Origin of the sequence: Pseudomonas soli (genome assembly GCF_021283165.2) — a bacterium.
GTDB lineage: Bacteria > Pseudomonadota > Gammaproteobacteria > Pseudomonadales > Pseudomonadaceae > Aquipseudomonas > Aquipseudomonas soli.
The window spans coordinates 5,700,046-5,756,950 of the sequence record NZ_CP128543.1 but is presented as its reverse complement, the minus strand read 5'-3'; the positions used below and the strand labels follow the sequence as shown (position 1 = coordinate 5,756,950).

General features: G+C 64.9%; 51 protein-coding genes and 1 other RNA gene (2 of these 52 running past the window's edge). 31 read left to right on the top strand and 21 right to left on the bottom strand.

Annotated features, from left to right (window positions below; translation table 11 throughout):
* A protein-coding gene (gene dibA, locus LU688_RS26550) for a phosphodiesterase DibA (protein WP_031316111.1) crosses the window boundary here: on the top strand, positions 1-1,495 show its 3' portion. It extends 401 nt beyond the left edge of the window; 1,495 of the gene's 1,896 nt are visible here — the last part of the coding sequence; its start codon lies beyond the left edge, outside the window; its stop codon occupies positions 1,493-1,495.
* Positions 1,496-1,525: 30 nt separating this feature from the next.
* On the opposite strand, the gene LU688_RS26545 is transcribed toward dibA, so the two are convergent.
* The 7 genes from LU688_RS26545 to LU688_RS26515 form a co-directional block, all read right to left on the bottom strand.
* Entirely contained in the window at positions 1,526-2,170 is a 645-nt protein-coding gene (locus tag LU688_RS26545; RefSeq protein ID WP_023632119.1) for a methionine ABC transporter permease, read from the bottom strand.
* A complete protein-coding gene (locus LU688_RS26540; RefSeq protein ID WP_094010936.1) occupies positions 2,160-3,269 on the bottom strand; it encodes a methionine ABC transporter ATP-binding protein in 1,110 nt (369 codons plus the stop codon). The genes LU688_RS26545 and LU688_RS26540 overlap by 11 nt, the downstream gene beginning before the upstream one ends.
* A gap of 1 nt (position 3,270) precedes the next feature.
* Positions 3,271-4,071: a MetQ/NlpA family ABC transporter substrate-binding protein gene (locus LU688_RS26535; protein ID WP_094010937.1), complete on the bottom strand. Its 801-nt coding sequence runs from the start codon at positions 4,069-4,071 to the stop codon at positions 3,271-3,273.
* Complete coding sequence (locus LU688_RS26530; protein ID WP_023631951.1) at positions 4,064-5,455, bottom strand: LLM class flavin-dependent oxidoreductase; 1,392 nt, start codon at positions 5,453-5,455, stop codon at positions 4,064-4,066. Before LU688_RS26530 ends, LU688_RS26535 begins: the two co-directional genes overlap by 8 nt.
* Positions 5,455-6,636 carry an SfnB family sulfur acquisition oxidoreductase gene (locus LU688_RS26525; RefSeq protein WP_094010938.1) on the bottom strand — a complete coding sequence of 394 codons (1,182 nt, stop codon included), beginning with the start codon at positions 6,634-6,636 and terminating at the stop codon, positions 5,455-5,457. Before LU688_RS26525 ends, LU688_RS26530 begins: the two co-directional genes overlap by 1 nt.
* Before the next feature lie 82 nt (positions 6,637-6,718).
* A complete protein-coding gene (locus LU688_RS26520; RefSeq protein WP_094010939.1) occupies positions 6,719-7,960 on the bottom strand; it encodes an SfnB family sulfur acquisition oxidoreductase in 1,242 nt (413 codons plus the stop codon).
* Between the two features lie 250 nt (positions 7,961-8,210).
* Positions 8,211-9,191, bottom strand: a complete 981-nt coding sequence (locus LU688_RS26515; RefSeq protein ID WP_038707029.1) for an NADPH:quinone oxidoreductase family protein — start codon at positions 9,189-9,191, stop codon at positions 8,211-8,213.
* Positions 9,192-9,348: 157 nt separating this feature from the next.
* Between LU688_RS26515 and LU688_RS26510 the strand changes: the two genes are divergently transcribed.
* Entirely contained in the window at positions 9,349-9,750 is a 402-nt protein-coding gene (locus tag LU688_RS26510; RefSeq protein WP_094010940.1) for a flagellar basal body-associated protein FliL, read from the top strand.
* Here the strand turns inward: LU688_RS26510 and LU688_RS26505 are convergent, their stop codons facing one another.
* The 4 genes from LU688_RS26505 to LU688_RS26490 all read right to left on the bottom strand — a co-directional run bounded on the left by LU688_RS26505 (position 9,751) and on the right by LU688_RS26490 (position 15,084).
* Positions 9,751-10,860, bottom strand: coding sequence for an ABC transporter permease (locus LU688_RS26505; RefSeq protein ID WP_038707028.1), 1,110 nt, complete (start codon positions 10,858-10,860; stop codon positions 9,751-9,753).
* A 1-nt stretch (position 10,861) separates the two neighbouring features.
* The gene (rbbA, locus tag LU688_RS26500; protein ID WP_094010941.1) at positions 10,862-13,585 is read right to left on the bottom strand and encodes a ribosome-associated ATPase/putative transporter RbbA; all 2,724 of its coding nucleotides are present in this window, start codon (positions 13,583-13,585) and stop codon (positions 10,862-10,864) included.
* A complete protein-coding gene (locus LU688_RS26495; protein WP_046853721.1) occupies positions 13,582-14,541 on the bottom strand; it encodes an HlyD family secretion protein in 960 nt (319 codons plus the stop codon). The genes rbbA and LU688_RS26495 overlap by 4 nt, the downstream gene beginning before the upstream one ends.
* Before the next feature lie 93 nt (positions 14,542-14,634).
* The gene (locus tag LU688_RS26490; protein ID WP_023631740.1) at positions 14,635-15,084 is read right to left on the bottom strand and encodes an EVE domain-containing protein; all 450 of its coding nucleotides are present in this window, start codon (positions 15,082-15,084) and stop codon (positions 14,635-14,637) included.
* Between the two features lie 176 nt (positions 15,085-15,260).
* Between LU688_RS26490 and LU688_RS26485 the strand changes: the two genes are divergently transcribed.
* Entirely contained in the window at positions 15,261-15,416 is a 156-nt protein-coding gene (locus LU688_RS26485) for a hypothetical protein (RefSeq protein WP_011536298.1), read from the top strand.
* An 8-nt stretch (positions 15,417-15,424) separates the two neighbouring features.
* Here LU688_RS26485 and LU688_RS26480 read toward each other — a convergent pair whose 3' ends face one another.
* The 4 genes from LU688_RS26480 to LU688_RS26465 form a co-directional block, all read right to left on the bottom strand.
* Positions 15,425-16,033, bottom strand: a complete 609-nt coding sequence (locus LU688_RS26480) for a 5-formyltetrahydrofolate cyclo-ligase (RefSeq protein WP_094010942.1) — start codon at positions 16,031-16,033, stop codon at positions 15,425-15,427.
* 61 nt (positions 16,034-16,094) lie between these two features.
* Positions 16,095-16,274: non-coding RNA, 6S RNA (gene ssrS, locus LU688_RS26475), on the bottom strand.
* Between the two features lie 17 nt (positions 16,275-16,291).
* Positions 16,292-16,609 (bottom strand): cell division protein ZapA, encoded by a 318-nt coding sequence (locus LU688_RS26470; RefSeq protein WP_023631617.1) that lies wholly within the window; start codon positions 16,607-16,609, stop codon positions 16,292-16,294.
* Entirely contained in the window at positions 16,606-16,815 is a 210-nt protein-coding gene (locus LU688_RS26465; RefSeq protein WP_094010943.1) for a TIGR02449 family protein, read from the bottom strand. Before LU688_RS26465 ends, LU688_RS26470 begins: the two co-directional genes overlap by 4 nt.
* A 146-nt stretch (positions 16,816-16,961) precedes the next feature.
* Between LU688_RS26465 and LU688_RS26460 the strand changes: the two genes are divergently transcribed.
* The 10 genes from LU688_RS26460 to gcvP all read left to right on the top strand — a co-directional run bounded on the left by LU688_RS26460 (position 16,962) and on the right by gcvP (position 29,313).
* The gene (locus LU688_RS26460; protein WP_038707024.1) at positions 16,962-17,516 is read left to right on the top strand and encodes a YecA/YgfB family protein; all 555 of its coding nucleotides are present in this window, start codon (positions 16,962-16,964) and stop codon (positions 17,514-17,516) included.
* A 21-nt stretch (positions 17,517-17,537) separates the two neighbouring features.
* Positions 17,538-18,872, top strand: coding sequence for a Xaa-Pro aminopeptidase (gene pepP / locus LU688_RS26455; RefSeq protein ID WP_023632086.1), 1,335 nt, complete (start codon positions 17,538-17,540; stop codon positions 18,870-18,872).
* The gene (ubiH, locus tag LU688_RS26450) at positions 18,869-20,068 is read left to right on the top strand and encodes a 2-octaprenyl-6-methoxyphenyl hydroxylase (RefSeq protein WP_094010944.1); all 1,200 of its coding nucleotides are present in this window, start codon (positions 18,869-18,871) and stop codon (positions 20,066-20,068) included. Before pepP ends, ubiH begins: the two co-directional genes overlap by 4 nt.
* Positions 20,065-20,547, top strand: a complete 483-nt coding sequence (locus tag LU688_RS26445) for a DUF4442 domain-containing protein (protein WP_023633020.1) — start codon at positions 20,065-20,067, stop codon at positions 20,545-20,547. The genes ubiH and LU688_RS26445 overlap by 4 nt, the downstream gene beginning before the upstream one ends.
* A 9-nt stretch (positions 20,548-20,556) precedes the next feature.
* Positions 20,557-21,774 carry a 2-octaprenyl-3-methyl-6-methoxy-1,4-benzoquinol hydroxylase gene (locus tag LU688_RS26440; RefSeq protein ID WP_177182900.1) on the top strand — a complete coding sequence of 406 codons (1,218 nt, stop codon included), beginning with the start codon at positions 20,557-20,559 and terminating at the stop codon, positions 21,772-21,774.
* Positions 21,775-21,891: 117 nt separating this feature from the next.
* Positions 21,892-22,893 carry an extracellular solute-binding protein gene (locus LU688_RS26435; protein ID WP_094010946.1) on the top strand — a complete coding sequence of 334 codons (1,002 nt, stop codon included), beginning with the start codon at positions 21,892-21,894 and terminating at the stop codon, positions 22,891-22,893.
* A gap of 114 nt (positions 22,894-23,007) precedes the next feature.
* Entirely contained in the window at positions 23,008-24,630 is a 1,623-nt protein-coding gene (locus tag LU688_RS26430) for an ABC transporter permease (protein WP_094010947.1), read from the top strand.
* A 123-nt stretch (positions 24,631-24,753) separates the two neighbouring features.
* Positions 24,754-25,836 (top strand): glycine cleavage system aminomethyltransferase GcvT, encoded by a 1,083-nt coding sequence (gene gcvT, locus LU688_RS26425; protein ID WP_038707020.1) that lies wholly within the window; start codon positions 24,754-24,756, stop codon positions 25,834-25,836.
* Positions 25,837-25,884: 48 nt separating this feature from the next.
* A complete protein-coding gene (gene gcvH, locus LU688_RS26420) occupies positions 25,885-26,268 on the top strand; it encodes a glycine cleavage system protein GcvH (protein WP_094010948.1) in 384 nt (127 codons plus the stop codon).
* Between the two features lie 171 nt (positions 26,269-26,439).
* Positions 26,440-29,313 (top strand): aminomethyl-transferring glycine dehydrogenase, encoded by a 2,874-nt coding sequence (gcvP, locus tag LU688_RS26415; protein ID WP_094010949.1) that lies wholly within the window; start codon positions 26,440-26,442, stop codon positions 29,311-29,313.
* Positions 29,314-29,345: 32 nt separating this feature from the next.
* Here gcvP and LU688_RS26410 read toward each other — a convergent pair whose 3' ends face one another.
* The 3 genes from LU688_RS26410 to LU688_RS26400 all read right to left on the bottom strand — a co-directional run bounded on the left by LU688_RS26410 (position 29,346) and on the right by LU688_RS26400 (position 31,835).
* The gene (locus LU688_RS26410; protein ID WP_023631628.1) at positions 29,346-29,660 is read right to left on the bottom strand and encodes a DUF2388 domain-containing protein; all 315 of its coding nucleotides are present in this window, start codon (positions 29,658-29,660) and stop codon (positions 29,346-29,348) included.
* A gap of 92 nt (positions 29,661-29,752) precedes the next feature.
* Entirely contained in the window at positions 29,753-31,411 is a 1,659-nt protein-coding gene (locus tag LU688_RS26405; protein WP_094010950.1) for a GspE/PulE family protein, read from the bottom strand.
* 97 nt (positions 31,412-31,508) lie between these two features.
* Positions 31,509-31,835, bottom strand: a complete 327-nt coding sequence (locus LU688_RS26400; RefSeq protein WP_094010951.1) for an ACT-like domain-containing protein — start codon at positions 31,833-31,835, stop codon at positions 31,509-31,511.
* A gap of 125 nt (positions 31,836-31,960) precedes the next feature.
* On the opposite strand from LU688_RS26400, the gene LU688_RS26395 reads away from it, so the two are divergent.
* Positions 31,961-32,431, top strand: a complete 471-nt coding sequence (locus LU688_RS26395; RefSeq protein WP_023631494.1) for an Lrp/AsnC family transcriptional regulator — start codon at positions 31,961-31,963, stop codon at positions 32,429-32,431.
* A 52-nt stretch (positions 32,432-32,483) separates the two neighbouring features.
* Here LU688_RS26395 and LU688_RS26390 read toward each other — a convergent pair whose 3' ends face one another.
* A complete protein-coding gene (locus LU688_RS26390; RefSeq protein WP_038707017.1) occupies positions 32,484-33,863 on the bottom strand; it encodes a CYTH domain-containing protein in 1,380 nt (459 codons plus the stop codon).
* Between the two features lie 138 nt (positions 33,864-34,001).
* On the opposite strand from LU688_RS26390, the gene argE reads away from it, so the two are divergent.
* Positions 34,002-35,147, top strand: a complete 1,146-nt coding sequence (argE, locus tag LU688_RS26385) for an acetylornithine deacetylase (protein WP_023631495.1) — start codon at positions 34,002-34,004, stop codon at positions 35,145-35,147.
* A 108-nt stretch (positions 35,148-35,255) separates the two neighbouring features.
* Positions 35,256-36,554, top strand: a complete 1,299-nt coding sequence (gene argA / locus LU688_RS26380) for an amino-acid N-acetyltransferase (protein WP_038707016.1) — start codon at positions 35,256-35,258, stop codon at positions 36,552-36,554.
* Positions 36,555-36,599: 45 nt separating this feature from the next.
* On the opposite strand, the gene LU688_RS26375 is transcribed toward argA, so the two are convergent.
* Positions 36,600-37,976, bottom strand: coding sequence for a glutamine synthetase family protein (locus LU688_RS26375; RefSeq protein WP_038707015.1), 1,377 nt, complete (start codon positions 37,974-37,976; stop codon positions 36,600-36,602).
* A 667-nt stretch (positions 37,977-38,643) separates the two neighbouring features.
* Here LU688_RS26375 and LU688_RS26370 point away from each other — a divergent pair.
* The 7 genes from LU688_RS26370 to LU688_RS26340 all read left to right on the top strand — a co-directional run bounded on the left by LU688_RS26370 (position 38,644) and on the right by LU688_RS26340 (position 46,942).
* The gene (locus LU688_RS26370; protein ID WP_038707014.1) at positions 38,644-40,002 is read left to right on the top strand and encodes a glutamine synthetase family protein; all 1,359 of its coding nucleotides are present in this window, start codon (positions 38,644-38,646) and stop codon (positions 40,000-40,002) included.
* Between the two features lie 48 nt (positions 40,003-40,050).
* Entirely contained in the window at positions 40,051-41,412 is a 1,362-nt protein-coding gene (locus tag LU688_RS26365) for an aspartate aminotransferase family protein (protein ID WP_094010952.1), read from the top strand.
* 169 nt (positions 41,413-41,581) lie between these two features.
* Positions 41,582-42,679, top strand: coding sequence for a polyamine ABC transporter substrate-binding protein (locus tag LU688_RS26360; RefSeq protein WP_094010953.1), 1,098 nt, complete (start codon positions 41,582-41,584; stop codon positions 42,677-42,679).
* Between the two features lie 161 nt (positions 42,680-42,840).
* Positions 42,841-43,935: a polyamine ABC transporter substrate-binding protein gene (locus LU688_RS26355; RefSeq protein WP_094010954.1), complete on the top strand. Its 1,095-nt coding sequence runs from the start codon at positions 42,841-42,843 to the stop codon at positions 43,933-43,935.
* A gap of 57 nt (positions 43,936-43,992) precedes the next feature.
* Positions 43,993-45,135, top strand: coding sequence for a polyamine ABC transporter ATP-binding protein (potA, locus tag LU688_RS26350; RefSeq protein ID WP_023630468.1), 1,143 nt, complete (start codon positions 43,993-43,995; stop codon positions 45,133-45,135).
* A complete protein-coding gene (locus tag LU688_RS26345) occupies positions 45,132-46,052 on the top strand; it encodes an ABC transporter permease subunit (RefSeq protein WP_023630467.1) in 921 nt (306 codons plus the stop codon). Before potA ends, LU688_RS26345 begins: the two co-directional genes overlap by 4 nt.
* Positions 46,049-46,942, top strand: coding sequence for an ABC transporter permease subunit (locus LU688_RS26340; RefSeq protein ID WP_038707013.1), 894 nt, complete (start codon positions 46,049-46,051; stop codon positions 46,940-46,942). The genes LU688_RS26345 and LU688_RS26340 overlap by 4 nt, the downstream gene beginning before the upstream one ends.
* A gap of 63 nt (positions 46,943-47,005) precedes the next feature.
* Here the strand turns inward: LU688_RS26340 and LU688_RS26335 are convergent, their stop codons facing one another.
* On the bottom strand, positions 47,006-48,172 hold the full coding sequence (locus tag LU688_RS26335) for an AAA family ATPase (protein WP_094010955.1): 1,167 nt from the start codon (positions 48,170-48,172) through the stop codon (positions 47,006-47,008).
* 139 nt (positions 48,173-48,311) lie between these two features.
* Between LU688_RS26335 and LU688_RS26330 the strand changes: the two genes are divergently transcribed.
* The 8 genes from LU688_RS26330 to LU688_RS26295 form a co-directional block, all read left to right on the top strand.
* Positions 48,312-49,400 carry an efflux RND transporter periplasmic adaptor subunit gene (locus LU688_RS26330; protein WP_094010956.1) on the top strand — a complete coding sequence of 363 codons (1,089 nt, stop codon included), beginning with the start codon at positions 48,312-48,314 and terminating at the stop codon, positions 49,398-49,400.
* On the top strand, positions 49,397-50,464 hold the full coding sequence (locus LU688_RS26325) for an efflux RND transporter periplasmic adaptor subunit (RefSeq protein ID WP_094010957.1): 1,068 nt from the start codon (positions 49,397-49,399) through the stop codon (positions 50,462-50,464). Before LU688_RS26330 ends, LU688_RS26325 begins: the two co-directional genes overlap by 4 nt.
* Positions 50,461-53,514: an efflux RND transporter permease subunit gene (locus LU688_RS26320; RefSeq protein ID WP_094010958.1), complete on the top strand. Its 3,054-nt coding sequence runs from the start codon at positions 50,461-50,463 to the stop codon at positions 53,512-53,514. The genes LU688_RS26325 and LU688_RS26320 overlap by 4 nt, the downstream gene beginning before the upstream one ends.
* A 189-nt stretch (positions 53,515-53,703) precedes the next feature.
* Complete coding sequence (gene oscA / locus LU688_RS26315) at positions 53,704-53,886, top strand: sulfur starvation response protein OscA (protein ID WP_003258557.1); 183 nt, start codon at positions 53,704-53,706, stop codon at positions 53,884-53,886.
* 47 nt (positions 53,887-53,933) lie between these two features.
* Positions 53,934-54,941: a sulfate ABC transporter substrate-binding protein gene (locus tag LU688_RS26310; protein ID WP_031314766.1), complete on the top strand. Its 1,008-nt coding sequence runs from the start codon at positions 53,934-53,936 to the stop codon at positions 54,939-54,941.
* Between the two features lie 110 nt (positions 54,942-55,051).
* Complete coding sequence (gene cysT / locus LU688_RS26305; RefSeq protein WP_023629656.1) at positions 55,052-55,870, top strand: sulfate ABC transporter permease subunit CysT; 819 nt, start codon at positions 55,052-55,054, stop codon at positions 55,868-55,870.
* A gap of 13 nt (positions 55,871-55,883) precedes the next feature.
* On the top strand, positions 55,884-56,756 hold the full coding sequence (gene cysW / locus LU688_RS26300) for a sulfate ABC transporter permease subunit CysW (RefSeq protein ID WP_046853746.1): 873 nt from the start codon (positions 55,884-55,886) through the stop codon (positions 56,754-56,756).
* Between the two features lie 3 nt (positions 56,757-56,759).
* Positions 56,760-56,905, top strand: partial view of a sulfate/molybdate ABC transporter ATP-binding protein gene (locus LU688_RS26295; RefSeq protein WP_008093195.1) — the start only. Its footprint extends 844 nt past the window's final position; the window shows 146 of its 990 coding nt (coding positions 1-146); its start codon is at positions 56,760-56,762; its stop codon lies beyond the right edge, outside the window.

Here is a 56,905-nt window from a genome sequence, read left to right as displayed (position 1 = left end):
GTCCGGGCGGCATGGCGCGCCGTTCTACCAGCAGATCTATGCCGCGCTGGCGGAGCAGGGCGAATGGAGCGGAGAAATCTGGAACCGCCGTAAAAGCGGGGAGATCTACCCGCAATGGCAGACGATCTGTGCCATTCGTGACGACAGTGGTGAACTCAGCCATTACGTCGCGGTGTTCAGCGACATCAGCGTGATCAAGCACACCGAGCAAGAGCTGGCCTACCTTGTCCATCACGACCCGCTGACCGGCCTGCCCAACCGCCTGCTGTTCAATGATCGCGCCATGCAGGCGATGGCCGCGGCGCAGGCCAACAAGCGTGGCTGCGCCTTGCTGCTGCTCGACCTCGACCACTTCCAGAGCATCAACGATGGCCTCGGCCACACCATTGGCGACCAACTGCTCAAGCTGGTTGGCGAACGCCTGCGCGAGGTGCTGGGCAACGGCGTGACCCTGGCGCGCCTGGGGGGCGACGAGTTCGGCGTGCTGGCCGAGAGCTGCCAGCAGGTCGGCCAGGCCGGCAAGTTGGCGCAATCGATCATCGAACGCTTGAAAGAACCGTTCTGCTTCGAGGGTAACCGCCTGTTCATCAGTGCCAGCATCGGCATCAGCCTGTTCCCCAACGATGCCCTGAGCGCCGAGCAACTGCTGCGCAACGCCGATTCGGCGCTGTTCAAGGCCAAGAGCAATGGCCGCGCCTGCTACGCGCTTTACACCGAGGAGCTTACCGCCCATGCCCAGCAGCGGGTCGAGACCGCCGGTGAATTGCGCCGGGCGCTCGAGCAGCAGGAACTGCGGGTGTTCTTCCAGCCGGTGCACGACCTGTTCACCGCGCGGATGATCGGCGTCGAGGCGCTGGTGCGCTGGCAACACCCTGTGCGTGGCCTGGTTCCTCCCGGGGAGTTCATTCCCATCGCCGAGCGTACCGGGATGATTGCCGAAATCGACGCCTGGGTGTTGTGCCAGGCGTGCCGGCAGATGATGCGGTGGCAGGCCGAAGGGCGGCAGCTGGCGTTCGTGGCGGTGAATATCTCCAGTCGCCTGTTCAGCCAGCGTGACCTGTACCGACAGGTGGCCAATGCGCTGCACGATACCGGGCTGGATCCGTCGCTGCTCGAGCTCGAAGTGACAGAGAGCGCGGTGATGGAAGACCCCGAGGTCGCCCTGGAACAGCTGCATCGACTGCGCGAGCTGGGCGTGACCTTGGCCATCGACGATTTCGGCACGGGTTACTCGTCATTGCTGCGACTCAAGCGCATGCCCGTGCAGAAGCTGAAGATCGACCAAGGTTTCGTCGCGGGTTTGCCCCATGACGAAGATGACATCGCCATCGTGCGGGTGATCATCGCACTGGCGCGGAGCATGGGCATGCAGGTGCACGCCGAAGGCGTCGAGCAGGCTGAGCAGGCGCGGTTCCTGCTGGAGCAGCAATGCCAGCTGGGGCAGGGGTACTGGTTCGGGCGGCCGGTGCCGGCGGCGGAGCTGCACTGGGGCTGACAGCATCGCGGGGCAAGCCCCGCGATAGGCTCAACGCTTGTTCAAACCTTTGGCCAAACGGTCCCCGCCCAGCTGGATCACCGCCACCAGCGCCACCAGCATCACGATCACGGTCAGCATGATCTGGCTGTCGAAGCGCTGGTAGCCGTAGCGATAGGCGATATCCCCCAGGCCTCCGGCACCGATCGCCCCGGCCATGGCCGAAGAGTTGATCAGCGTCACCAGGGTGATGGTGAAGCCGCCGACGATCCCCGGCAGCGCCTCGGGCAGCAGCACGTGCCAGACGATGTGCCAGCGTCGGCAGCCCATGGCCTGTGCCGCTTCGATCAGGCCGTGGTCCACCTCGCGCAGGCTGACCTCGGCGATGCGCGCGAAGAACGGCGTGGCGGCGATGGTCAGCGGCACCACGGCGGCCCACACGCCATAGGTGGTGCCGACCACCAGGCGGGTGAAGGGGATCAGCGCGACCATCAGGATCAGGAACGGGATCGAGCGGAACAGGTTGACGATGGCGCCCAGCACCCGGTTCAGCGCGGCGGCCTCGAAGATTCCGCCCTTGTCGCTGGTGACCAGCAGCACTGCCATCGGTACCCCGACGACCAGCGCGACCAGCGAGGACACGCCGACCATCAGCAGGGTGTCGAGCAAGCCTTGCAGCAGGCGATCAATCCACATGGCCAAGTACCTCCACATCCACGGCCCAGCGGCGGGCGCGTTCGAGCAACTGGTGGGTGTCCAGCGGCGAGCCGCGCACGGCCAGGATCAGTTGCCCCAAGGCATGCTCGCCGATGGTCTCGACGCCGCCCTGGAGCAGCCGCACGCGTCCGCCCAGATCGCTGAACAGGGCGCTCAGTTCCGGCTCGCCCACCAGGTCGAGCTTGAGCACCACGGCCGCGTCGCGGCTGACCGGCTGGGCACGCAGGCTGGCTTGCAAGGCGGCCGGCAGCTTGGTCTGCAGCGGTGCGAGCAGGGTGCGGGTGACGTCGTGGCGCGGTGTGCCGAACACTTGCCAGACCTCGCCCTGTTCGACGATTTCGCCCCGTTCGAGCACCACCACGCGCTGGCAGATATCGCGGATCACCGCCATCTCGTGGGTGATCAGCACCACGGTCAGGCCCAGGCGTTGGTTGATGTCGCGCAGCAGCTCGAGGATCGAGGCAGTGGTTTCCGGGTCCAGCGCGGAGGTGGCTTCGTCGCACAGCAGGATCTCGGGGTCATGCACCAGCGCCCGGGCGATGCCGATGCGCTGCTTCTGCCCGCCCGACAGTTGCGCGGGGTAGACATGGTGCTTTTCCGCCAGGCCGACGAGTTCCAGCAGCTCGCGGACCTTGCGCTGGCGTTCGGCCTTGGCCACGCCGGCCACCTTCAACGGCAGCTCGACGTTCTCCCACACGGTCTTGGCCGACATCAGGTTGAAGTGCTGGAAGATCATGCCGATGCGCCGGCGCAAGGCGACCAGATGGTCCTCGTCGAACGGCGCGATATCCACCTGGTCGATCAGCACCCGGCCCTGGCTGGGCTGTTCCAGGCGGTTGATGGTGCGCAGCAGCGAAGACTTGCCGGCACCGCTGCGGCCGATGATGCCGAATATTTCGCCGCGGCGGATGTTCAGGTCGATGCCCTGCAACGCCGGCTGGACCTGGCCCGGATAGGTCTTGCCCAGGCCGATGAAGCGGATGTGCGCCTGGTTCACTTCAGGGCGCAGGGCCGTTTCCTCGGCCTTGAACGGTTCGGCGGGCGGGATGGGCGCCCTCAGGGCGCTGGCCTGGGCCATGTCAGCCTTCCCAGCCGGCCTGGTAGAGCTTGCCGTGGGCCTTGTCGAGGGCGGCGCGTACGACCGGCGAGTGTTGGTAGATATCGACGAACTTGGCCAGGCGCGGGTCGTTTTTCTCCTGTGGGCGGATAACGAACTGGATCACGTACTCCTTGTTCTCCAGGCCGTCGAACAGCAGCGCCGAGGTGGCGTCAAAGGTGTTGGCCAGGCGGATGTACGCCGGGTAGCCCTGCACCAGGTCGGCGTCGTCATAGGCGCGCACCAGCTGCACCGCTTCTACCTGGAGAATTTTGATCTTCTTCGGGTTGGCGATGATGTCGTCCTCGGTGGCCTTGTAACCCACGCCCTGCTTGAGGGTGATCAGGCCGGCCTTGGCCAGCAGTTGCAGGCCACGGCCGCTGTTGATCGGGTCGTTGGCGATGGCCACGCTGGCGCCTACGGGCAGCTCGGCAAAGATTTTGTACTTTTTCGAATACAGCCCAACGTTGTTGATGATCCCCGGTGCATAGGGGACCAGGTTGAAACCGGCGGCGGCCTTGGCGTTTTCCAGGAAGGGGATGTGCTGGAAGTAGTTCACGTCGATGTCGCCGCTGTTGAGGCTGACATTCGGCGCGATCCAGTCGCTGAATTCGATCAGCTTCACTTCCAGACCTTGTTTTTGGGCTTCTGCCACCGCGGCTTCCAACGGGATGGCGAAGGCGGCGGTGGTGCCAATCTTCAGTGGCTCCGCGGCGAAGGCGGCGGCGGACAGGCCGAGACCCAGGGCAATGGCCGCGACGGGCCGGAACAGTTTTTCAAGCATGGTGCAGGGCTCCAGTCGGGGCAGGGGTGGGGGTGTTGCGGTAGGAGGATCCGGGATGGTCGGCGGGCAAGTGCGGATGGTCGCTGGCGAACAGCTTCTCGCGCAGGGTGCCTTCGGCGTAGCCAGTCTTGTAGCGGCCACGGCGTTGCAGTTCGGGTACTACCAGGTCGATGAAGGCCTCGAAGCTTTCCGGGGTGACGGTGCGGGTCAGGTTGAAGCCGTCCAGGCCGGTGTCGTCGAGCCAGCCGATCAGTTGCTCGGCCACCTGCCCGGGGTCGCCGACCAGGGTCACGTAGCGGCCGCCCAAGGCGTGCTGCTCCAGCAGGCGGCGGCGGGTCCAGGCGCTGTCCTGCAATTGGCGGGTGGCGGACTGGATGGCATTGCCCTTGGCGAAACCGATGGGTTCGTCCAGTTCGTAGCGTGAGAAATCGATACCGGTGGAGCTGGCGAAATGCGCAACACCTGCCTCGGCGCTGGCGTAATGCAGGTACTCGGCGTGCAGGGCGTGGGCTTGGTCTTCAGTTGCGGCAACGATCACGGTGATGCCCATGAATACCTTGACCGCCTGCGGGTCGCGACCAGCGGCTTGCGCAGCTGCGCGCACCTTGTCGACCTGGGCGCGGGTGGCTGCCTTTTCCTGGCCGCTGATGAACACGCACTCGGCATGGTTGCCGGCAAAGGCCAAACCGCGCGCCGAACTGCCGGCCTGGAACAGTACCGGTGTGCGCTGCGGCGAAGGCTCGCACAGGTGATAGCCTTCGACCTTGTAGAACTCGCCATGGTGCTCGACCTTGCGCACCCTGTCCGGTCGCGCATACACGCGCTGCGCGCGGTCGGCGACCACGGCATCGTCGGCCCAACTGCCTTCGAGCAGCTTGTACAGCACCTGCAGGTACTCGTCGGCCTGGTCGTAGCGGCGATCGTGCTCGGGTTGCTGTTCCAGCCCCATGGCCCGGGCTGCACTGTCGAGGTAGCCGGTGACGATGTTCCAGCCGACCCGGCCGTTGCTCAGGTGATCGAGAGTGGAGAGGCGCCGGGCGAACAGGTAAGGCGCTTCATAGGTCAGGTTGGCGGTGAGGCCAAAGCCCAGATGCCTGGTAACAGCGGCCATGGCCGAGACCAGCAGCAGCGGGTCGTTGACCGGCAGCTGGATCGACTCCTTCAGCGTCACGTCCAGCGACTGGCCATAGACATCGTAGGTGCCGATGATATCGGCGATGAACAGCCCGTCGAACAGCCCCCGCTCCAGCAGGCGGGCGAGGTCGGTCCAGTAGTCGAGGGTCTTGTACTGGGTCGAAGTGTCCCGCGGGTGGGTCCACAAACCGTGGTTGATGTGCCCGATGCAGTTCATGTTGAAGGCATTGAGCAGGATCTGCTTGGCCATCAGATGGTCCCTCGGCGCGGCGGTTTCTCGTCGTTGAGGTAGTAATTGCCGATGGCGTGGTACTTCCAGCGCACCGGGTCGTGCAGGGTGTGCACCCGGGCGTTGCGCCAGTGGCGGTCGAGGTTGTGCTCGGCCAGGGTGGCCTGGCTGCCGGCCAGCTCGAACAGGGTGGTGCCGGCGGCCAGGGAGATCTCGGTGCTGATTGCCCGGGCCTCGGCGACGGCAATCGAGGCGGCGGCCAGGGTCTCGGCGTTGCTGTCGGCCTGGGCGATGTCGAGGATTTCACCCGCGCGTTCGAGCAGGGCCTCGGTGGCATGCAGGCGGATTGCCAGATTACCGAAGCTCTTCAAGGTGAGCGGGTCGTCGCTGGCCTTGTCGAGGCCGGAGTCGATCCAGGGTCGGCTGCGGGTACGCACGAAGTGCAGGGCGTCCTCGTAGGCGGCGCGGGCGATACCGGTGTCGATCGCAGCATGGAGGATCTGCGCCAGCGGGCCGACCGTGGTCGGGCGCTCGAAGGCGCTCTGGAACGGCACCACGTCTTCGGCGCGGACCGGCACATGGTTGAACACTACCGAGCCGCTGCCGGTGGTGCGCTGGCCAAAGCCACTCCAGTCATCAATCACCTCGATGCCCTGGCTGTCGGCGGGCACGAAGGCCAGGTGCGATACGCCCTGCTCGTCGATCACCAGGGTCGGGATGCGCTGGGCGTAGATCGCGCCGGTGCAGTAGAACTTGCGGCCATCGATGCGGTAATGGTCGCCGTCGCGGCTCAGGCGGGTGGTGCGCTCGTGGGCGTTCTTCGTGCCGAGCTCGGCCAGCGCGTTGCCGAAGCGCCGGCCAGCGAGGACTTCGGCGTAGAGGCGTTGCTGTTGTTCGGGGCCGCCGTTCACCCGCAGCACTTCCAGGGCGTAGAAGTGGTTCTGCGGGATCTGCCCGAGCGAGGCGTCGGCCTGGGCGATGCGGGCGATGACCTTGGCCAGGGTGGCGCTGGACACGCCGGCGCCGCCAAAGGCCTTGGGCACGCTGATGCCCCACAGGCCGGACTGCACGAAACGTTCGAGTTCGGCATGGGGCAGACGGCGCTCGCGGTCGCGCAGGGCGCTGTCTTCGCGCAGGTAGTGGGCGAGTTCGTCGGCGACGGCCAGGGCCTGGGCGTCGGTGGTTATGATGGATGCAGTCATTGTGCTCTCCAGGTCCCATCGCGGAGCACGCCCGCCCTCACGCGAACGCATGGGAGCGGGCTTGCCCCGGGACGGGCCGATATCAGATCCAGGAATGGCGGGCAGGCAGGGTGCCGTTGAGGTGGTAGGCGCCGACGGCGTGGTACTTCCAGCGCACCGGGTCGTGCAGGGTGTGGACCCGGGCGTTGCGCCAGTGCCGGTCGAGGTTGAACTCGGCCAGGCTGGCGCGGCTGCCGGCCAGCTCGAACAGTTTCTCGCTGGCCTGCAGCGAGATCTCGGTGGTGAGCACCTTGGCTTCGGCCACGGCAATCGAGGCACGGGCCGCGGCGGCGGCATCGATCACGCCGGCGTTCACTTCGTCGAGCACCCTGGCGGCCTTGCGCAGCAGGGCCTCGGCGGCGTGCAGTTCGAGCTTCAGGCGGCCGATATCGGCGATCACATAGGGATCGTCGCTGTTGCGTTCGACCTTGGCCTCGATCCAGGGCCGGGACTTCTCCCGCACGAACTGGATCGTGTCCTCGATGGCCGCTTCGGCGATGCCGGCGTCGATGGCCGCCTGGATCAGCTGCGAGGCGGCGCCCTGGATGCTGGGCTCTTCACGCAGGCGCCAGTTGTCCAGCACCAGGTCGGCGTCCACCGGCACCTGGTCGAGCAGCACGGTGCCGCTGGCGGTGGTGCGCTGGCCGAAGCCGGACCAGTCATCGACGATGCGCAGCCCCGGGCTGCCGCGACGGACAAAGGCCAGGCGTTGCCGGCCGTCATCGTCCAGGGCTTTTACCGCTACCCAGTGGGCGTACAGGGCACCGGTGGAATAGAACTTCTCGCCACTGATGCGATAGCCGTCGCCCTCGCGGGTAATGCGCGCCTTGAGTGTCAGGGTGTCCTTGGTCCCGCGCTCGGGGCCGGCATTGCCGAAGCGCCAGCCGTCGAGCACGGCGCGGAAGATCGCTTCCTGCTGCGCCTGGGTGGCGGTAAGGCGCACCAGTTGCAGGATGCCGAACTGGTTCTGCGGAATCTGCCCCAGCGCCGGGTCGGCGGCACTGATCAGGCGGAACACTTCGGCGATGGTTTGGAACGACACCTCGGGACCGCCGAAGGCCTTGGGCACGCTGATGCTGCCCAGGCCGCTGCGGGTGAACTGTTCGATCTCGGCCCATGGCAGCTTGCGCTGCTGGTCACGTTTGGCGGCCTGCTGGCGGGCCACCTCGGCCAGTTCGCGGGCGGCCTGCAGGGCCTCTTCGTCGTTGCGCAGCACCTTGGCCGGCAGCAGCAGCGGCGAGCTGTCGTGATCGCTGTGGAATCGGGTAGTTGGTTGGCTGGACATCAGTACCGCTCCTTGGCTGCACTCAATGCCCTGGCGTTATGCACTGGGGTGATTGTGATCCTGACCATTCCTAACCTCACAAAGTTGAAAGCGTCGCCTCAGCTGATGGCGACAGACGTTTGCTGGTCCGGTGGTCCGGTCGATATACCCTATTCGTTTAGAAAAAGTTTATGAACTACCATTTAGGAATATGAATAGAAGAACTGTGGGGTCGGCCCTATCACCGTAAGCCAGTGACAGGGCAGAAAGGTCAGCGCTGAACCGTTACCACCAGCTTGCCCGCTGCCTGGCGTTGCGCCAGACGTTCGATCGCGGTGCCGCCCTCGGCCAGCGCGTAGGTCTGCGATACCAGCGGTTTCAGCTTGCCCTCGGCATGCCAGGCGAACAGTTGGCGGAAGTTGGCGGCGTTGTCCTCCGGCTGGCGCTGGGCAAAGGCGCCCCAGAACACCCCGACCACCGCCGCGCCCTTGAGCAGCGCCAGGTTCACCGGCAACTGCGGGATCGTCCCACTGGCGAACCCCACCACCAGCAACCGGCCGTTCCACGCCAGCCCCCGTACAGCCTGGTCGAACAACTCGCCACCGACCGGATCGTAGATCACATCCACGCCCTGGCCGCCGGTCAGGCGCTTGATCTCGTCCTTGAGGCTGGCCTGGCTGTAGTCGACCAGCTCGTCGGCCCCGGCCGCCTTGGCGATCGCCAGCTTCTCGGCACTGCTGGCCGCCGCAATCACCCGTGCCCCGAGGGCCTTGCCGATTTCCACCGCTGCCAGGCCGACGCCACCTGAGGCACCGAGCACCAGCAGGGTTTCACCGGCCTTGAGTTGGCCGCGTTGGGTGAGGGCGTGCATCGAGGTGCCGTAGGTCATGCCGAACGCGGCGGCAGTGGTGAAGTCCATGCCCGCCGGGATCGGCAGCACGTTGTAGAACGGCACCGCCACTTGCTCGGCGAAAGCGCCCCAGCCGGTCAGGGCCATGACCCGGTCGCCGACCTTGAACGCACCGGCCTTCTCGCCGACCGCGGCCACCACGCCGGCAGCTTCCGCCCCCGGCGAGAACGGCAACGGTGGCTTGAACTGGTACTTGCCCTCGATGATCAGGGTGTCGGGGAAGTTGACCCCTGCGGCGTGCACGTCGAGGAGTATCTCGTTCTTCTTTGGCACGGGGCTGGCGACCTCTTCCAGGACCAGGTCCCGCGCCGGGCCCAGGGCTTTGCACAACAAGGCTTTCATCAGGGCTATTCCTTTGCGTGTGGTGGCCGATAAGTGTAGGAGGGCCACCCCTAGGGTCAACGAGCATGGTCGGCCCTGATGAGCTGGCATAAGCCCGGGCTTGGGTTTGGCCGGCGCGCTGGGTAAGCTGGCGGCAACTGTATTGAGGAGCGAATTCGTGAAAGCGTGGATCTTGATGGTGCTGGCCCTGATGCTGCCGGTGGTGGCCATGGCCGAGGAAAAGGAAGGCGAGCCCAAGGTCGCCTATATCAACCTCAGCCCGCCCTTCGTTGGCAACTACGCCCTCGACGGCGGCCCCAAGCTGCGCGTGTACAAGGCCGACGTCGCCCTGCGCGTGACCGGGGATGCCGCCGCCACGGCGGTCAAGCACCACGAACCGCTGATCCGCAACCAGCTGGTGGCGCTGTTCACCCAGCAGGGCGTGGACAACATGAGCAACGTCGAAGCCAAGGAAAAGCTGCGCCAGGAAGCCTTGAAACAGGTGCAGCAGGTGATGGAGTCCGAAGAGGGCAAGCCGATCGTCGAGGACCTGCTGTTCAACAACCTGATCGTGCAGTGATCAGGCGGCGAGGCTGCGGCGAAAGCGCGCCAGGGCCACGCCGAAGAACACCAGGCCGATCGCGGCCAGCGCCGCGACGTCCGGCCACACCACGCTCAGCCCGGCGTCGCGGAACAGGATCGCCGCGCCGAGGCTGACGAAGTGGGTCGAGGGCGAGCCCTGCATGACCCACTGCAGCCACTGCGGCATGCTGTCCAGCGGTGTGCTGCCCCCCGACAGCAGCAGCATCGGGATGATCACCGGGATCGCCAGCAGGCCGAACTGCGGTGTCGAGCGCGCCAGGGTGGCGAGGAAGATGCCCAGTGCCGTGCTGGCGAACAGGTACAGCGCAGTCACCCCCAGGAACAACCCCATCGAGCCCGCCAGCGGCACGCCCAGGGCGCCCTTGACCACCACTTCCAGCGATATCCAGGTACAGGCCACCACCACCAGGGCGTTGCTGGCGATTTTCGCCAGCATGATTTCCAGTGCCGTCAGCGGCAGCACCAGCAGGTGGTCGAGGGTGCCGTGCTCGCGTTCGCGCAGCAATGCGGTACCGGTTAGGATGATGGCCAGGATGGTGATGTTGTTGACGATCTGGATCACCGCCAGGAACCAGCCGCCTTCGAGGTTGGGGTTGAACAGCGCCTTGGGATTGAGCAGTGCCGGGCTGCTGGTGCTGCGGCCTGCGTATTCGAGCAGCTCGCGTTCGAAGATCCGCCCGATGTAGCCCGCGCCCATGAAGGCCTGGCTCATGGCCGTGGCATCGACGTTGACCTGCAGCTCCGGTGAGCGCCCGGCCAGCAGGTCGGCCTGGAAATTTACCGGTACGTTGATCACGAAGGTGTACTGGCCGCTGTCCATGGCCTGGTCCAGGCGATCGGCCGGCAGTGCCACGGCGGGCTGGAATTCGGGCGGTTGCAGCGACTCGGCGAGCTTGCGCGAGATGGCGCCGTGGTCTTCGTCGACCACTGCGACACTGGCGTTGTGCACGCCTATTACCGAACCTGCGGCAGGCATGTAGATCGCCACGCTGAACGCGTACAGCAGGAACAGCAGCAACACGCTGTCATGGCGCAGGCTGGTGAGTTCCTTCAGGCCCAGGCGCAAGGTGTGGGAGAGCCGGCTCATTTCAGGCCTCCTGCTTTTTCAGCATGATCAGGCTCAGCCCGGTGAAGGCGGCGAAGAAGCCCAGCAGCGCCAGGCACTGCGGCCACAGCTCGTGCAGGCCCAGGGCCTTGGTGAAGGTGCCGACGGCGATGTCGAGGAAGTAGCCGGCAGGGAACAGCTGGCCCATCAGCGCCGCCGCGCCCTCCAGCGACGAGCGCGGCACGATCAGCCCGGAGAACTGGATGGTCGGCAGGCTGGTGATGATCAGGGTGCCGAGGATCGCGGCGATCTGCGTGCGGGTGAAGGCCGAGATCAACAGGCCCAGGCTGGTGGTCGCCAGCAGGTAGGCCAGGCCGCCGCAGGCCAGGGCCAGCGGGCTGCCCTTGAGCGGCACGCCGAACAGCCAGCGGTTCATCGCCACCAGCAGCGCCAGGTTGACCAGGCTCACCGCGAGGTACGGCGCCTGCTTGCCGAGCAGGAACTCCAGGCGGGTCAGGGGCGTTGCGTAGAAGTTGGTGATCGAGCCCAGCTCCTTTTCCCGCACGATGCCCAGCGCGGTGAGCATGGCCGGGATGAAGGCCAGGATCAGTGCCATGACGCCGGGGCCGATGGCGTTCACGCTGACCACGTCCTGGTTGTAGCGAAAGCGCGTTTCCAGGCGCACCGGCTGCTGGCGCGAGACTGGGTTCGGGCCGAGGGCCGCGAGCTGTTCAAGGTTGGCCTGGTGCACGGCCTCGACATAGTTGCGGCTGGTCTCGGCGCGAAACGGCATGCCACCGTCAAGCCAGGCCGCAACCACCGGCTGGCGCCCTGCATGCAGGTCGCGGCCAAAGCCCGGCGGGATCTCCAGGGCCAGCTTGATCTCCGAGCGCTGCAAGCGCTGGTGCAGCTGGCGGGCATCGCGGATCGGCGGCCGCTCGGCGAAATAGCGCGAGCCACGGAAGGCCTCCAGGTAGGCGCGGCTCTGCGGGCTCTGGTCCTGGTCATAGACGGCGAAGGCGAGGTCTTCCACATCCAGCGAGATGCCATAGCCGAAGATCACCATCATGAACAATGCCCCTGCCAGGGCGAAGGCCAGGCGCACCTTGTCGCGCAGCAGCTCTTTGCCTTCGCGGCTGGCTACGGCCAGCAGGCGGCGCAGACTGAAGGCCTGGCGCAGAGCGGGCGCTGGGGCAGCGGCCTGCTCCAGCGTGGCGTCGGCTTGGGCCTGGTTGGGCGCGTCCTGGGCCTGTTCGAGGCAACGCACGAAGGCGTCTTCCAGGGTGTCGCCGCCGAACTGGATTTGCAGGGCATGCGGTGTGTCGCAGGCCAGCACCCGGCCGGCGTGCATCAGCGAGATACGGTCGCAGCGCAGGGCTTCGTTCATGAAGTGGGTGGACAGGAAGATGGTCACGCCCTGCTCGCGGGACAACTCCACCAGCAGCCGCCAGAAGTCGTCGCGGGCCGCCGGATCGACGCCCGAGGTTGGTTCGTCGAGGATCAGCACTTCCGGGCGGTGCAGCACCGCCACGGCCAGCGACAGGCGTTGGCGCAGGCCCAGGGGCAGGGCGCCGGAAGGCTGGTCGGCGATGGCGCCAAGGTCGAAGCGCTCGATGAGTTCGGCGATGCGCGGTGCGCTGTCGGCCTTGGCCAGGTCGAACAGGCGAGCATGCAGCTCGAGGTTCTGCCGGGCGCTCAGCTCGCCGTACAGGGAATAACTCTGGGACATGAAGCCGACCCGCTTGCGCGTGGCCAGGTCGCCGGCATCCACCGGGCGGCCAAGCAGGCTGGCGCTGCCTTCGCTGGCCGGCATCAGCCCGGTGAGCACCTTCATGGTGGTGGTCTTGCCGCAGCCGTTGGAACCGAGGAAGCCGAAAATTTCGCCGCGACCGATGGCGAAGCTGACCTTGTTCACCGCGGTGAAGTCGCCGAAGCGCAAGGTCAGGTCGTGGGCCTCGATGGCGATCGGCCCATCATCGACCTGGCGTGGCGGAATCCGCAGCGGCTCGGGTTGCTCGCGGCCGGCCCCTTGAAAGTGGGTGAAGGCATCGTCGAGCTTGCCACTGGGCGTGGTCGCAGCCAGCTCACGGCTCAGGCCTGCAGCCAGCAGGCGACCGGCATCAAGCATCAGGCAGTGCTCGAACTGCTCGGCTTCCTCCATGTAGGCGGTGGCCACCAGCAGGGTCAGTTGCGGGCGCTGGGCGCGCACCTGCTCGACCAGTTCCCAGAAGCGCCGCCGTGACAGCGGGTCGACGCCGGTGGTCGGCTCGTCGAGGATCAGCAGGTCCGGCTCGTGGATCAGCGCGCAGCACAACCCCAGCTTCTGCTTCATGCCGCCCGAAAGCTTGCCGGCCGGGCGCTCGCCGAAACGTTCGAGGTCGGTGGCGCGCAGCAGGCTGGCCATGCGTTGCTCGCATTCGGCGCGGCCGAGGCCGAACAGGGTGGCAAAGAAGCGGATGTTCTCGCGGATCGACAGCTCCGGGTACAGGTTGTTGCCCAGGCCCTGGGGCATGAACGCGACCTTGGGGTACAGCGCGGTGCGGTGGCGGCGTTGGCGGATCGAGCCGCCGAGCACCTGCAACTCACCCTGTTGCAGGCGCTTGACTCCGGCAATCAGCCCGAGCAGGGTCGACTTGCCGGCGCCATCCGGGCCGATCAGGCCGCAGCGGGTGCCGGCCGGCAGGCTGAACGCGAGAGGGTGCAGGGCCTGCAGATCGCCATAGCAGTGGCTGACGTCGTCGGCCTGCAGCGCTGTCGCCGCGTTCATTGCAGGTTGGCCGGCCAGCCCACGTCGGCGGTGCGCACGTACCCGGCGCCGGGCATGCCCGGCTTGGCCTGGGGCACGGCGCTCGGCTCGGTCAGGCGCAGCTTGACCCGGAACACCAGCTTTTGCCGTTCGTCACGGGTCTCGACCTGTTTCGGGGTGAACTGCGCCTTGGCCGCGACAAACGCGATCTTCGCCGGCAGGGCCTGCTCGGGCAGGGCGTCGAGCACGATCCGCGCCTGGTCGCCCACGGTCAGCCGGCCGGTGGTGGCGGCGGGCAGGTAGAGATTCATGTACTGGTCGCTGGGGTCGATCAGCATCAGCACCCGGCCACCGGCACCGAGCACCTCGCCAGGCTCGGCCAGGCGCAGCTGGATGATGCCGTCGATGGGGGCACGCAGGCTGCTGTCGTCGATTTCGCTGGTGAGCTGGGCGACCTGGGCTTCGGCCGCGCCGATGGCGGCCTTGATCGCCGCCAGCTGGGCGCGGGCGGCGACCACGGCAGAGGTGGCGGTGTCATAGCGGGCCTGCTGCTGGTCGAGCAGTTGCTGGCTGGCGAACTTGCGCTGGTAGATTTCGCGCACCCGCTTGAGCTCCTGGCTGGCCAGCAGCAGTTCGCTCTGGCGCAGTTGCACGCTGGCCTGGGCGGCGGCGTAGTTCTCGCGGGCGCGCAGCACTTCGGCCTCGGCCTGGCTGCGCTGGGCCTCCATCGTGCGGGTATCGATGCGCGCGAGCAGTTGGCCGCGGGTGACCTTGTCGCCTTCATCGACCAGCACCTCGGCCAGGCGCCCGGGGACCTTGCTGGCGATCTGCACTTCGGTGGATTCGAGGCGCCCGTTACCCATGCTCAGGCCTTCGGGCAGGCGGTCGTGAAGGGACTTCCAGTAACCCAGCCCGCCGGCCGCCAATAGCAGCAACACCAAGGCGGAGGCGAAGATTCTGGGGGCTTTTCGATTCATCGGTCTGCATCCTGCGGCTTGCACGCCTTATCCTGGCGCGACGCGCATCCTGGCGCGTTGATATTGGTCAAACCCCTGACAATAGACGCACAATCAGCTCAGCGCGAGGATCGCCGCCCATTGTTCTGCGGTCACCGGCATCACCGACAGGCGGCTGCCCTTTTGCACCAGTGGCAGTTCCTCCAGTGCCGCCTGCTGCTTGAGCAGGCCCAGGCCGAGTACCTGGCGGAAGGTCTGCACATGCTCGACATCCACCGCGCTCCACGGGTTCTTCTCGGCGCTGGCCTTGGCATCGTGGTAGTGGCTTTGCGGGTCGAGGGCGGTCGGGTCCGGGTAGGCCGCGGCGCTGATCCGGGCAATGCCGGCGATCCCTGGTTGCGGGCAGCTGGAGTGGTAGAAGAAGAACTCGTCGCCTATGCTCATGGCCCGCAGGAAATTGCGCGCCTGGTAGTTGCGTACCCCGTCCCAACGGGCACTGCCCAGGCGTGCCAAGGCTTCGATGGAGAGCTCGTCGGGCTCGGATTTCATCAGCCAGTAGGCCATGGATGCTGCTCCTGAAAGAGTTTGAAATAACTCGTTGCATGAAACCGACAGTCGGTTGGCGTCAACGTTTGCCTAGCGACTCATGTTGTCGGAAAATGCGCCGATTTTAAGCTATACGCTCCGGCAGCCATCAAGAAAGCCGCCGAGCCTGGACAGTTGTTCTTGGGGGGCAATCAATGAAACAACGTAAACCGGACCTGCTCTGGATCCTGGCCTTCATCTTCGGCCTGGGCGTGGTCACCACCGGTTACGCGCAAGGTTTGTGGGAGCGCAAGCTCGATGCCGCCTATCAGCAGGCGCCCGTCGATCCGGCGCAGCAACAGCACCGCTGATCGCGGGTTCACTTCGCTGCCAAGTACCAACCACGGTCTGACACCGTGCCTTGCAACGGTACATCCCAGCTTGCCTGGTTGAGCCGCTCCACCTTCTGGCATTCATGCGCCAGCCCCAGCAGCAATGGTTTTTTCCAGGCCTTGCGCCGGCTCTGATAGGCCAGGCTGCGGTCATAGAAGCCCCCGCCCATGCCCAGGCGCCCCCCCATCTCATCGAAACCGACCAGCGGCAGCAGGATCAGGTCCAGCGCCCAGATCGGCCTTTGGCGTTTGCGCTCGACTACAGGTTCGGCGATGCCGAAGCGGTTGGGTCGCAGCTTTTCCCCTGGCTCGAAACGCTGGAACACCATGCGTGTGGCGGGCCAGGCGTGCAACACAGGCAGGTAGACGTGCTTGCCGCGCCTGTGCGCCTCGCGCAGCAGCAGGCGCGGGTCGATCTCGCCATCATTGGGCAGGTACAGGGCGATATGCCGGGCGCGGCGGAACAGTGGATGCTGCGCCAACTGGCGATAGAGGCCTTCGGCGGCCTGGCGTTGCTGGGCGGGTGTGAGGGCGCGGCGGGCATTGCGCAGGAGGCGGCGAAGCTGGGGGCGGGTAAGCGGCGCGGTGTCGGTCATGGCACGGGCGATCCCTGAAGAAACGAAAAGCCCGCCGTGGAAGGCGGGCAGTTCTGAAAGCAGGCTCCCCGACAAGACCGCTATCGGTGTAGCCCTTGAACCCGAAAGTTCAAGGTGGAGATTGCAGGGGGCGTTAAGGCTTTCCGTCGGGCGGACATGCACACCTGCCCCAGCGTGCAACCCCCGTGGTTGTGCGTATCGGCTCAGGGACATAACCGACTGGCGCATCCCCCAGGGAGTGGCGCCAGTATACCAATCTCAGTCGCTTTTGCTAACCGGATCGTCGGAGAGGGCCTGGTCGACCCGTTCCAGCAGGTCACGCACCTGTTCGCGGGTGGTGCCGCCGCTGGCCACTTCGGGGCGTTCCTGGCGGTGCAGCAGCTCGTGGGTGATGTTCAGCGCGGCCATCACCGCGATACGGTCGGCGCCGATCACCTTGCCGCTGCTGCGGATCTCGCGCATCTTGCCATCCAGGTAGCGGGCGGCACCGACCAGGTTGTTGCGCTCCTCGGGCGGGCAGATGATCGAGTATTCCTTGTCGAGGATCTGGACGGTGACGCTATTGCTTGAACTCATGAGTCTTGCTCCAGGGCCTTGAGGCGCAGGATCATCGATTCGATCTTGCGTTTGGCGATCTCGTTCTTTTCGATCAGGTGGGCGCGCTCCTCGCGCCAGGATCGTTCCTGAGCTACTAAGAGTGCGTTTTGCCGCTTTAGTTGCTCGACCCGTTGGATCAGCAACTCGAACCGGCTCATCAGCGCTTGCAGGTCGTTCTCTTGCATGGATTGCACTCGATTCCTTGACTCGCCTGGCGATCATGCCTGCCCCAAGGGCGCGACGGCCAGTGCCGATGGTCTTGGCGCGCCTGCCGGTGCTAGGATACAAGGTCTCCATTCTAGTCATTGCGCCGTCTGGCGCCTAGCTGCCCATGCCCAATACCCAATCGCCCTACATTGCCTTCGCCATGTTGCTTTCGAGCAATGGCCACCCAGTCACCCCCGCCGAGCTGCACGGTCTGCTGATCGGCCGCAGCTGCGCCGGCGCCGGTTTCGATGCCGATGCCTGGCTGGCCGACGCCGCCCAACTGCTCGAGACCGAGCCCGGTGACACTGTCCGCAACGCCCTGGTCGGCCTGCAAGAGATGGTCAAGGCCGAGCTGACCGGCGACGACGTCGCCATCGTCCTGCTGCTGCCTTCCGATGATGCCGCACTCAGCGACCGCGCCACCGCGCTGGGCCAGTGGTGCCAGGGCTTCATCACCGGTTTCGGCCTGAACGCCGGTGGCAAGGACTTGTCCACCGATGCCAAGGAAGTGCTCCAGGACCTGGTGGCCATTTCGCAGGTCCAGGAAGCGCTGGAAGAATCCGAGGACGGCGAAAGCGACTACATGGAAGTCATGGAGTACCTGCGCGTCGCCCCGCTGCTGCTGTACACCGAGCTGGCCAAGCCCGAAGCGCCCGCGCCAAAGCCATCGCTGCACTGATCTGATCGGGGTCGTTTGCCCATGAGCCACATACCCAAGGCGGAGTACGCCCGTCGGCGCAAGGCGCTGATGGCGCAGATGGTCCCCAACAGCATCGCCATCCTGCCCGCCGCCGCAGTTGCCATCCGCAATCGCGACGTCGAGCATGTCTATCGTCAGGACAGCGATTTCCAGTACCTGAGCGGTTTCCCCGAGCCGGAGGCTGTGATCGCGCTGATCCCGGGCCGCGAGCATGGCGAGTACGTGCTGTTCTGCCGCGAGCGCAATCCCGAGCGCGAGCAGTGGGATGGCCTGCGGGCCGGCCAGGAAGGCGCGGTGCGTGATTTCGGCGCCGACGACGCCTTCCCCATCAGTGATATCGACGAGATCCTGCCGGGCCTGATCGAGGGCCGCGAGCGGGTCTACAGCAACATGGGCGGCAATGCCGAATTCGACCGCCGGCTGATGGAGTGGATCAATGTGATTCGCTCCAAGGCCCGCCTGGGCGCTCAGCCGCCGAACGAGTTCGTTGCCCTGGATCATCTGCTGCACGACATGCGCCTGTATAAATCGGCGGCGGAAGTGAAGGTCATGCGCGAGGCCGCGGCGATCTCCGCCCGTGCCCATGTGCGCGCCATGCAGGCCTGCCGCGCTGGGCTGTACGAGTACAGCCTGGAAGCCGAGCTGGACTACGAGTTCCGCAAGGGCGGGGCGAAGATGCCGGCCTACGGCTCGATCGTCGCCGCCGGGCGCAATGGCTGCATCCTGCACTACCAGCAGAATGATGCGCCGCTCAAGGACGGTGACCTGGTGCTGATCGACGCCGGTTGCGAGATCGACTGCTACGCCAGCGACATCACCCGCACCTTCCCGGTCAGTGGGCGCTTCTCGCCCGAGCAGAAAGCCATCTACGAGCTGGTGCTCGCGGCCCAAGCCGCGGCGTTCGCCGAGATCGCCCCGGGCAAGCACTGGAACCATGCCCACGAGGCGACCGTGCGGGTGATCACCGAAGGGCTGGTGGCGCTGGGCCTGCTCAAGGGCGAGGTACAGGCGCTGATCGACAGCGAGGCCTACCGTGCCTTCTACATGCACCGCGCCGGGCACTGGCTGGGCATGGACGTGCACGATGTGGGCGAATACAAGGTCGGTGGCCAGTGGCGCGTGCTCGAGCCGGGCATGGCGTTGACGGTCGAACCGGGCATCTATATCGCGCCCGACAACCAGGCCGTGGCGAAGAAATGGCGCGGCATCGGCGTAAGGATCGAGGACGACGTGGTGGTAACCAGACAAGGCTGTGAAATCCTCACTTCGGGTGTGCCACGCACGGTCGCCGAGATCGAGGCGCTGATGCACGAAGCGCGTAAGGACGCCGCATGAACCGGGTCAACCTGGCGATCATCGGTGGCGGCCTGGTGGGCGCCAGCCTGGCCCTCACGCTGCAGGCCGCAGCTAAGGCGCGTGGCTGGACGATCCTGCTGATCGAGCCGTTTGCACCGGGCGACAGCTTCCAGCCCAGCTACGACGCGCGTTCTTCGGCGCTGTCCTACGGCACCCGGCAGATCTATGAGCGGCTGGGGCTGTGGCAGGCCATCAGCCGCCGCGCCGAGCCGATCCGGCAGATCCAGGTGTCCGACCGTGGCCGCTTCGGCGCCGCGCGCCTGGATGCGCTGGAGGAAGGCGTGCCGGCGCTCGGCTATGTGGTGGAGAACGCCTGGCTCGGCCAGTGCCTGTGGCAGGCCATCGACAACGAGGTGGTCAGCTGGCGCTGCCCAGCGCAAGTGCAGGCGATGCAGGCCATCGCCGGTGGCTATCGGTTGCAGCTGGACGACGACACCGTGTTGGAGTGCGACCTGGCGGTGCTGGCCGATGGTGGCCGTTCGGGCCTGCGCGAGCAGTTGGGCATCCATGTGCGCCACACGCCGTATGACCAGAGCGCGCTGATCGCCAACATCACCCCAGGCGAGGCCCATGCCGGGCAGGCGTTCGAGCGCTTCACCGAGCAAGGGCCGATGGCCCTGCTGCCGCTGGCAGACAACCGCTGCGCGCTGGTCTGGACCCGCCAGGGCATGGATGCCAAGCGCCTGGCCGAGCTCGACGAGCGCAGCTTCCTGCGCGAACTGCAGGAAGCATTCGGCTACCGCCTCGGCGCCCTGCGCCAGGTCGGTGCCCGTCATCTCTATCCACTGTCGCTGGTGGAGGCCGAGGAGCAGGTGCGCCCGCACCTGGTGGTGCTGGGCAATGCTGCCCACAGCCTGCACCCGATCGCAGGCCAAGGCTTCAACCTGTCGCTGCGCGATGTGCAGTCGCTGGCGGACGCCTTGCTGGCCGGCCCGGCGCTGCCGGGCGATCTGCCCACGCTACAGGGCTATCACCAGCGCCAGCGCCTCGACCAGGCCTTGACCATCGGCTTCTCCGATCAGGTCACCCGTGTGTTCGGCAGCAGCCAGCCGCTGCTGGCGGCCGGGCGCAACCTCGGCCTGCTCGGGTTGGACTTGCTGCCGCCGGCGAAAAGCTGGTTCGCCCGCCAGGCCATGGGCCTCGGTACTCGCCCCGATCCGCGGGGCCGCCCATGAGCGCTGCGCGCCGGCTCGCACGGCGAGCGCGGATGCTGCGCTGGTTGCTGAACTTCTACCCGCCCTACCTGGGCGCCGGCATCCACATCCAGGAAATCAGCCCGGACATGCGCAGCGTCAAGGTGCGCATGAAGCTGACGCGGTGGAATCGCAACTACGTCGGCACCCAGTTCGGTGGCAGCCTGTACGCGATGGTCGACCCGTTCTACATGCTGCTGCTGATCGAGCAGCTGGGGCGCGAGTACATCGTCTGGGACAAGGCCGCTTCCATCGATTTCATCTCGCCGGGCAAGGGCCCGGTGTATGCCGAATTCCACGTCGACGACGCGCTGCTGGACGAGATCCGCCAGCAGACCGCCAGCGGCAAGAAGTACCTGCCGCGGTTGCAGGTGGAGATCCGCGATGGCGCCGGCGAGCTGGTGGCGCGGGTCGACAAAACTTTATACGTGCGGCTCAAGCCGCAAGCGAGGCAGGCGTAAGGCATGGAAATGCGCGCAGATCTGTTGATTGTCGGTGCCGGCATGGTCGGCAGCGCCCTGGCCCTGGCCTTGCGCCACAGTGGCCTGGAGGTGCTTCTGCTCGACGGTGGGCCGTTGTCGGTCAAGCCGTTTGACGGCGAGGCGCCTTTCGAACCAAGGGTCAGTGCCCTGTCGGCGGCCAGCCAGCGCATTCTCGAGCGCCTGGGGGCCTGGGAGGGCATCGCCCGGCGCCGTGTCTCGCCGTACTCGGACATGCACGTGTGGGATGGCAGCGGCACCGGCGAGATTCATTTTTCCGCGGCCAGCGTGCATGCCGAGGTGCTGGGGCATATCGTCGAGAACCGTGTGGTCCAGGACGGCCTGCTGGAGCGCCTGCACGACAGCGATGTCGGGCTGCTGGCCAATGCCCGCCTGGAACAGTTGCGCCGCTCCGGTGACGAATGGTTGGTGACCTTGGCCGATGGTCGCAAGCTGCGCGCGCCGCTGGTGGTCGCCGCTGACGGCGCCAATTCGGCTGTACGTCGCCTGGCCGGTTGCCAGACCCGTGAATGGGATTACCTGCATCACGCCATCGTCACCAGTGTGCGTTGCAGTGAGGCGCACCGCGCCACGGCCTGGCAACGCTTCACCGACGAAGGCCCGCTGGCCTTCCTGCCGCTGTCGCGTGATGGCCGCCAGGACTGGTGCTCGATCGTCTGGTCGACCACGCCGGAGCAGGCCGAGCAGGCCATGGCGCTGGACGATACGGCGTTCCGCAAGGCGCTTGAGCGTGCCTTCGAAGGCCGTCTGGGTGACGTGCTCGAGGCTGATCCGCGGGTCTGCGTGCCGCTGCGCCAGCGCCACGCCAAGCGTTATGTCGATGAAGGGTTGGCGCTGATCGGCGATGCCGCCCACACCATCCATCCGCTGGCGGGGCAGGGGGTCAACCTGGGCTTCCTCGATGCCGCCGTGCTGGCCGAAGAGCTGGTACGTGCCAGCGAGCGCGGCGAGCGCCTGGCCGATGTGAAGGTGCTGAGCCGCTTCGAACGGCGGCGCATGCCGCACAACCTGGCGCTGATGGCGGCGATGGAGGGCTTCGAGCGGTTGTTCCAGGCCAACCCGTTGCCGCTGCGCTGGTTGCGCAATAGTGGGTTGAAGTTGGTGGAGCAGATGCCGGAGGCCAAGGCGCTGTTCGTGCGCCAGGCATTGGGGTTGTCCGGGGACCTGCCGGATTTGGCCAAGGCCTGAAGGTTGCTGGGGCTGCGCAGCAGCCCCTTGCAACATCCGGTAACGGCTAAGCAGATGAGTAGGAAAATGGGATTCACTACCATTTGCACCTCTCAACCCAGCGAGGAGTACCCCCCGATGTTGCCCCGCAAGCCCCTACTGGCCGCCCTGGCCCTCACTTTGTTCGGCGGCACCGCCCAGGCGGCGGAAGAAGTGGTGGTGTACTCCTCGCGCATCGACGAGCTGATCAAGCCGGTGTTCGACGCCTATACCGCCAAGACTGGCGTCAAGATCAAGTTCATCACCGACAAGGAAGCGCCCTTGATGCAGCGCATCAAGGCCGAGGGCGAGAACGGCGTGGCCGACCTGCTGCTCACCGTCGATGCCGGCAACCTCTGGCAAGCCGAGCAGATGGGCATCCTGCAACCGATCAAGGCGGCCACCATCGACCAGAACATTCCGCCGCAGTACCGCGCCTCGTCCCACGACTGGACTGGCCTGAGCCTGCGCGCACGGACCATCGCCTACTCCACCGACCGGGTCAAACCCACCGAGCTGACCACCTACGAGGCCCTGGCCGACAAGCACTGGGAAGGCCGCCTGTGCCTGCGCACGGCGAAGAAGGTCTACAACCAGTCGCTGACCGCCACCCTGATCGAGAAACACGGCGAGGCCGAGACCGAGAAACTGATCAAGGGCTGGGTCAACAACCTCTCCACCGACGTGTTCTCCGACGACACCGCAGTGCTTCAGGCCATTGCCGCCGGCCAGTGCGACGTGGGCATCGTCAACACCTATTACTACGGGCGCCTGCACAAGGAAAAGCCTGATCTGCCGGTGAGGCTGTTCTGGCCCAACCAGGGTGACCGCGGTGTGCACGTCAACCTGTCGGGCATCGGCCTGACCAAGCATGCGCCGCATCCCGAAGCGGCAAAGAAACTGGTGGAGTGGATGACCGGCGAAGAGGCGCAGAAGCTGTTTGCCGACATCAACCAGGAGTTCCCGGCCAACCCGAAGGTGAAGCCATCGGCGGAAGTGGCGGCCTGGGGTAGCTTCAAGGCCGACAGCATTCCGGTGGAAGTCGCAGGCAAGCGCCAGGCCGAAGCCATTCGCTTGATGGATCGGGCTGGCTGGAACTGAGTACCGCCTTATCCTTGAGAACCGATCGCGGGGCAAGCCCGCTCCCACGAACCATGCGGACGTGGGAGCTGGCTTGCCCCGCGATGCTATCGCACAGCCATCGAGATTTTCGATTTGCCCCATTATCCCCAACGCCGCTGGTACCTGCCGGTCTTCCTGGTCGCCGCCCTGGTCTTGCTGCCGCTCAGTGTCTTGCTGTTGTCATGGCAGTCGGTCGACACCCAGATCTGGTCGCACCTGCTCGACACCCAGATGAGCCGCCTGCTGGGCAATACCCTGACCCTGGTGCTGGGCGTGGGTATCGGCGTGAGCGTGCTGGGGGTTAGCCTGGCGTGGCTCACCAGCCTCTGCGAATTCCCTGGCCGGCGTTGGCTGGATTGGGCGCTGATGCTGCCGTTCGCCATCCCGGCCTATGTGCTGGCTTTCGTCTTCGTCGGCCTGCTCGATTTTGCAGGCCCCGTGCAGACCGCGCTGCGCGAGGTGTTCGGGCCCATGCGCCTGCCCAGGGTGCGCTCCACCGGTGGTGTGATCACGGTATTGGTGCTGGTGTTCTACCCCTACGTCTACCTGCTGGCGCGCACGGCCTTCCTGGCCCAGGGCAAGGGCTTGATGGAGGCGTCGCGGGTGTTGGGGCTGTCACCGCTGCAGGCCTTCTGGCGGGTGGCCTTGCCCATGGCGCGGCCGGCCATCGGCGCCGGCATCGCCCTGGCACTGATGGAGACCCTGGCCGATTTCGGCGCGGTGGCAGTATTCAATTTCGACACCTTTACCACAGCCATCTACAAGACCTGGTACGGCTTCTTCAGCCTCTCCAGCGCGGCGCAACTCGCCAGCCTGCTGCTGCTGGCGGTGATGCTGGTGCTGTATGGCGAGCGCCGGGCCCGAGGCGCCAGCCGCAGTGGCAACGAACGCCCGAGGGCGCAGGCGCTTTATCACTTGCGGGGGATCAAGGCGTTGGCTGCCAGTGGCTGGTGCCTGCTGGTGTTCGCCTGTGCCTTCGTCATTCCGATGCTGCAGTTGCTGGCGTGGTTCTGGCAGCGCGGGCGGCACGACCTCGACGAGCGCTATCTAGGCCTGGTCATGCACACCCTGTACCTGGGGGCCATGGCGGCGCTGATCACGGTCAGCGTGGCCATGCTTCTGGCGTTCGCCAGGCGGCAGGCCCCGACTGCCGGTATCCGCGCCGGGGTTGGATTGGCCAACTTGGGTTACGCCTTGCCCGGCTCGGTGCTGGCCGTGTCGATCATGCTGGCGTTCAGCTACCTGGACAACCAGCTGGTAGTGCCGCTGTCCCAGTGGTTGGGCGGGGTGGGCAAGCCGTTGTTGCTGGGAAGCTTATCGGCATTGTTGCTCGCCTATCTGGTGCGGTTCATCGCCGTGGCCTATGGTCCGCTGGAGAGCAGCCTGGAGCGGATCCGCCCATCGCTTCCGGAAGCGTCGCGCAGCCTCGGGGTCGCTGGCCCAGGATTGTTTTTCAAGGTGTATCTGCCGTTGCTGGTGCCCGGCGCCCTCAGTGCCGCCCTGCTGGTGTTCGTCGATGTACTCAAGGAGATGCCGGCGACTTTGCTGATGCGCCCGTTCGGCTGGGATACCCTGGCCGTGCGCGTGTTCGAGATGACCAGCGAGGGCGAATGGGCGCGTGCTTCGCTGCCAGCGTTGACCCTGGTACTGGTCGGCCTGCTGCCGGTGATCGGGCTGATCCGCCGCTCGGCCCATCGTCCGGGGCATCCGCGCTGAGGGTGTCACGCAGCGCCCTTGCGGCTACAATGCGCGGCATTCGCAGCGACGGGTCTACAAGAACAGGTGATGACAGAACATCGCCGACCGCCGCTGCCTCGCCACGCCCGGAAGGAGAAACCCATGGGACAGCGTACGCCTCTGTATGACCTGCACCTGGCGCTCGGCGCCAAGACGGTCGATTTCGGCGGATGGGACATGCCCCTGCACTACGGCTCGCAAGTCGAGGAGCACCACCAGGTGCGCAGTGACTGCGGGGTGTTCGATGTTTCCCACATGACGGTCATCGATATCGATGGCTGCGCCGCCACGCCCTGGCTGCAACACCTGCTGGCCAACGACGTGACGCGCCTGGAAAGCCCCGGCAAGGCCCTCTACAGCCCGCTGCTCAATGCCGAGGGCGGGGTAATTGACGATCTCATTGCCTACCGCACCGAAGACGGTTATCGCCTGGTGGCCAATGCCGCCACCCGCGACAAGGTGCTGGCCTGGCTGCAGGCCCGCAGCGAAGGCTTCAAGGTGAATTTCAAGGCACGGCCTGAACTGGCCATTCTCGCCATCCAGGGGCCGCATGCCCGAGAAAAGGTCGCTGCCCTGCTCAGCGCCTCGCGGGCCGCGCTGATCCGCGAGCTGCGCCCCTTCGAAGGCCTCGCCGACGGTGACTGGTTCATCGCCCGCACCGGCTATACCGGGGAAGACGGGCTGGAAATCATTCTTCCGGGCGAACAGGCCCCGGCGTTCTACAACGACCTGGTCGGCGCCGGTATCGCCCCGAGCGGCCTGGGCGCCCGCGATACGCTGCGCCTGGAAGCCGGCATGAACCTGTATGGCCAGGATATCGATGAAGCCCATACTCCTTTGACCTCCAACCTGGGCTGGAGCGTCGCTTGGGAGCCGGTCGGGCGCGAATTTATCGGCCGCAGTGGCTTGCTCGCTGAAATCGAACAGGGCGTGAAGGAAAAACTGGTCGGTCTGGTGCTCGAGGAGCGTGGCGTATTGCGCGCGCATCAGGTGGTCCGTGTATCCGGGATTGGCGAAGGGGAGATCACCAGTGGTAGTTTCTCGCCTACGCTGAGCAAATCCATTGCCCTGGCCCGCGTGCCCATGGCCACCGGTGACCGGGCCGAGGTGGAAATCCGCGGCAAGTGGTACCCGGTGCGAGTGGTAAAGCCGACCTTCGTGCGCCATGGCAAGATCCTGATCTGAACATTAACGGCGGGCCGTCCGCTGACCCATTACGAGGAATACAAGACAATGAGCCAAATCCCCGCCGACCTGCGTTTTGCCGAAAGCCACGAGTGGGCTCGCCTGGAAGCCGATGGCACGGTGACCGTGGGTATCAGTGATCATGCCCAGGAAGCGCTGGGTGACGTGGTGTTCGTCGAGCTGGCCGAAGTCGGCAAGGTGTTCGCCGCAGGCGACGCCGCTGGCGTGGTCGAGTCGGTCAAGGCCGCCTCGGATATCTATGCGCCGGTGGGTGGTGAAGTCATCGCGGTCAACGAAGAACTGGCCGACAGCCCGGAGCTGCTCAACGAAGAACCTTACGAATCGTGGATCTTCAAGCTGAAGCCGAGCGACAAGTCCGAGCTGGACAAGCTGCTGGATGCAGCAGGCTATACAGCGCTGATCGGCGAGTAACAGGGCCGCCCTTATCGCGGGGCAAGCCCGCTCCCACGGAGTATTCCTTGTGGGAGTGGGCTTGCCCCGCGATAAGGGCCGCACGGCAAACGCAATAATCCCCGCACATTCGGCAATCCTTCCTAGACTTGTAAGTCTCCATGAGAGCTGGTCCAGGAAGAGATCGTCGCCATGTCCCAGTCGCCATCGCTGAGCCAACTGCAAGAGTCCAACCCTTTCCTGCGTCGCCACCTGGGGCCCGATGCCCAGGAGCAGCAGGCCATGCTCGACGCCCTCGGCGTCGCCAGCCGCAGTGAACTGATCGAGCAGACGGTGCCGCCGGGCATCCGCTTCAATCGCCCACTCGACCTGCCGCCGGCCCTCGATGAGCAGGCCGCACTGGCCAAACTCGCGGGCTACGCTGCGCAGAACCAGCTGTGGACCAGCCTGATCGGCATGGGCTACCACGCCACCATCACCCCCACGGTCATCCTGCGCAACGTGCTGGAGAACCCTGGCTGGTACACCGCCTACACGCCCTACCAACCGGAGATCGCCCAAGGCCGGCTGGAGGCGCTGCTGAACTTCCAGCAAATGGTCATCGACCTTGCCGGCCTGCCCCTGGCCAATGCCTCGCTGCTAGACGAGGCCACCGCCGCGGCCGAGGCGATGGCCCTGGCCAAGCGCGTGGCGCGCAGCAAGAGCAACGCCTTCTTCGCCGACGAGCACTGCCACCCGCAAACCCTGTCGGTGCTCAAGACCCGCGCCGAGGGGTTCGGCTTCGAGCTGATCGTCGATTCGGTGGATAACCTGGGCCGGCACCAAGTGTTCGGCGCGCTGTTGCAATACCCCGATACCCACGGCGAGGTGCGCGACCTGCGCCCGCTGATCGACCAGCTGCATGGCCAGCAGGCCCTGGCCTGCGTCGCCGCCGACATCCTCAGCCTGGTGGTGCTGACGCCGCCCGGCGAACTGGGTGCCGACGTGGTGCTCGGCTCGACCCAGCGCTTTGGCGTGCCCATGGGCTATGGCGGGCCGCACGCGGCCTACTTCGCCTGCCGCGACGACTACAAGCGCGCCATGCCCGGGCGCATCATCGGCGTATCACGTGATGCCCGTGGCAACACCGCGCTGCGCATGGCCCTGCAGACCCGCGAGCAGCACATTCGTCGCGAGAAGGCCAACTCCAACATCTGCACGGCCCAGGTGCTGCTGGCCAACATCGCCGGCTTCTACGCCGTCTATCATGGCCCCGAGGGCTTGCAGCGCATCGCCCAGCGCGTGCATCGGCTGACGTTCATCCTCGCCGCCGGCCTCGAAGCCAAAGGCATCAAGCGCCTCAACCAGCATTTCTTCGACACCCTGACGCTGGACGTCGGCGGCACCCAGGCGGCGATCATCGAAAGCGCCGAGGACGCCCGCGTCAACCTGCGCATTCTCGGTCGCGGGCACCTGGGGCTGAGCCTGGACGAGACCTGCGACGAAGCCACGGTGCTGAAGCTGTTCGATATCTTTCTTGGCGTCGACCACGGCCTGGACATTGCCGCCCTCGACCAGCAGGCCCTGCCCGAAGGCATCCCCGGCGCGCTGGTGCGGCGCACACCGATCCTGCAGCACCCGGTGTTCAACCTGCACCACAGCGAGACCGAGATGCTGCGCTATCTCAAGCAGCTGGAGAACAAGGACCTGGCACTCAACCAGTCGATGATCCCGCTGGGCTCGTGCACCATGAAGCTCAATGCCACCAGCGAGATGATCCCCATCACCTGGCCTGAATTCGCCCAGCCGCATCCGTTCGCCCCGGCGGCGCAGGTGCAAGGATACAAGGCGATGATCGATGAGCTCGAAGCCTGGTTGTGTGCCATCACCGGCTTCGATGCGATCTGCATGCAGCCCAACTCGGGCGCCCAGGGCGAGTACGCCGGGCTGATGGCGATCACTCGTTATCACCAGAGCCGCCACCAGGCCGGGCGCACGATCTGCCTGATCCCGTCCTCGGCCCATGGCACCAACCCGGCGTCGGCGCAGATGGCCGGCATGGAAGTGGTGATCGTCGAGTGCGACGAGGATGGCAACGTTGACCTCGATGATCTCAAGGCCAAGGCGCGCCATGCCGGCGAGCGGCTGTCATGCCTGATGGTGACCTACCCGTCTACCCATGGGGTGTACGAAGAGGGCATCCGCGAGATCTGCGAGGTGGTGCACCAGCTTGGCGGGCAGGTTTACATGGACGGCGCCAACCTCAATGCCCAGGTGGGGCTGACGCGGCCGGCGGACATCGGTGCCGATGTCTCGCACATGAACCTGCACAAGACCTTCTGCATCCCCCATGGCGGCGGTGGCCCGGGCATGGGGCCCATTGGCATCCGGGCACACCTCAAGCCGTTCGTGGCCAGCCACCCGGTGGTGCCGGTGCCGGGGCTGGACCCGAACAACAGCGCGGTGAGCGCGGCGCCGTGGGGCAGCGCCAGCATCCTGCCGATCAGCTGGATGTACATCGCCATGATGGGGCCGCAGCTGGCCGATGCCAGCGAGGTGGCGATCCTGTCCGCCAACTACCTGGCCAGCCAGCTGCGCGATGCCTTCCCGGTGTTGTATCGCGGGCGCAACCAGCGCGTGGCCCATGAATGCATCTTCGATCTGCGCCCGCTCAAGGCGTTGACCGGCATTACCGAGGAGGACGTGGCCAAGCGCCTGATGGACTATGGCTTCCATGCCCCGACCATGTCGTTCCCGGTACCGGGCACGTTGATGGTCGAGCCCACCGAGAGCGAGTCGAAGGCCGAGCTGGACCGTTTCGTCGAAGCGATGCTGGCGATCAGGGCGGAGATTGCCGAAGTCGAGGAAGGCAACTGGCCGGCCGAGGACAACCCGCTCAGGCACGCGCCGCATACCCTGGCCGATGTACTGGCGCCGTGGAGCCGGCCATACAGTCTCGAGCAGGGCATCGCCCCCAGCGCTCACGCCCGCCAGCACAAGTACTGGCCGGCGGTGAACCGGGTCGACAATGTGTATGGGGACAGGAATCTGTTCTGCGCGTGCGTGCCGGTGGAGGCGTATCGTTGAGCTAGCGATCCACCTCCACTGCAGGAATGGACTTACTCGGCCACGGCGTTCTTGGCCAGGATCGCGTTGGCCAGTTCCATGTCACTGGCCTGCACGCCCGGATTGTCCGCGCGCACCTGGCGGATCGCTGCTTCCAGGAACGGCCCGCGAATGGCGCCCTCACTGGCAACGAAGCTGCCGGCGTCGTCCTGGGCGGCGACGATCAGCTTGTGGTCCTTGAAGGTCAGGTAGGTCGAGGCGGTGGTCGCACCGGAGGAGATGATATTGCGCCAGAACGTGTCGGCCATGGCGGAGCCAAGGGGCAGCGAGAACAGGACGGTGGCTGCGATGGCTGTTTTGAGACGCATGATGAATCACCTCGGTGTATGAGGGCGGTTGAGATGCCGATTTGATCGTTGCCCATGGCCCCAAGTTCCCGGCTACAAAGGAGATTTCTTGGTTATCCACAGACCCGCAGGACCTCTTCGGTACAGGTTCTGCCCTGGGCGACCCGCTCCCCACCGTGCCGTCGAAGGTCACGCAGCCCGTCTACCTTGGCCTGTTGCCGCAGGGCTGCGAGGTCGCTGGCGGGGGTGATCCGTTCGCGCAACGCGGTGCTGACCTGGAGCAGTTCGAACAGCCCGGTACGCCCATGGAAACCCGTGCCCCTGCATTGCCGGCAGGCCTGGCGATCCTGCGGGCGAAGCTCCAGACATGCGCGACATAGCGTGCGCACCAGGCGCTGGGCCATGACCCCGAGCAGAGTCGCCCTGATCAAGTAGTCGGCGACACCCAGCTCCAGCAGGCGGGTGATCGCGCCGCAGGCGTCCTGGGTATGCAGGGTCGACAACACCAGATGCCCGGTGAGGGCCGCCTGCACGGCCACCTGGGCGGTTTCCCGGTCGCGGATTTCGCCGATCATGATGATGTCCGGGTCCTGGCGTAGCAGGGCGCGGGCACCGCTGGCGAAGTCCAGCTCCAGGCTGGGTTGGACCTGCAACTGGTTGATCATCGGTTCAAGGCGCTCGATCGGGTCCTCGATGCTGCACAGGTTGACCTGGGGGCTGGCCAGGTGCCGGAGGCTGGCGTACAGGGTGCTGGTCTTGCCCGAGCCGGTCGGCCCCGTCACCAGCAGGATGCCCTGACGTTGTTGCAGCAAGGCCAGCCACTGCTCCAGCAACGCGCCCTCCAGGCCCAGGGTTTCGAGGCTGTCGTGCAATTGTTGAGGGTCGGACAGGCGCAGCACCAGCTTCTCGCCGAACGGGGTGGGCAGGGTGGACAGGCGCAGCTCCACCTCGGCGCCGCTGGGCAGGCGGGTTTTCAGGCGGCCGTCCTGTGGCCGGCGCTTCTCGGCGACGTTCATGCGGCCCAGGTGCTTCAGCCGGCTGACCATTGCCAGGGTGACGCTGGCCGGGAAGGCATACACCGCGTGCAGCAGGCCATCGATGCGCAGGCGCAGATGGCCTTGTTCACGGCGGGGCTCCAGGTGGATATCGCTGGCGCGCTGCTCAATGGCGTACTGCAGCATCCAGTCGACGATGTGCACGATATGGGCATCGTCCGCGCTGGCCTGGGTTTGCCTGGCACCTAGTTCGAGCAGTTGCTCCAGCTCGCCGAGGCGGGGCAACTGGCCAAGGCCTGCGCCGCGCACGGAGTGGGCCAGGCCCAGGAAGGTCGGGCGCAGCTGGCGCAGCTGTCGCGGACTGGCCAGCACCCGGCGCACTGCCTTGCCCAGGCTGCGGCTCAGGTCTGCCTCCCATTCGCGTTGATAAGGCTGGGCGCTGGCCACCGTGACACTGTGTTCATCCACGGCCACGGCGAGGATGCCATGGCGCTGGGCGAAGGCGGCGGACATCAGCCCGGCCACGCGCACCAGGTCGACCTGCAAGGGGTCGATTGCCAGAAATGGCTGGCCAACCCGGTCTGCCAACCAACGGCACAGGGCATCCAGCCCCAGCGGGTGGCCGATGGCGGCGATCAGCTCCAGGGGATGTTCGCCAGGGTGGGCCTTGGCGCGCTCGAGAGCCGCGAGCGCGGCTTCGGGGGCGATCCGCTGCTCCGCCAGCAAGGCGTCCAGCAGGCGATTGAGGTCGAGATCAAGGTGGTCGTTGGCGAGCATGCAAGCGTCCTTGCCGGGCTTCAGAGGCTTGGGCAAGGCTAGTCGTGCAGGACGCACGGCGTCGGTGCAAAGGGTTTCCGGACATTGCCTGCCGGTTTCAACGGCGGGCGACCTCCGCAAGCTGTGGCAGGTTCGCCAGGCACACTTCGCTAACGCAGACCAGGTTGCGCAGTTTCTGCGCGATGACTTCGGCTCGGTGCCAGCTCAGGCCGCCGACGCCGATCGCCACGTCCAGCAGATCGTCGCACTGGCTCACGTTGACGCTGTGCGGGGTGAGGAACTGCAGGGCGAACAGGTTGAGCACGCGACACAGGCTGTCCGGTTCGGCGTCGGCCTGCAGGCGGTAGTGCACAGTGCAGTGGACAGTGTTGGCGGCCCAGGCGTCGAGGCGGGGCAAGTTGAGGGGCCGTTCGAGTGCGTTCATGCTGGGTCTCCGCGAAAGTGGAGAAATTCTTGCACGTCAGACGGGGCATTTTTTCGCTATGATTCGCCAATATCGCGCTAATTCGAATTTTTTAATTCGCAAAAATGCAAATTGGAGAATTAATAATGCTTGGCGAATTGGACGCTTATGACCGGCGCATTCTTGAACTGCTGCAAGACGACGCCTCGCTGTCCAGCGCGCAGATCGCCGAGCGTGTGGGCCTGTCGCAGTCACCTTGCTGGCGGCGCATTCAGCGCCTGAGAGAGGAGGGGGTGATTCGCGGCCAGGTGACGCTGCTGGACCGCAAGAAGGTAGGGCTGAACACGCAGATCTTCGCCGAAGTGAAGCTCAACGCCCATGGCCGTTCGAACTTCGCCGAGTTCACCGAGGCGATCCGCGGTTTTCCCGAAGTGCTGGAATGTTATGTGCTGATGGGGGCGGTGGACTTCCTGCTGCGTATCGTCACCTCGGATATCGAGGCTTACGAGCGGTTCTTCTTCGAAAAGCTGTCGAACGTGCCGGGTATTCAGGAAGTCAACTCGATCGTGGCGTTGTCGGAGATCAAGTCGACCACGAGCCTGCCGCTGAGGCCCTGAAGAGCCAATCGCGGGCAAGCCCGCTCCCACGAGTGCAGGAGCGGGCGGCCACTCAGGCCTTGAGCAGGTGCTTCCAGGCGCGGTTCTGCTCGATGGCGCGAGCCTGCTCGATGCGGGCTTCGAGCAGTTCGCCCTTGTCTTCCTCCAGTAGCGGCAGTTCAGCCAGCTCGTGCAGCTTGTTCAGCTCGCCGTAGAGGCGGTCCTGCTGTGGCAGGTCGAGCACTTGGCGGGCGTGGTGCAGCCAGGTCTGCACGGTCTCGATGCGCGGCAGTTGCTCGGCCAGGTCCTCTGGACGCTGCACATACAGCGGCAGCTTCAGGGCGCGGGCTTCCTCGCCCAGCAAGTGCTGCAGCCAGCTGGCCAGCTGCGCCTTGCCCTGGCGCTCGCCACGGCCCTTGCGCTCGACGGTCCAGGCGCGGGCGGTCAGCCAGCGTGCGGTCTCCAGGGAGAACTGGCCCCAGCGCGGATCTTCCAGCTCTTCGGCGAACTGCTCGGGGGCGGCGCGACGGATGTCCTCGTCGTCATTGCCGGCCAATACCAGCGGGCGCCAGTCTTCCAGCAACGCATCGAGGCTGGCGCGCAGGGCGCGGGTGGTCGGGCGCGGTGCCGCCTGGCCGAGGCTGGCGGTTAGGGCGCGCAGTTCGGCCAGACAGCGAACCCAGTCCTGCAGCAGGCGCCAGTGGCCATTGTGGCGATACTGCTCGGCCAGGCGCTGGCTGCTGCCCAGCAGTTGCCAGGCCAGGGCGGCGTAGGCGTCGTCCATCGGCATCTCGGCGTGCAGCTCGGTCACCGGCAGGCCCAGCTCGTAGCTGTCCGGATCGAGCAGGCGGTAGCCGCGCTCGGCCTTGCTGATGTCGCAAGGCATCAGGGCGAGGCTGGCAGACAGCTCGGCGGCCAGTTCCAGCAGCGCCTCTGGGGCACCTTCACGCAGTTCCAGTTCCAGCTCGCAAATTTCTTCCTTGCGCTTGCCGGCGATCACGAAGCCCTGGTCGATGGCCGCTTCGATCACTACCTTGGCCTTGCCGCGGCCCCAGGCGATCTCGGCGTACTCGCGGGTGAAATCGGTGGTGAACAGCGGTTTGATGGCCTTCTTGTCCAGCCCGGCCAGTTGCTCGGGCCAGCAGGTGCCATCGAGTTTCTTCAGGTCGAGCTTGACCTTGTCCAGGTGCCATTCGAACTCGTTGCGCTCGGACAGGCCGGCCACGCTCTGGCCGCGGCATTTGAGGGTCTGGATGATGACCTCGCCGTCGCGGCGCAGGCGCAGGGCGACACGGGCGGCGGACAGGTCGCGCTCCGGGGTGTCGAAGTACTGGTTGAGCAGTTCGCGGGTCTGCCAGCCGGACTTGTTGCGCTTTTTCAGCAGCGGGTGCTCGCGCAGGGCGGCAAGGGTCTCGCGACTGGCGCGGAGTTTGAGTTCGGTTTCTGTGTGCATCGCGGGCTCGGAAGGAGGGGCATCGTGATTGGGCAGTCTACAGCACTTGCGGCTTGAATCCTTGCTTGTGGGCGCGCGCTTGCCTTGCGGGTCTTTTGCATTGTTATGATGCCCCTCACGCCTCCGAGGAATCCGCGCATGCCGTTGCCATCGCTGAAAGACCAGTTTGCCGCCCTGATCGCCGCACCTTCGGTCAGTTGCACACAGGCTGCGCTGGACCAGTCCAACCGAGCCGTCATCGACCTGCTGGCCGGCTGGTTGGGTGACCTGGGTTTCACCTGCGAGATCCAACAGGTCAGCCCTGGCAAGTTCAACCTGCTGGCCAGCCGCGGCACCGGCCCGGGCGGGCTGGTGCTGGCCGGGCACAGCGACACGGTGCCCTTCGACCCGCAACTGTGGAGCAGCGACCCGCTCAGGCTCACCGAAGTCGATGGCCGTTGGGTCGGCCTGGGCAGTTGCGACATGAAGGGCTTCTTCGCCCTCGTCATCGAGGCGGTGATCCCGCTGCTCGAGCACGATTTCAAGCAGCCTCTGCTGATCCTCGCCACCTGCGACGAAGAAAGCTCGATGTCCGGGGCCCGGGCCCTGGCCGAGGCCGGCCAGCCCCTCGGGCGGGCGGCGGTGATCGGCGAGCCCACCGGGCTCAAGCCGATCCGCATGCACAAGGGCATCCTCATGGACCGCATCGACATTCTCGGGCGCAGTGGCCATTCGTCGGATCCGAACCTGGGCCGCAGCGCCCTGGAGGCCATGCATGCGGTGATGGGTGAGCTGATGGCGCTGCGCCGCAGCTGGCAGGAGCAGTACCGCAACCCCCAGTTCACGGTGCCTGCCCCGACCCTGAACTTCGGCTGCATACATGGCGGCGACAACCCCAACCGCATCTGTGGTCAATGCGCCCTGGAGTTCGACCTGCGCCCGTTGCCAGGCATGGATGTGGAGCAGCTGCGCGCAGCGATCCGCGGCAAGCTCACCCCGCTGGCCGAACGTCATGAAGTGCGTATCGACTATGCGCCGCTGTTCCCGGAAGTGCCCCCGTTCGAGCAGGCTGCCGACAGCGAGCTGGTGCGCCTGGCCGAGCGCCTGACCGGCCATCGCGCCGAAGCAGTGGCCTTTGGTACCGAAGCGCCTTATCTTCAGCAGCTCGGTTGCCAGACCATCGTGCTGGGGCCCGGGGACATCGCCTGTGCCCATCAGCCCGGCGAGTACCTTGAAATGTCACGTATCGAGCCTACCGTGCGTCTATTGCGTGACCTGATCCGGCACTATTGCCTGAACCATTGAGCTTTCCTGAGCAGAGGAGACCGCGCGTGACCGCAAGCCTGTTCCGACGATGACTTTCGAACGTTGTGCGCCTTTTCGTTCTCCGTTCACTTATCCACAGGCCTTGTCATGCCCGATTACGTCAACTGGTTGCGCCATGCTTCTCCCTACATCAACGCCCACCGCGATTGCACTTTCGTGGTCATGCTCCCCGGTGATGGCGTCGAGCACCCGAACTTCGGCAACATCGTCCACGACCTGGTGCTGCTGCACAGCCTGGGCGTGCGCCTGGTGCTGGTCCACGGTTCACGTCCGCAGATCGAGAGTCGCCTCGCCGCACGCGGCCTGACCCCGCACTATCACCATGGCATGCGCATCACCGATGCGGCCACGCTGGACTGCGTGATCGACGCTGTCGGCGCCCTGCGCCTGGCCATTGAAGCGCGCCTGTCGATGGACATGGCGGCCTCGCCCATGCAGGGCTCGCGCCTGCGGGTGGCCTCCGGCAACCTGGTCACGGCACGGCCAATCGGGGTGCTTGAAGGGGTCGACTATCACCATACCGGAGAAGTGCGCCGCGTCGACCGCAAGGGCATCAATCGCCTGCTCGATGAACGTTCCATCGTGTTGCTGTCGCCGCTGGGCTATTCGCCGACCGGCGAGATCTTCAACCTCGCCTGCGAGGATGTGGCCACCCGCGCCGCCATCGAGCTGGGCGCCGACAAGTTGCTGCTGTTCGGGGCCGAGCCGGGTCTGCTGGACGAGCGTGGGCAATTGGTGCGCGAGCTGCGCCCGCAGCATATCGCGCCGCACCTGCAGCGGCTGGGCAGTGACTACCAGGCCGAGCTGCTGGATGCCGCCGCCGAGGCCTGCAAGGGCGGTGTGGCACGCAGTCATATAGTCAGTTATGCCGAGGACGGCGCGCTGCTGACCGAGCTGTTCACCCGTGGGGGCGGTGGCACGCTGGTGTCCCAGGAGCAGTTCGAGGTGGTGCGCGAGGCGACCATCGAGGATGTCGGCGGCCTGCTGGAGCTGATCAGCCCGCTGGAAGAGCAGGGCATCCTGGTGCGCCGTTCACGGGAGGTGCTGGAGCGGGAGATCGAACAGTTCAGCGTGGTCGAGCGCGAGGGCATGATCATCGCCTGCGCGGCGCTTTACCCGATTGCCGATTCCGAGGCGGGGGAGCTGGCGTGCCTGGCGGTAAACCCGGAGTACCGGCATGGCGGGCGTGGTGACGAACTGCTCGAGCGCATCGAGGAGCGGGCGCGCACGCTGGGGCTCAATACCTTGTTCGTGCTGACGACCCGGACCGCACACTGGTTCCGTGAGCGCGGCTTCTCGCCCAGTGGCGTGGAAAGGCTGCCGGCGGCGCGGGCTTCGCTGTACAACTACCAGCGTAATTCGAAGATCTTCGAGAAACCGCTCTGATGCCGAGGCAATGAAAAACGCCGCCCTTGTGGGCGGCGTTTTCGTTTACACGGTGTGCAAGTACCAGTTGTACTCGAGGTCGGAGATCGAGTGCTCGAACTCCTCCAGCTCGCTTTCCTTGCACGCGACGAAGATGTCGATGTACTTCGGATCGATGTACTTGTTGAGGATCTCGCTGTCGTCCAGCTCGCGCAGTGCATCGCGCAGGTTGTTCGGCAGGCTCTGCTCCAGCTGCTCGTACGAGTTGCCTTCGATCGGCTCGCCCGGTTCGACCTTGTTGGTCAGGCCATGGTGCACGCCGGCCAGTACCGCAGCCATCATCAGGTACGGGTTGGCGTCGGCGCCGGCCACGCGGTGCTCGATGCGCACGGCATCCGGCGAGCCGGTCGGCACGCGCAGCGCCACGGTACGGTTGTCCAGGCCCCAGCTCGGTGCGTTCGGCACATAGAACTGCGCGCCGAAACGGCGGTACGAGTTGACGTTCGGGCAAAGGAACGCCATCGAGGCGGGCAGGGTCTCGAGCACACCGCCGACAGCGTGACGTAGCGCGGCGTTCTGCTCGGGATCCTCGCTGGTGAAGATGTTGTTGCCATCTTTGTCCAGCACGGAAATGTGTACATGCAGGCCGTTGCCTGCCTGGCCCGGGTAGGGCTTGGCCATGAAGGTGGTGTCCATTTCATGGTCGTAGGCGATGTTCTTGATCAGGCGCTTGAGCAGCACCGCATAGTCACAGGCCTTGAGCGGGTCGGCGACGTGGTGCAGGTTGACTTCGAACTGCGCCGGGGCGCTTTCCTTGACGATGGCGTCGGCAGGAATGCCTTGCTCCTTCGCACCTTCGAGGATGTCCTGCAGGCAGTCGGCGTATTCGTCGAGGTCGTCGATCAGGTACACCTGGGTCGACTGCGGGCGCTTGCCGGAAATCGGCGAGCGTGGCGGCTGCGGGCGGCCGTTCACGTTCTCCTGGTCGATCAGGTAGAACTCCAGCTCGAACGCGGCGCAGATGGTCAGGCCCAGGTCGGTGAACTTGCTCACCACCTGGCGCAGTACTTCACGGGGGTCTGCGAAGAACGGCTCGCCTTCGATCTCGTGCATGGTCATCAGCAGCTGCGCGGTCGGGCGCTTCTGCCAAGGCTCGTTGCAGAGAGTGTCGGGGATCGGGTAGCAGATACGGTCGGCATCGCCGATGTCCAGGCCCAGGCCTGTGCTTTCGACGGTTGAACCGTTGATATCCAGGGCGAAGAGGGAGGCCGGCAGGTTGATGCCTTTCTCGTAAACCTTGTGGAGGCTGGTGCGCTCTATGCGCTTGCCGCGCACCACACCATTCATATCTGCAATCAGAAGGTCAACGTAGAGAACCTCAGGATGTTCCTTAAGGAACGCGTTCGCTTCGTTAAGCTGAACGGCACGCGGGGGTACCGACATGATGCAACACCTTTGTTGTTAAAAATATCAATCAAGGGGGGCTTGCAACCCCAGTCAATCGGAAAGACCAGGTTAAGTCAAGCCAGCACCCTGATGCCCTTAAATGGCACATCTACGGCAGATTTGCTGCATCTCGGGGCGTGCCATTATCCGCTATTTTCGACTTGAAGGGTTATCCCGAGCGGGGCGTGTTTTATTTTTTACGGGGGAGTTGTGTAAAAAAATGAACGAGGCTAAGCTCGGCATCAACCCAGAACACAATAATACGAGGGTCACATGGTCCGCCTGTCGAGACCTGCCAGCGCCGCATGCACGGTGCGTTCAGGTACATCTCCCGGTTGCCGTCCGGTCACTGCACGCCTGCTTCGAAGGGGCGCCGCGCTGGCCGCAATAATTGACGGTTCGCTTGAAAAAGCCATGCCTCGTAACGCTTTAGCGCAACACCTCCTTTCCTTCTGCCCTTCGTTTTCTATCCGGACGCGCGCCCATGGCGTGTATCCATTGTCGTCCTGCGCGAGGGTTTTTGCTTTAGCCATGCACAGCATCCAGAATCAAGGCGCGGGCCTGTCCTGGCCCCTCGGCGCGCTGCGCGCCGACTTTGTCCGACGCTTGGCGTCAGTGGCCGCCGGTTGCCGCCAACCGCGCCACATTACCTCCTGAGGTATTTATGAGTAACAACCTCGACCAGCTCACCGATTGGTTGAAAGAGCACAAGATCACCGAAGTGGAATGCCTGATCAGCGACCTGACCGGTATCACCCGCGGCAAGATCTCGCCCACCAACAAATTCATCGCCGAAAAGGGCATGCGCCTGCCCGAGAGCGTGCTGCTGCAGACCGTGACCGGCGATTACGTCGACGATGACATCTATTACGAACTGCTCGACCCGGCCGATATCGACATGATCTGCCGCCCCGACGAGAACGCGGTGTTTCTCGTGCCATGGGCCATCGAGCCGACCGCCCAGGTGATCCACGACACCTACGACAAGAAGGGCAACCCGGTCGAGCTGTCGCCGCGCAACGTGCTGAAGAAGGTCCTTAAACTCTACGCAGACAAAGGCTGGCAGCCTATCGTCGCCCCCGAGATGGAGTTCTACCTGACCAAGCGTAGCGAAGACCCGGACTTTCCGCTGCAGCCGCCGGTGGGCCGTTCCGGCCGCCCGGAAACCGGCCGACAGTCGTTCTCCATCGAGGCGGCCAACGAATTCGACCCACTGTTCGAGGACGTCTACGACTGGTGCGAGCTGCAGCAGCTGGACCTCGACACGCTGATCCACGAGGACGGCACCGCGCAGATGGAAATCAACTTCCGTCATGGCGACGCCCTGCACCTGGCCGACCAGATCCTGGTGTTCAAACGCACCATGCGCGAGGCGGCGCTCAAGCACAACGTGGCCGCCACCTTCATGGCCAAGCCGATGACCGGCGAGCCGGGCAGCGCCATGCACCTGCACCAGAGCGTGGTAGATGCCGTCACCGGCAAGAACATCTTCTCCAACGCCGACGGCAGCATGAGCGAGTTGTTCCTCAATCACATCGGCGGCCTGCAGAAGTTCATCCCCGAGGCGCTGCCGCTGTTCGCCCCCAACGTCAACTCGTTCCGCCGCTTCCTGCCGGACACCTCCGCGCCGGTGAACGTCGAGTGGGGCGAAGAGAACCGCACCGTCGGCTTGCGCGTACCGGATGCCGGGCCGCAGAACCGCCGGGTCGAGAACCGCCTGCCGGGCGCCGACGCCAACCCGTACCTGGCCATCGCCGCCAGCCTGCTGTGCGGCTATATCGGCATGGTCGAAGGCATCGAGGCCAGCGCGCCAGTCCAGGGCCGCGGCTACGAGCGCCGAAACCTGCGCCTGCCGCTGACCATCGAGGACGCCCTCGAGCGCATGGAAATCAGCCGTGCGCTGGAGCAGTACCTGGGCAAGAAATTCATCACCGGCTACGTCGCCACCAAGCGCGCCGAGCACGAGAACTTCAAGCGCGTCATCAGCTCCTGGGAGCGAGAGTTCCTGCTGTTTGCTGTGTGATCAACCCTGAGGCCGCCAGGGCGCGGCCACCGGACCATGGAGAAGCACATGAGCGTCAACAACCCGCAAACCCGTGAATGGCAAACCCTGAGCGGCGAGCACCACCTTGCACCTTTCAGCGACTACAAACAGCTGAAGGAAAAGGGGCCGCGCATCATCACCAAGGCGCAGGGTGTGCATTTGTGGGACAGCGAGGGGCACAAGATCCTCGACGGCATGGCCGGCCTGTGGTGCGTGGCGGTCGGCTATGGCCGTGAAGAGCTGGTACGGGCGGCGGAGCAGCAGATGCGCGAGCTGCCGTACTACAACCTGTTCTTCCAGACGGCCCACCCGCCGGCGCTGGAGCTGGCCAAGGCGATCACCGACGTGGCGCCTGCCGGCATGACCCATGTGTTCTTCACCGGCTCCGGCTCCGAGGGCAACGACACCGTGCTACGCATGGTCCGCCACTACTGGGCGCTCAAGGGCAAGCCGGGCAAGCAGACGATCATCGGTCGCATCAACGGTTACCACGGTTCCACCGTCGCCGGTGCGAGCCTGGGCGGCATGAGCGGCATGCACGAGCAGGGCGGCCTGCCGATCCCGGGCATCGTGCATATCCCGCAGCCGTACTGGTTCGGCGAGGGTGGCGACATGACCCCGGATGAGTTCGGCGTATGGGCCGCCGAGCAGCTGGAGAAGAAAATTCTCGAAGTCGGCGAGGACAATGTCGCCGCCTTCATCGCCGAGCCGATCCAGGGCGCCGGCGGGGTGATCATTCCGCCAGACACCTACTGGCCGAAGATCAAGGAAATCCTCGCCAAGTACGACATCCTCTTCGTTGCCGACGAAGTGATCTGCGGTTTCGGCCGCACTGGCGAGTGGTTCGGCTCCGACTACTACGGCCTTGAACCCGACCTGATGACCATCGCCAAGGGCCTGACTTCCGGTTACATCCCCATGGGTGGTGTGATCGTGCGTGACACTGTGGCCAAGGTGATCAGCGAAGGCGGCGATTTCAACCATGGCTTCACCTACTCCGGCCACCCTGTGGCGGCAGCGGTGGGCCTGGAAAACCTGCGCATCCTGCGTGACGAGCAGATCGTCGAGAAGGCCCGCGATGAAGTGGCACCCTACTTGCAAAAACGACTGCGTGAGCTGCAGGACCACCCACTGGTGGGCGAGGTGCGCGGCCTGGGCCTGCTCGGCGCGATCGAGCTGGTCAAGGACAAGGCCACCCGCAGCCGTTACGAGGGCAAGGGCGTGGGCATGGTCTGCCGCAACTTCTGCTTCGACAACGGCCTGATCATGCGCGCCGTCGGCGACACCATGATCATCGCGCCGCCGCTGGTGATCAGCCGCGAAGAAGTGGACGAGCTGGTGGAAAAGGCGCGCAAGTGCCTGGATTTGACGTACGAAGCGATTAAATGACGGTCTGCTAGGCTGGCGAGGTGACATTAAGTCCGTTACAGGCGCTGCTTTTGTTGAAACAGCGCCTTGTAACTTGCCAGACTAACGGCTGTTTCAGTCGCCCAGCGCGTGACCCGTGGGACCTGGCTGCTGAACAGATGGCTTGATAATAAATTCTGGAGCATTACGCATGAAGAAATTGGGCAAGACGCTGCTGGCCGCCGCCCTTATGGGTGCCATGGCCACCGCTGTTCAGGCTGACGACAAGGTGCTGCACGTCTACAACTGGTCGGACTATATCGCCCCGGACACCGTGGCCAACTTCGAGAAAGAGACCGGCATCAAGGTCGTCTACGACGTCTTCGACAGCAACGAGACTCTTGAAGCCAAGCTGCTGGCGGGCAAGTCGGGTTACGACATCGTCGTGCCGTCCAACAACTTCCTGGCCAAGCAGATCAAGGCCGGCGTCTATCAGGAGCTGGACCGCTCCAAGCTGCCGAGCTGGAAAAACCTCGACCCGGCCCTGCTCAAGGCGGTCGGCGATGCCAGCGACCCGGGCAACAAGTACGCCTTCCCCTACATGTGGGGCTCCATCGGCATCGGCTACAACCCGGAGAAGGTCAAGGCCGCGCTGGGCGTCGACAAGATCGACTCGTGGGACGTGGTGTTCAAGCCAGAGAACATCGCCAAGCTCAAGAGCTGCGGCGTGAGCTTCCTCGATGCGCCGACAGAGATGATCCCGGCCGCGCTGCACTACCTGGGCAAACCGAGCGACAGCACCAAGAAAGAAGACCTGAAGGCGGCCGAGGACCTGTTCCTGAAAATCCGCCCTTCGATCACCTACTTCCACTCTTCCAAGTACATCTCGGACCTGGCCAACGGCAACATCTGCGTGGCCGTGGGTTACTCGGGTGACCTGGAGCAGTCCAAGGCCCGTGCCCACGAGGCCGGCGACAAGGTCAAGCTGAGCTATGTCATTCCGAAGGAAGGTGCTGGCACCTTCTATGACATGGTCGCCATCCCGAAAGATGCCGAGAACGTCGACGCCGCCTACAAGTTCATGGAATACCTGCTGCAGCCGAAAGTGATGGCCGGTATTACCAACGCCGTGCGTTTCCCGAACGGTAACAAGGCAGCCACCGAGTTCGTCGACAAGGACATTACCAGCGATGCGGCGATCTACCCTTCCGAGGAAGTGAAAGCGCAGCTCTACGCGATCAAGGCGCCCGAGAAGACCGCCCAGCGCGAGATCACCCGCAGCTGGACCAAGATCAAGTCGGGCAAGTAAGCCCGATGCGGCAACCTCTGGGCCGGGCTTTTCCGGCCCAGAGGCCAGTAACGGCAAATAAGTTTGCGGCATCCACGCCGTGAAGGTAAGTTGCGCGCCGGTTTTGCGTGTGCGGCCGAGGTTTACTGCCCGCAAAGGCACTGATTGTGAGGACCACCCACTTGTCTATTTCTTTTTTTCGCCAGGCCTTGATGGCCGGAGCGGGTCTGACGCTGGCTTGCAGCGTCCAAGCGGCGCCCACGGTGCACATCTACAACTGGTCCGACTATGTCGGCCCCACCACGCTCGCCGATTTCCAGAAGGAAACCGGGATCGAGCCCAAATACGATGTCTTCGACAGCAACGAGACGCTGGAAGGCAAGCTGCTGGCCGGGCGCACCGGCTATGACGTGGTCGTGCCGTCCAACCATTTCCTCGGCAAGCAGATCAAGGCGGGCGCGTTCCAGAAGCTCGACCGCGACCTGCTGCCCAATTATGCGAACCTCGACCCGGCGCTGATGAAGCGCCTGGAGAAGAACGACCCGGGCAACCAGTACGCCGTCCCCTACCTGTGGGGCACCAATGGCATTGGCTACAACGTCGAGAAGGTCAAGGCGGCGCTGGGCACCGACAAGATCGATTCCTGGGCGGTGCTGTTCGAGCCCGACAACATGAAGAAGCTCAGCAAGTGCGGCGTGGCCTTCCTCGACTCCGCCGATGAGATGCTGCCGGCGGTGCTCAACTACATGGGCCGCGACCCCAACAGCAGCAACCCCAAGGACTACGCCGATGCGGAGAAGAAACTGCTGGCCGTGCGTCCCTACGTGACTTACTTCCATTCTTCGAAATACGTCACCGATCTCGCCAACGGCGACATCTGCGTGGCCGCCGGCTTCTCCGGCGACGTGTTCCAGGCCAAGGCCCGCGCTGAAGAGGCGAAGAAGGGCGTGAAGCTGGCCTACGCCATCCCCAAGGAAGGCGGCAACCTCTGGTTCGATGTGCTGGCGATTCCCAAGGACGCCAGCAACGTCAAGGAGGCCCATGCCTTCATCAACTATTTGCTGAAACCTGAGGTTATCGCCCAGGTCAGTGATTACGTCGGTTACGCCAACCCGAACCCCAAGGCTGGCGACCTGATGGACCAGGCCGTGAGGACTGACGCCGCGGTTTACCCACCGCAGGAAGTGCTGGACAAGATGTTCGTCAACGCCGAGTTGCCACCCAAGGTGCAACGTTTGATGACCCGCAGCTGGACCAAGGTCAAGTCGGGCAAGTAACAATCCAGGCCCGCCAGCGCAGCGGCGGGCACACAAATCTTGTTGGGAGTTTCACTCATGGCAGTTGCCTCCGGTGCCTATAAGAAAGCCCTCGAGGGTGGCCAGCAACCCAAGCAGGTGCTGGTCAAGATCGACCGGGTCACGAAAAAGTTCGACGAAACGGTAGCCGTGGACGATGTGTCCCTGGAAATCCGCAAGGGCGAGATTTTCGCCCTGCTGGGCGGCTCCGGTTCCGGCAAGTCCACCTTGCTGCGCATGCTGGCCGGTTTCGAGCGTCCGACCGAAGGGCGGATCTTCCTCGATGGCGTCGACATCACCGACATGCCGCCCTACGAGCGGCCGATCAACATGATGTTCCAGTCCTACGCGCTGTTCCCGCACATGACCGTGGCGCAGAACATCGCCTTCGGCCTGCAGCAGGACAAGATGCCCAAGGCCGAGATCGAGGCCCGCGTGGCCGAGATGCTCAAGCTGGTGCACATGACCCAGTACGCCAAGCGCAAGCCGCACCAGCTGTCCGGTGGCCAGCGCCAGCGCGTGGCCCTGGCCCGATCGCTGGCCAAGCGTCCCAAGCTGCTGCTGCTCGACGAGCCGATGGGCGCGCTGGACAAGAAACTGCGCTCGCAGATGCAACTGGAGCTGGTGGAGATCATCGAGCGCGTGGGCGTGACCTGCGTGATGGTGACCCACGACCAGGAAGAGGCCATGACCATGGCCCAGCGCATCGCCATCATGCACCTGGGTTGGATCGCCCAGATCGGCAGCCCTATCGACGTCTACGAGACCCCGACCAGCCGCCTGGTCTGCGAGTTCATCGGCAACGTCAACCTGTTCGAGGGAGAGGTGGTCGACGACGCCGAAGGCCACGCGATCATTGCCAGCCCGGAACTGGAGCGCAAGATCTACGTCGGCCACGGTGTCACCACCTCGGTCGAGGACAAGCACATCACCTACGCCTTGCGCCCCGAGAAGCTGCTGGTCACCACCGAGCAGCCGACCTGCGAGCACAATTGGTCGCGCGGCAAGGTCCACGACATCGCCTACCTCGGCGGCCACTCGGTGTTCTACGTCGAGCTGCCCAGCGGCAAGATCGTCCAGTCGTTCGTCGCCAACGCCGAGCGCCAGGGCACCCGCCCGACCTGGGACGACGAAGTCTACGTGTGGTGGGAAGACGACAGCGGCGTGGTGCTGCGGTCATGAAAATCCGCAAGCTCAAGCGAGCGTTCCAGCGCCTTGTCCCGGAGGGGCGGCACCTGGTGATCGGCGTGCCGTTCATCTGGCTGTTCCTGTTCTTCATGCTGCCGTTCTTCATCGTCCTGAAGATCAGCTTTGCCGAAGCCGATGTGGCCATCCCGCCGTACACCGAGATCTACACCTACCTGGAAGGCAAGGTCCAGCTGGTGCTGAACCTGGCCAACTATGGCCTGCTGACCGAGGACGAGCTGTACATCGCGGCCTACCTCGGCTCGCTCAAGGTGGCCTTCTTCAGCACCTTGCTCTGCCTGCTGATCGGCTACCCGATGGCCTACGCCATCTCCAAGGCCAGGAAAGAGTCGCAGACCGTCCTGCTGCTGCTGATCATGATGCCGACCTGGACTGCGATCCTGATCCGCGTCTACGCCTGGATGGGCATCCTCAGCAACAACGGCCTGCTCAACAGCTTCCTGCTGTGGCTGGGGCTGATCGACCAACCGCTGCAGATCCTCAACACTAACCTGGCGGTGTATATCGGCGTGGTCTATTCGTACCTGCCGTTCATGATCCTGCCGTTGTACGCCAACCTGGTGAAGCACGACGAGAGCCTGCTGGAAGCTGCATCGGACCTCGGTTCGAGCACCTTCAACAGCTTCTGGAAGATCACCGTGCCGCTGTCGAAAAACGGCATCATCGCCGGCTGCATGCTGGTTTTCATCCCGGTGGTGGGCGAATTCGTGATTCCTGAACTGCTCGGCGGCCCGGAAACCCTGATGATCGGTAAAGTGCTGTGGCAAGAGTTCTTCAACAACCGTGACTGGCCGGTGGCATCCGCGCTGGCGGTAGTGATGCTGGCGATCCTGATCGTACCGATCCTGCTGTTCAACCGCAGCCAGGCCAAAGAGATGGAGGGCCGCGCATGAAACGCTTCAGTTTCTCCAAGCTGATGCTGGTGCTCGGCTTGCTGTTCATCTACCTGCCGATGCTGATCCTGGTGATCTACTCGTTCAACGCCTCCAAGCTGGTGACGGTATGGGGCGGCTGGTCGGTGAAGTGGTACGTCGGCCTGCTCGACAACACCCAGCTGATGGGTTCGGTGATGCGCTCGCTGGAGATCGCCTGCTACACGGCAGTGGCCGCGGTGGCGCTGGGTACCCTGGCGGCCTTCGTGCTGACCCGGGTCACCCGCTTCAAGGGCCGCACGCTGTTCGGTGGCCTGGTCACCGCGCCGTTGGTGATGCCCGAGGTGATCACCGGTCTGTCGCTGTTGCTGCTGTTCGTGGCCATGGCGCAGATGATCGGCTGGCCGCAGGAGCGTGGCATCGTCACCATCTGGATCGCCCACACCACATTCTGCGCCGCCTATGTGGCGGTGGTGGTGTCGGCACGCCTGCGCGAACTGGACCTGTCCATCGAGGAGGCGGCCATGGACCTGGGGGCCAAGCCGTGGAAGGTGTTCTTCCTGATCACCATCCCGATGATCGCGCCGTCGCTGGCAGCGGGCGGCATGATGTCCTTCGCCCTGTCGCTGGATGACCTGGTGCTGGCTAGCTTCGTCTCCGGCCCAGGCTCGACCACCCTGCCGATGGAAGTGTTCTCGGCCGTGCGCCTGGGCGTGAAGCCGGAGATCAACGCCGTGGCCAGCCTGATCCTGCTGTCGGTGTCGCTGGTGACTTTCATGGTCTGGTACTTCAGCCGCCAGGCCGAGGAGCGTCGTCGTCGGGCGATCCAGCAGGCCATCGAGGAGGGCGCCGCGGCGAACGTCTCGCAGCCGCAGGTACGTCGTCCGGCCCAGGCCGCCGCGCAGGCCTGAGCCCTCGCATCGCGGGGCAAGGCGCATCGCCGGTGTGCCGATGCGCCTTGCCCCGCGGTCTTTTCAGCCTTGGTCCGGCCAGTTCCAGGCCGGTTCATCCAGCATCCCCTGCCCGACGATACCGGTCTGCCCCAAGGTCTTCTCCAGGTGGATCGAGTTACACTCGGCATCCTCCTCCAGGGCCGCCACCAGCCGCGGCGCGTGCGACACCACCCAGACCTGACATTCTCGCGCCGCGCGGCGGATCAGGCGTGCCAGTGCCGGCAACAAGTCCGGATGCAGGCTGGTCTCCGGCTCGTTGAGCACCATCATGCTCGGTGGGCGCGGCGTGAGCAGGGCAGCCACCAGCAACAGGTAGCGCAAGGTCCCGTCGGACAGCTCGGCAGCGCTCAGCGGCCGCAACAGCCCGGCCTGGTGCAAGCGCAGGCCGAACAGGCCGCCGGGCTGGGCGTCGACCGCAAGCCGGGCGCCGGGAAAGGCGTCAGCCACTGCATCCTGCAGGGCCTGCAGGTCGCCGATCTCGTCGATGGTCTGCAGGGCGGCGGCGAGGTCGCGGCCATCGTGATGCAGCACCGGCGTGCGCGTTCCCAGCCGCGATTGTCGGGCGGGCGCTTCGGCATCGGTACGGAAATGGTCGTAGAAGCGCCAGCTGCGGATCTGCTCGCGCAGATGCGGCACCTCGGGGGAGCCCTGGAGACTGCCGACCTGGTCGAACAGGCTGTCGAACTCGGTCATGTGCTGGTGCAGCACCTGCCATTGGCGCCCATCGCGGGCCCTGACCATCCCCGCGTTGCGCTGCACCAGCTGGCTGGCGGGTCGGCACAGGGGGCCGGCCCAGATCGTCTCCTGCTTGATCTGCGGGTCCAGGGCGAACTTCGACCGGCTGGGTTCGGGCAGGCCGAGGCTGATCGCGTAGCCGAAGTCTTCGCCAGCAAAGCCCATCTTCAGCCGCCGGGCTTGCTGGCGTGGCCCGCCTTCCACTGGCACCTCGCCATTGAGCATGCGCCGGGTGAGCTTCTCGGGGCCGGCCCAGAAGGTCGATTCCAGCCCGCCCTCGGCAGCCAGCGCGTTGACCACGCCGCCGCGCGCGGTCTCTGCCAGCAGGCGCAAGGCCTTGTACAGGTTGGACTTGCCACTGCCATTGGCTCCGGTAATCACGTTCAGCCGCCCCAGCGGCAGCACCAGCTGGTTGATCGAGCGGTAGTTGGCAATGGCCAGGGTGGTGAGCATAGGCGGCATCCTTGAGCGGTCGGACGGCAGTATCGCCGATACCGCCTCGCTTTGTTGAACCCTGGCCAATGCCGTTTGTCGATCACTGATCTACGCTTTCAAACGCATCCCTTTTACCTGAGAGAAGCAAGGAGCCTGCATGACGCTAGAGCGTGCGCCGCTGGTCGTTTGCCTGGGGTTGCTTTCCCTGCTATCAGGCTGTGGCAAGGAGGAGGTTGGTCAGGTGCTGCCCCGGGTCGCGGTGCAACAGGTGCAGCCCACCGATTTTGCCGCCCGGGTCACCCTGACCGGTGACGTGCAGGCGCGGGTGCAGACGGATTTGTCGTTCCGCGTGGGCGGCAAGATCATCGCCCGCAGCGTCGATGTCGGTGACCATGTCAAGGCCAACCAGGTACTGGCGCGTCTTGACCCCAAAGACCTGCAGAACAACGTGGATTCGGCGAAGGCCGAGGTGTTCGCCGAACAGGCCCGGGTCGCCCAGACCAGCGCCGCGTTCGCGCGTCAGCAGAAGCTTCTGCCCAAGGGCTACACCAGCCAAAGCGAGTACGACTCCGCCGAGGCCGCGCTGCGTAGTAGCCAGAGCGCGCTCAAGGCCGCTCAGGCGCAATTGGCCAACGCCAACGAGCAATTGGGCTACACGGCATTGGTTGCCGAAGCCGACGGCGTTATCACTGCGCGTCAGGCCGAGGTCGGCCAGGTGGTACAGGCGACCATGCCGATCTTCAGCCTGGCCGTCGATGGCGACCGTGACGCGGTGTTCAATGTCTACGAATCGCTGCTGGTGGCGCCCAGCAGCGAGAGGGACTTGACGGTAAGCATGATCGACAGCCCCACCATCACCGCCCAGGGACATGTGCGCGAGATCACCCCGACGGTCTCGGCCCAGAGTGGCACGGTGCAGGTCAAGGTGGCCCTGCGCGATGTGCCCAAGGGCATGGCCCTGGGCGCGCCGGTGACCGTTTCGGCCAGTGCACACGGCAAACCGAGCGTCGAGCTGCCCTGGTCTGCCCTGACCAAGGCGCTGAGCGAGCCCGCCGTGTGGGTGGTTAGCGAGGGTGACAAGGCGCAACTGCGCAAGGTCCAGGTGGCGCGCTACCTGACCGGCAAAGTGGTGATCAGCGAGGGTCTCGAGGCCGGTGAGGTGGTGGTGGTCAGTGGTGGCCAGCTGCTGAACCCAGGTATTCAGGTCGAAAAGGTCGACGCCAAAAGCGGGGGAGTCGCGCCATGAGGCCGTTGCTGCCGATATTGTTTGCCTGTGCGTTGCTGGCTGCCTGTGGCAACGAGGACGTCCAGCCCGAACCCGTGCGCCCGGTGCTGTCGACCGTGGTCGAGCCCCAGGTGCAAGCGCAGCTTGGGCGTTTTGCCGGCAACATCCAGGCACGTTTCGAGAGCACCTTGGGTTTCCGCGTGTCTGGCCGCATCGCTCGGCGCTGGCTGGATGTCGGGGCCCAGGTCAAGCCGGGCGACACCCTGGCGACCCTCGATCCGACCGACCAGCAGAACCAGCTGCGTGCCGCCGAAGGCGACCTTGCGCGGGTCCAGGCCCAGTGGATCAATGCCCAGGCCGATGCCCGCCGCCAGCAACAGTTGTATGACCGCGGGGTCGGCGCCCAAGCCCAGCTCGACATTGCCCAGACCAACCTGAAGACCACTGGCGCGTCACTGGAGCAGGCGCGCTCGGCGGTCAGCCAGGCCCGCGACCAGCTCGGCTACAGTACCCTGCGTACCGACCATGCCGCGGTGATCACGGCCTGGCAGGCCGAGGCCGGGCAGACCGTCAGCGCCGGCCAGGCCGTGGTCACACTGGCGCGCCCGGATGTGAAGGAAGCGGTGATCGACCTGCCGATCGCTTTGGCCGAACAACTGCGTCACGACCTCACCTTCACCGTCGCCTCGCAGCTCGACCCTAGCATCAACACCACCGCCACCTTGCGCGAGCTGGAGCCCCAGGCCGATGCCACCACCCGTACCCGCCGCGCCCGCCTGACCCTGGCCAGCACCCCGGACGCCTTCCACTTGGGGACTGCGATCAGCGTCACCTTGACCTCGGCGGTGACGCCGCGCAGCGAGTTGCCACGCTCCGCGCTGCTCGAACGCGATGGCAAAACCCAGGTGTGGGTAGTCGACCCGCAGGGCAAGACCGTGGCCACCCGTGACGTCACCCTGGCGGAGCGTGGTCCTGACAGCATCATCCTGTCCTCCGGTGTACAACCCGGCGAACGCGTCGTCACCGCCGGCGTCAACAGCCTCAAGCCTGGCCAGAAGGTCATATTCGACGAGGACGCACGATGAAAGGAAGCTTCAACCTCTCCGAATGGGCGCTCAAGCACCAGTCTTTCGTCTGGTACCTGATGTTCGTCGGGCTGCTGATGGGGGTGTTTTCCTACTTCAACCTGGGCCGGGAAGAGGATCCGTCCTTCACCATCAAGACCATGGTGATCCAGACACGTTGGCCGGGGGCGACCCAGGCCGAGACACTGAACCAGATCACCGATCGGATCGAGAAGAAACTTGAGGAGCTCGATTCGCTCGACTATGTGAAAAGCTATACCCGTCCCGGCGAATCCACGGTTTACGTGTATCTGCGCGATACCACCAAGGCCAGGGACATTCCAGCTATCTGGTACCAGGTGCGCAAGAAGATCCAGGACATCCGTGGCCAGTTTCCCCAGGGTGTGCAGGGGCCGGGCTTCAATGACGAGTTCGGCGATGTGTTCGGCTCGATCTATGCCTTCACCTCCGATGGCCTGACCTTGCGCCAGCTGCGCGACTATGTGGAGCTGGCCCGCGCCGAGGTGCGCGAGGTGCACAACATCGGCAAGATCGAGCTGATCGGCACCCAGGACGAAGTGCTCTACCTGAATTTCTCCACCCGCAAGCTGGCGGCCCTGGGCATCGACCAGCGGCAAGTCATGGAGGCGCTGAAATCGCAGAACGCGGTGACCCCTGCGGGGGTGATCGAAGCCGGCCCCGAGCGCATCTCGGTGCGCACCACAGGCCAGTTCGCCTCGGAGAAGGACCTGGAGACGGTCAACCTGCGCATCAACGACCGCTTCTTCCGCCTGGCCGATATCGCCGACATCGAGCGCGGCTACGTCGACCCGCCGTCACCGATCTTCCGCTACAACGGCCAGCCGGCCATCGGCCTGGCCATCGGCATGAAGGCCGGCGGCAACATCGAGGTGTTCGGCGCTGCACTGAAGAAGAAGATGGATAGCATCGTCAGCGAACTGCCGGTCGGGGTCGGCGTACACACCGTGTCCGACCAGGCGGTGGTGGTCAAGCAGGCGGTTGGCGGCTTCACCAGTGCCTTGTTCGAAGCCGTGGTGATCGTGCTGGTGGTGAGTTTCGTCAGCCTGGGCGTGCGTGCCGGGCTGGTGGTGGCCTGCTCGATTCCGCTGGTGCTGGCCATGGTGTTCGTGTTCATGGAGTACAGCGACATCACCATGCAGCGGATTTCGCTGGGTGCGCTGATCATTGCCCTGGGCCTGCTGGTGGATGACGCGATGATCACCGTGGAGGTGATGGTCACGCGCCTGGAAATGGGTGAGACGAAAGAGCAGGCGGCGACCTTCGCCTACACCTCGACGGCCTTCCCCATGCTGACCGGAACCCTGGTGACCGTGGCCGGTTTCGTGCCGATCGGCCTCAATGCCAGCTCGGCCGGTGAATACACCTATACCTTGTTCGCGGTGATCGCCGTGGCGCTGCTGGTGTCGTGGGTGGTGGCGGTGTTCTTCGCCCCGGTGCTGGGCGTGCATATCCTCAGCAGCGAAAAGCTCAAGCCCCACGAGGCCGAACCTGGGCGGGTGGGCCGGGCGTTCGAGCATGGCCTGCTGTGGTGCATGCGCCACCGCTGGGTGACAGTGATCGGCACCATCGTGCTGTTCGCACTGTCGGTGGTGGGCATGCGCTTCGTACAGAACCAGTTCTTCCCATCCTCGGACCGCCCGGAGATCCTGGTCGATCTCGACCTGCCGCAGAACGCCTCGATCGAGGAAACGCGCAAGGTGGTGGATCGCCTGGAGGCGAAGATCAAGGACGACCCCGACCTGGTGCGCTGGAGCACTTACATCGGCCAGGGGGCGATTCGCTTCTACCTGCCCCTCGACCAGCAATTGCAGAACCCCTATTACGCCCAGCTGGTGATCGTCAGCAAGGGCTTCGAAGAGCGCCAGGGCATGATCGAGCGCCTGCAGAAACTGCTGCGCGAAGACTTCGTAGGCATCGGCAGCAACGTGCAGTCGCTGGAGATGGGCCCGCCGGTGGGCCGGCCGATCCAGTACCGGGTCAGCGGCAAGGACATCGACCAGGTGCGCCGCTATGCCATCGAACTGGCCACGGTGCTCGACAGCAACGAGCATATCGGCGACATGATGTACGACTGGAACGAGCCCGGTAAGGTGCTGCGCATCGAGATCGCCCAGGACAAGGCGCGTCAACTGGGGCTTTCGTCCGAAGACGTGGCCAATGTAATGAACAGCATCGTCAGCGGCGTGCCGGTCACCCAGGTCAACGACAACATCTACCTGGTCGACGTCATTGCCCGGGCCGAGGACAGCGAGCGGGGCTCCCCCGACACCCTGCAGAACCTGCAGATCGTCAGCCCCAGTGGTGTGTCCATCCCTCTGCTGGCGTTCGCCACCGTGCGTTACGAGCTGGAGCAGCCATTGGTGTGGCGGCGCGACCGCAAGCCGACCATCACCATCAAGGCCTCGGTGGTCGGCGATATCCAGCCGACCAACCTGGTGGCGCAACTCAAGCCGAAGATCGACGAATTCGCCGGCAAGCTGCCGCCCGGCTACGGCGTGGCCACCGGCGGTACGGTGGAGGAGAGCGGCAAGGCCCAGGGGCCGATCGCCGATGTCATTCCGTTGATGCTGTTCCTCATGGCGACCTTCCTGATGATCCAGCTGCACAGCGTGCAGAAGCTGTTCCTGGTGGTCAGCGTCGCGCCGCTGGGGCTGATCGGCGTGGTCCTGGCCCTGGTGCCCACGGGCACGCCCATGGGCTTCGTGGCGATCCTCGGCATCCTCGCCCTGGCCGGGATCATCATCCGTAACTCGGTGATCCTGGTGACCCAGATCGACGAATTCGAAGAGCAGGGCTACACCCCCTGGGACGCGGTGGTGGAAGCGACCAACCACCGCCGCCGGCCGATCCTGCTGACGGCGGCGGCGGCAAGCCTGGGCATGATCCCGATTGCCCGGGAAGTGTTCTGGGGGCCGATGGCCTACGCCATGATCGGCGGCATCATCAGTGCAACGCTGCTGACGCTGTTGTTCCTGCCGGCGCTGTACGTGGCCTGGTACAAGATCCGCGAGCCGGAAAAGACTTCCTGAGAACCACGCGCACCCTGTGGGAGCCGGCTTGCCAGCTCCCACAGGGCTCAGTGTTCGCGCTAATGGTTATATAAACATTCTTAAACAGTATTTTTAAGAATATCCGCGCCTCACTAGTATTGCCCTCAAGCCAGGCGCAAATCCCCTTCAAAACCTCTGCCCGGCTCCCTTACTCACAGGAGAACGAGCATGAGTGCATCTCTGCGCAGCATCGACGGTCAGGACGAAGCCACCATTCTGCGTGAAATCCAGAGTGCCCTGCGCGACCTGCGCTTTGGCGCGGTGGAGATCACCGTGCACAACGCCCAGGTGGTGCAGATTGAACGCAAGGAGAAGTTCCGCCTGCAGCAGCCCGGCAACAAGACCGGCTGACACCGCACCCCTTCAAAACTAGAAAAATGCCAATCGGGAGCTTCACCATGTCCATCCGCCGTTATGCGCTTGCCGCCCTGGCCAGTGCCGTTTTTGCCGGTTCCGCGATCGCCAAGGACTACGAATTGCTGAACGTGTCCTATGACCCGACCCGCGAGCTGTACCAGCAGTACAACGCCGAGTTCATCAAGCATTGGCAAGCCGCCAACCCCGGCGACAAGGTGAAGATCCAGCAGTCCCACGGCGGTTCGGGCAAGCAGGGCCGCGCGGTCATCGACGGCCTGCGCGCCGACGTGGTGACCCTGGCCCTGGCCGGCGACATCGACGAGATCGCCAAGCTCGGCAAGACCCTGCCGGAGGACTGGCAGAAGCGCCTGCCGGACGCCAGCACGCCGTACACCTCGACCATCGTGTTCCTGGTACGCAAGGGCAACCCGAAAGGCATCAAGGACTGGGGCGACCTGATCAAGAAAGACGTCTCGGTGATCACGCCCAATCCAAAGACCTCCGGCGGCGCCCGCTGGAACTTCCTCGCCGCCTGGGCCTACGGCCTGAAGACCGGCGGCAGTGAAGACAAGGCCAAGGCCTACGTGCAGGAGCTGTTCAAGCACGTGCCGGTGCTCGATACCGGCGCGCGTGGCTCGACCATCACCTTCGTCAACAACGGCCAGGGCGATGTGCTGCTGGCGTGGGAAAACGAAGCCTTCCTGGCGCTGAAGGAAGACGGTGGCAGCGACAAGTTCGAGATCGTCGTCCCATCGCTGTCGATCCTGGCCGAGCCACCGGTGGCGGTGGTCGACAAGAACGCCGAGAAGAAGGGCAACGAGAAGATCGCCGAGGAATACCTCAAGCATCTGTACAGCCCGGCTGGCCAGAAGATCGCTGCACAAAACTTCTACCGTCCGCGTGACGCGAAGGTCGCCGCCGAATTCGGCAAGCAGTTCCCGAAACTGGACCTGGTGACCATCGACAAGGACTTCGGTGGCTGGAAGACTGCGCAGCCGAAGTTCTTCAACGATGGCGGTGTGTTCGACCAGATTTATCAGGCACAGTGATCGGCAATGAACAAGCGGGGCTGCGCAGCAGCCCCACAAACAAAACCCTTCAGTAGCCTGCACCGGCCCGGGATGACTCCCGGGCTTCGTGCGTTCAACCAGGGACCTTTATGTCACGTCGCATTTCCCCCGTCATACCCGGCTTCGGGCTGACGCTGGGCTACACCTTGGTGTACCTCAGCCTGATCGTGCTGATACCGCTGGCGGCCATGTTCATCCATGCCTCGCAGCTCACCTGGGAGCAGTTCTGGAACATCGTCAGCGCGCCGCGGGTCATCGCCGCGCTGAAGCTGAGTTTCGGCACCGCCCTGTTCGCCGCCATCATCAACGGCGTGATCGGCACCCTGCTGGCCTGGGTGCTGGTGCGCTACACCTTCCCCGGGCGCAAGGTCATCGACGCGATGATCGACCTGCCGTTCGCCCTGCCCACCGCCGTGGCCGGCATTGCCTTGACCGCCTTGTACGCCCCTGCGGGCTGGGTTGGTCAGTTCGCCACGGATCTTGGTTTCAAGATCGCCTACACCCCACTGGGCATCACCCTGGCGCTGACGTTCGTCACCCTGCCGTTCGTGGTGCGCACGGTGCAGCCAGTGCTGGCTGACATCCCGCGTGAGGTGGAAGAGGCTGCCGCCTGCCTGGGCGCGAAGCCTTTGCAGGTGTTCCGCCATGTACTGGCTCCGGCGTTGCTGCCAGCGTGGCTGACCGGCTTCGCCCTGGCTTTTGCCCGTGGCGTTGGCGAGTACGGTTCGGTGATCTTCATCGCCGGCAACATGCCGATGAAGACCGAGATCCTGCCGTTGCTGATCATGGTCAAGCTCGACCAGTACGACTACACCGGCGCCACTGCCATCGGCGTGTTGATGCTGGTGGTTTCCTTCATCCTGCTGCTGCTGATCAACTTGCTGCAGCGGCGCATCGAAACCCCTTGAAGGAGGCCCGCTAATGTCTTCATCAACCCTTGGCGCGACCGCCGCCGCCAACGCCGCCCGGCGTGGCAGTGCCACTTCGCGCCGCGTGCTGATCACCCTGGCCTGGATCGTCTTTGCGCTGTTCCTGGCGCTGCCGCTGGTGATCGTGGTGTCCCAAGCCCTGAAAAACGGCTTCGGCACCTTCTTCGAGGCGATCTTCGAGGCCGATGCCTTGTCTGCGCTCAAGCTCACCCTGCTGGCGGTGGCCATTTCGGTGCCGCTGAACCTGCTGTTCGGGGTCAGTGCCGCCTGGTGCGTGAGCAAGTACAGCTTCCGTGGCAAAAGTATCCTGGTGACCCTGATCGACCTGCCGTTCTCGGTGTCACCGGTGATCGCCGGCCTGGTCTACGTGCTGATGTTCGGCGCCCAGGGCCTGTTCGGCCCGTGGCTGCAGGACCACGATATCCAGATCGTCTTCGCCCTGCCGGGCATCGTCCTGGCGACCATCTTCGTCACCGTGCCGTTCGTCGCCCGTGAACTGATCCCGCTGATGCAGGAGCAGGGCACCCAGGAAGAGGAGGCCGCGCGCCTGCTCGGGGCCAACGGCTGGCAGATGTTCTGGCACGTCACGCTGCCGAACATCAAATGGGGCCTGATCTACGGCGTGGTGCTGTGCACCGCACGGGCCATGGGCGAGTTCGGCGCGGTATCGGTGGTCTCCGGGCATATCCGTGGCGTCACCAACACCTTGCCGCTGCACGTGGAGATCCTCTACAACGAGTACAACCATGTCGCGGCCTTCAGCGTGGCCAGCCTGCTGCTGATCCTGGCGCTCTTCATCCTGCTGCTCAAGCAGTGGAGCGAGAACCGTATTAACCGCCTGCGCCATAGCGCCGCGGAGGAATGATTCATGTCGATCGAAGTTCGTAACGTCAGCAAGCGCTTCAACAGCTTCCAGGCCCTGGACAACATCAACCTGGACATCCACAGCGGCGAGCTGGTTGCCCTGCTGGGCCCGTCGGGCTGCGGCAAGACCACCCTGCTGCGCATCATCGC

Coding starts and splice junctions, on each gene's coding strand:
- LU688_RS26405 (WP_094010950.1), bottom strand. CDS start 31,411: ATGCTCGCCAACGACCACCTTGATCTCGACCTCAATCGCCTGCTGGAC.
- LU688_RS26330 (WP_094010956.1), top strand. CDS start 48,312: ATGACGCTAGAGCGTGCGCCGCTGGTCGTTTGCCTGGGGTTGCTTTCC.
- potA (WP_023630468.1), top strand. CDS start 43,993: ATGGCAGTTGCCTCCGGTGCCTATAAGAAAGCCCTCGAGGGTGGCCAG.
- LU688_RS26545 (WP_023632119.1), bottom strand. CDS start 2,170: ATGTGGATTGATCGCCTGCTGCAAGGCTTGCTCGACACCCTGCTGATG.
- LU688_RS26310 (WP_031314766.1), top strand. CDS start 53,934: ATGTCCATCCGCCGTTATGCGCTTGCCGCCCTGGCCAGTGCCGTTTTT.
- pepP (WP_023632086.1), top strand. CDS start 17,538: ATGAGCCACATACCCAAGGCGGAGTACGCCCGTCGGCGCAAGGCGCTG.
- LU688_RS26325 (WP_094010957.1), top strand. CDS start 49,397: ATGAGGCCGTTGCTGCCGATATTGTTTGCCTGTGCGTTGCTGGCTGCC.
- LU688_RS26320 (WP_094010958.1), top strand. CDS start 50,461: ATGAAAGGAAGCTTCAACCTCTCCGAATGGGCGCTCAAGCACCAGTCT.
- LU688_RS26375 (WP_038707015.1), bottom strand. CDS start 37,976: ATGTCGGTACCCCCGCGTGCCGTTCAGCTTAACGAAGCGAACGCGTTC.
- gcvT (WP_038707020.1), top strand. CDS start 24,754: ATGGGACAGCGTACGCCTCTGTATGACCTGCACCTGGCGCTCGGCGCC.
- ubiH (WP_094010944.1), top strand. CDS start 18,869: ATGAACCGGGTCAACCTGGCGATCATCGGTGGCGGCCTGGTGGGCGCC.
- LU688_RS26485 (WP_011536298.1), top strand. CDS start 15,261: ATGAAACAACGTAAACCGGACCTGCTCTGGATCCTGGCCTTCATCTTC.
- LU688_RS26390 (WP_038707017.1), bottom strand. CDS start 33,863: ATGCACACAGAAACCGAACTCAAACTCCGCGCCAGTCGCGAGACCCTT.
- LU688_RS26530 (WP_023631951.1), bottom strand. CDS start 5,455: ATGGCCAAGCAGATCCTGCTCAATGCCTTCAACATGAACTGCATCGGG.
- cysT (WP_023629656.1), top strand. CDS start 55,052: ATGTCACGTCGCATTTCCCCCGTCATACCCGGCTTCGGGCTGACGCTG.
- argE (WP_023631495.1), top strand. CDS start 34,002: ATGCCGTTGCCATCGCTGAAAGACCAGTTTGCCGCCCTGATCGCCGCA.
- LU688_RS26360 (WP_094010953.1), top strand. CDS start 41,582: ATGAAGAAATTGGGCAAGACGCTGCTGGCCGCCGCCCTTATGGGTGCC.
- LU688_RS26395 (WP_023631494.1), top strand. CDS start 31,961: ATGCTTGGCGAATTGGACGCTTATGACCGGCGCATTCTTGAACTGCTG.
- LU688_RS26440 (WP_177182900.1), top strand. CDS start 20,557: ATGCGCGCAGATCTGTTGATTGTCGGTGCCGGCATGGTCGGCAGCGCC.
- LU688_RS26540 (WP_094010936.1), bottom strand. CDS start 3,269: ATGGCCCAGGCCAGCGCCCTGAGGGCGCCCATCCCGCCCGCCGAACCG.
- LU688_RS26460 (WP_038707024.1), top strand. CDS start 16,962: ATGCCCAATACCCAATCGCCCTACATTGCCTTCGCCATGTTGCTTTCG.
- LU688_RS26515 (WP_038707029.1), bottom strand. CDS start 9,191: ATGAAAGCCTTGTTGTGCAAAGCCCTGGGCCCGGCGCGGGACCTGGTC.
- LU688_RS26465 (WP_094010943.1), bottom strand. CDS start 16,815: ATGCAAGAGAACGACCTGCAAGCGCTGATGAGCCGGTTCGAGTTGCTG.
- oscA (WP_003258557.1), top strand. CDS start 53,704: ATGAGTGCATCTCTGCGCAGCATCGACGGTCAGGACGAAGCCACCATT.
- LU688_RS26345 (WP_023630467.1), top strand. CDS start 45,132: ATGAAAATCCGCAAGCTCAAGCGAGCGTTCCAGCGCCTTGTCCCGGAG.
- LU688_RS26435 (WP_094010946.1), top strand. CDS start 21,892: ATGTTGCCCCGCAAGCCCCTACTGGCCGCCCTGGCCCTCACTTTGTTC.
- LU688_RS26335 (WP_094010955.1), bottom strand. CDS start 48,172: ATGCTCACCACCCTGGCCATTGCCAACTACCGCTCGATCAACCAGCTG.
- gcvP (WP_094010949.1), top strand. CDS start 26,440: ATGTCCCAGTCGCCATCGCTGAGCCAACTGCAAGAGTCCAACCCTTTC.
- LU688_RS26410 (WP_023631628.1), bottom strand. CDS start 29,660: ATGCGTCTCAAAACAGCCATCGCAGCCACCGTCCTGTTCTCGCTGCCC.
- cysW (WP_046853746.1), top strand. CDS start 55,884: ATGTCTTCATCAACCCTTGGCGCGACCGCCGCCGCCAACGCCGCCCGG.
- LU688_RS26535 (WP_094010937.1), bottom strand. CDS start 4,071: ATGCTTGAAAAACTGTTCCGGCCCGTCGCGGCCATTGCCCTGGGTCTC.
- LU688_RS26525 (WP_094010938.1), bottom strand. CDS start 6,636: ATGACTGCATCCATCATAACCACCGACGCCCAGGCCCTGGCCGTCGCC.
- gcvH (WP_094010948.1), top strand. CDS start 25,885: ATGAGCCAAATCCCCGCCGACCTGCGTTTTGCCGAAAGCCACGAGTGG.
- rbbA (WP_094010941.1), bottom strand. CDS start 13,585: ATGAACGCGGCGACAGCGCTGCAGGCCGACGACGTCAGCCACTGCTAT.
- LU688_RS26520 (WP_094010939.1), bottom strand. CDS start 7,960: ATGTCCAGCCAACCAACTACCCGATTCCACAGCGATCACGACAGCTCG.
- LU688_RS26495 (WP_046853721.1), bottom strand. CDS start 14,541: ATGAATCGAAAAGCCCCCAGAATCTTCGCCTCCGCCTTGGTGTTGCTG.
- LU688_RS26400 (WP_094010951.1), bottom strand. CDS start 31,835: ATGAACGCACTCGAACGGCCCCTCAACTTGCCCCGCCTCGACGCCTGG.
- LU688_RS26505 (WP_038707028.1), bottom strand. CDS start 10,860: ATGAGCCGGCTCTCCCACACCTTGCGCCTGGGCCTGAAGGAACTCACC.
- LU688_RS26480 (WP_094010942.1), bottom strand. CDS start 16,033: ATGACCGACACCGCGCCGCTTACCCGCCCCCAGCTTCGCCGCCTCCTG.
- LU688_RS26365 (WP_094010952.1), top strand. CDS start 40,051: ATGAGCGTCAACAACCCGCAAACCCGTGAATGGCAAACCCTGAGCGGC.
- LU688_RS26490 (WP_023631740.1), bottom strand. CDS start 15,084: ATGGCCTACTGGCTGATGAAATCCGAGCCCGACGAGCTCTCCATCGAA.
- argA (WP_038707016.1), top strand. CDS start 35,256: ATGCCCGATTACGTCAACTGGTTGCGCCATGCTTCTCCCTACATCAAC.
- LU688_RS26340 (WP_038707013.1), top strand. CDS start 46,049: ATGAAACGCTTCAGTTTCTCCAAGCTGATGCTGGTGCTCGGCTTGCTG.
- LU688_RS26370 (WP_038707014.1), top strand. CDS start 38,644: ATGAGTAACAACCTCGACCAGCTCACCGATTGGTTGAAAGAGCACAAG.
- LU688_RS26445 (WP_023633020.1), top strand. CDS start 20,065: ATGAGCGCTGCGCGCCGGCTCGCACGGCGAGCGCGGATGCTGCGCTGG.
- LU688_RS26470 (WP_023631617.1), bottom strand. CDS start 16,609: ATGAGTTCAAGCAATAGCGTCACCGTCCAGATCCTCGACAAGGAATAC.